Genomic DNA, 57,671 nt, shown 5'->3' with positions numbered 1-57,671 from the left:
ACCAAGAAGACTGTTTCTATATTTTACAATACGACTGGAAAGCACCTTTCCTACTCCAGAAACGTGCTGAAGTTCGATTGCCGTAGCTGTATTTAGATCGTTTTTTTCAGCATCGGTTTTTAAGCCTTTAAAATTGTTAGATATTTCTTTTTTAGCTCGTGAAGCCTTTACCCAATCCGGAAATTTAAAATAGGGTGAAATAGCTTCAAAAAGAGAGTCTGATATTTGGGTGACGTTTTGAAATTCTTCCGAAGAATTAATCCATTGATTCTGACTTCTAAAATCCAACAATCTATCAATCTCGATCGTACTCATCCCTAAGACAGCACCTTTAAAATCATCCATATAATTTGGATTAAAGGGCTTAATCTTGGGTTTTAACTTTTGAAGTTTCTCTAAACGTAAAGAATCCATGGTTTTCTCAAACTGGAGCAAGCGCGTATGGTCGACTACAACATCTTCAGAAGGAAAATCGATAAAAAAATAAACACCCTGTAAAACAATAATTAATAGGAGTAACAAAAAAATCCCATGCCGCTGATTTCTAGAAAAAGTAACATGAGATTTCATTTAAACTATCTTATAGATTTAAGACTACATGTGTTTTGTAAGATCTTCAGCCCCATCTTCCAAGGCTTCTTTCTTCACATTTATAGCGTCCATATATTTTTCTAGCTCCTTACGGATTACTGGCGACAAGATAACCACACCAATAATATTTGGGACCACCATGGCAAAAATCATGGCATCGGAGAAATCGATAACGGCACCTAAGCTAATTGACGACCCTACAACCACAAAAAATAAGAAGAGTATTTTATATATTAAGTCGCTTAATTTTCCTTTTCCGAATAAAAACACCCAACCTTGCATACCATAATACGACCATGAAATCATGGTTGAAAACGCAAATAATATCACAGCAATGGTTAGCACGATAGAAAAGTGCGGTATCACGGTATCAAAAGCCACTGCCGTTAACTCTACACCTTCTTTAATTGGCACGCCATATTCCATAAAGCCACCATCAAAATTAGTAATAACAATCACTAAAGCGGTCATGGTACAAATAACGACAGTATCTACAAAAGGCTCTAAAAGCGCCACAATACCTTCACTAGCAGCATACTTCGTCCTAACCGCTGAGTGTGCGATAGCAGCACTACCTACACCTGCTTCATTAGAAAAGGCCCCACGTCGTATGCCCTGAATCATAACCCCTACAAGACCACCAGCAATACCTAAACCTGAAAAAGCACCATGATAAATTAAACTAAAGGCATCATCAATCAAGCTCCAGTTGGCTATTAAAATAATCAAGGAAGCAAGCACGTAAATACCAGCCATAAAAGGCACAATTTTTTCAGTTACTCGGGCAATTCTTTTTATACCTCCAATTATCACGATAGCTACAATAATAGCCATAACAAAACCAAAATACATACCGGCATCTTGGTTCTCGAAGTTAAAAAGTTTAGTGAATTGCGCTGCTGCTTGATTGGCTTGAAACATGTTTCCACCACCAAAGGATCCACCGATTACGAAAATAGCAAAAAGCACAGCAAGTACCTTACCAAAACCTTTCATACCTTTTTCTTGAAAACCTTTGGTTAAATAGTACATTGGTCCTCCATAAACAGTACCATCTTCACCAACGTCTCTATATTTAACCCCCAGAGTACATTCGGCAAACTTTGAAGCCATACCTAATAAACCAGCAAGAATCATCCAAAATGTTGCTCCAGGCCCTCCAATAGATAAGGCTACAGCAACTCCTGCAATATTACCTAAGCCCACCGTTGCTGAAAGCGCCGCAGTTAAAGCCTGAAAATGTGATACTTCACCGTGAGCACTATCGTCTCTTAAGGTTTCAAAAATATTTTCATCTTCATTAGATGTTTGATCACCATATAAAGTATCGGCGCCATGTTTTTCAATATCTTCATATTTACCTTGAACTACATTTATGGCTTTTTTAAATCCTGTGAAGTTTATAAACTTAAAATAAATGGTAAAAAAAATCGCACCACTCATTAAAACAATTAGTACCCAAGGTATTTGATAAGTTTCAGAAAATGGAATTTCATAAAAAATAGCCTCAACAAACCATCCTGTGTAGTCTTTAAAAATACGATCTACTTGTTGTGAGGTTGATTCTTGGGCAAAAATTAAAATTGGTGAGATTAATGTGAAAATTGAAAGAAGATATTTCTTCATAAGGTAGTAATTATAACTTATTTTTGTGGTTTTTTTTTTAAAAGCAAGCAAGATGGTAAAAAAAAATGGTTTTTTAAAACCACAGCTGTTAAAAATGCAATGCGCACTACATAATATTGTACACCGAATTTAATAATGCAATTTGTTCGGGGCGTCCTAAAAAAATCACTTTTGAGTTTGGAACCAATATCAAATCGGCTTCTGGATTTACAATATATTCTCCTTTTTCACTTTTGAATCCGATTACAGTACAGCCTGTTTTTCGTCGTACATCCAGTTCTTTTATACTTTTTAGGTTTTGTGTATCGTATAATTTATCAACCGGGACTTCTTCTACATTAATATCAGACTTTCCAACGATAGACAAGTTGTCGATAAACTCCATCAGCCCGGGCACCACAACTAAGGACGCCATATGGTCGCCACCAATTTTATCGGGAAGAATCACATTATTTGCTCCAGCAAACTTTAATTTATCGTAAGACGACTCGTTGGAAGCACGACTTATTATATTTATAGTACTATTTAATTGTCTTGCAGAAAGGACCACAAACAAGTTATCGGCATCATTAGGCAGTGCTGAAATAAAACTCGAAGCACGATCTACTCCTGCGGCATTTAAAACTTCGTCTTCATTGGCATTTCCAATCACATAAGGCACATCATCCATTTGGAGACGTTCCTCCATATCTTTATTTTTTTCAATAACTACAAACTGTTTTTTGTAAGCCATAAGTTTTCTTGCCGCTTGTTTACCGTTACGGCCATAACCACAAATAACAATGTGGTCATTAAAACTATCAATCATTTTTTGCATCCTCTTGTGTTTTAATTCTTCAACATCATTTTTACTTAAAATATATTCGGTAATAATGGAAAGGGCGTAACCTACAATAACAACGCTTGCTAAAATTAAAAAGATGGTGAAAATTTTAGACTCATCATCAAGCGGAACCACCTCACTAAAACCCACGGTTGTCATGGTAATAACCGACATGTACAAAGCGTCAATCCAAGTATAATCGGAGATAAAACGATACCCAAAAACGCCAATTAACAAGATAATAACAAGCAACAAAAGCGCCGTGTATATCCTAGCTCTAAAAAATCGACTTACTAAATTCATAAATTATAAATCAAAAACAGATGATCGTTTCGTATAAATCAGATCTTTAATACGCATCCAAAACGCTAGAAACAAATATAAAGCAAAGCCAAAACCTAGCGTTACGAAGGTAAGGTACATAAAAGAAGTGCGCACCACTTTAGCGCGAATTCCTAATTTATCGGCTATACGTTGGCACACGTAGTATCCACGTTTCTGAAAAAACAATAGCAATTTATAAATACTGTTCATGCCGCAATTTAATATTTCCTGCAATCCTTTAAAAGTTATTTACTTAAAAGTTGATAACCAACGGCACACTTTAAACACAAATGTTTGTCGCAATATTCGGTTTTCAGTTGAATGAGGGCTTGCGAGTCTAAGGCCGATTTTGATACGCTTTTCAAACTATTAAAAGCTTTTATAATGCTATTTTGTTCGGAAGGAATTTGGTATGCCATTACCATAATTTTAGAAGCGTTTTCATCACCACAGTGTTTGGCGTATAAAAATTTAATGGGCAAAATAGTGTTGATTAATAATAAGTTAATAAAACCTGCACTTAGTGCTTTCGCGGATGGCTGTGATGCCTTTTGAAACATATAATGGGTTTTCCAGTAATCTGAAGTTTCAACGCGAAAAATTTCATAAAATTCATTAAGGCTTGATGACGCCATAACTTTTGAAAACAAATTTTGATGTTTATGATACAAACTTGCTAACTGTGATAATCTAATCGTTGGGAAGTTTAACGGACGTAACCTAAAAAATTGAACGGGTAAAACGTGTTGGTTTTCCAAGTTGAATTTTTGTTTCAAAAACTGATATTCCCGAACCAAATTTACATGATAAGCATCTTCGACTTGATTTTCTAACAATCCTGCTTGTCCAAAAAGCAGTGCTTCTAAAGTATTTTGATGGCTTAGCGTTTTGCGTACTACCGAGAAATCTACCGACTGCCCCAAACTCATAAACGCCTCTCCGTTAACTTTAAGTCCGAAATTCATTGCTAGCATTTGAAACAACACGGCTTCCCAATCATTTTTAGAGGCTTCAAGCAACTGTGTAATGGTTTTTGATTTACGTTCCAAACGTTCAAAAAACAAGCGTTCTAGCCAATTTTCTACAATAAAATCATCAATCGCACTGAAGTCATTTTCACATTTTATCCAATGCTTTTGCTTTAAAAATAACGCTTGGTACTTGTTAATCATTTCAGGTGATACATAGTTTCTAAGTTGCATGGTAGGAATGCAAGTATTGTCCTTTCTAAAAATATCGGTATCGTGTTCCCAAACCACATGGAGAATCACATTATCATAAACAGGATCCTGTTCGTGGTTATGCACATACCAATCGGATGATTTTACATGTACCTCCACATTGCCTGCCCAAACCTGTTCGTCAATTTTCAGTTTAGCATTAAAAAAATCTGGTCCAGAATTGAAATTATGGGTCCCAACTGAGGAGATTATCACAGGTAAACCTTGGATGGTTTTCAATTGTGTGATTTGGAATTTTTTATACTTCCATATGTAGTGTAGAAAATCTTCATTCATTCAATAAATATAAAAATTCCTACAAAACTAAAATGATTTATTTTTATGAATATGAAATTATCATACAGACATCTAAACTAACCCAACTATAAGTGGTTAACTTGAAGACACCACTTAACAAAGTTCGCGAACTTATTTATGCAATTCAGTTAAAAACGAAGTAGGTTTAGTAAATTTGCAAAAAAAAATTATGCACGGACTTGATTTATCTACACCTGCGCTATTATTTTCGGCGATTTCCTTAATTATGTTGGCATACACCAACCGTTTTTTAGCCTATGCATCGGTGGTTAGAGATTTACATGACAAATACCTTAAAAACCCCGACCAACGTTATATCAAACAAATTGAAAACATAAAAAAACGCCTTTATCTAACACGCGCTATGCAAATTGCAGGTATTTCTAGTTTATTATTATGCGTGCTTACCATGTTCTTAATATACATCGAGCAAGGCACACTCGCTGTATGGGTGTTCGGGTTTGCATTAGTTTTGCTTATTGTTTCCTTAGGCTTATTAATTATGGAAATTCAGATTTCGGTAAAAGCCTTAGAGCATCATATATCTGATATTGAAAACAGCTAACAAATTTTACTGAAAGCGCATCGCCTTTACCGGTGATATTTTGGTAATGATATAAGATGGCAAAAGCAGCATAAGTAAGCATAACACCAGTGTTCCTATATTTAAAACAACAATATAACCTAAACTAATGTAAACAGGAGCTTCTGTAACATAGTATACGCTTGGGTCTAGATGCAAAAGCTTCAAATATTTTTGAGCCAAAAGGAGTCCGAGTCCAATAACATTGCCCCAAAACAAGCCCAAAAGAATTAAATAGGACGCATTATATAAAAACAATTTACGCACACTCCAATTGTTGCTTCCTAATGCTTTTAAAAGCCCTATCATTTGAGTACGTTCAAGAATTAAAACCAACAACGCTGTAATCATGTTAATACCAGCGATTAATATCATGATACCAATAATACCATAAATATTTTTATCAAATATTTTTATCCATTCAAATACTGAATAATAACGATCTTTAATACTTTCTGTATTTAAAGTAGACGGGGTGTTTTCATAAATTTCGCGAGCCTTATCATCTAATTGATTATAATCATCCAAAAAGACTTCAAAATTTCCTATCTGATCTTTTTTCCATCGGTTTATACGCTGAATGTGTCTTAAATCTCCAAAAATATATTGAGCATCCAACTCCTGAAATCCAGAATTATATACACCAACAATATTAAACGTGATGATATTAGGCAGCTTTTCTGAGTCTTCTTTAGCAAAAACCATTTGCATTTTATCGCCCACTTTAAAATGAAGTCGGTTGGCTAAGAACGACGAAATTAAAATATCCTCATTACGTTTCTGAGTATAATCGGGCAAGCGTCCTTCAACTAGAAATTCACTAAAATAACGCCAATCGTAATCAGCACCAACGCCTTTTAAAAAAGCGGCTTCAAAATCCTTTTCGGTACGAATCACACCAAATTTAGACGCTACAGCTTGGATATGCTTTACCCCTTCCACCGACTTAAACTCTGGATAAAAATCGGTATTCGTAGAAATAGGATGCAAACTTTCATGAGAATGATTGCTGTCAAAATTAGAAATAGTAACATGCCCGTTAAAAGCCACCACCTTATCACGTATTTTTTGCTGCAAACCAATTCCTGTAGCAATAGCAATCATCATAACGATAATACCAATAGCAATTGCAGCAATACCAATTTTTATTATTGGCGCCGAAACGCTACTTTTATACGCTTTACTACCAATAATACGTTTAGCTAAAAAAAATTCGTAATTCAATTTATATCATGAAGTTTAATATTTTCAAAAATACAGTTTTATTATTTGTTTTAGCAATCATTTCTTGCGCGTCTAAGGCAAAAAATAAAAATATTGAAAATTTAGTCCTTACAAATACCCTAGTTGACACCACACTAAAAACTTCTAAGGAGACTAAAATAATAGTTGGCGCCAATCAAACCGAAAGCTACCTGCCTCTATTAGAGAAAAAAAACATCGGTATTGTAGCTAATCAAACTTCGGTAATATTCAAAAAGAATGACACGTATACTCATCTCGTAGATTCGTTGTTCACTTTAGAAATTCATATTAAAAAAGTTTTTGCTCCAGAACATGGCTTTAGAGGGCAAGCTGATGCTGGTGAAGTGGTAAAAGATGGCATCGACACCAAAACGAACCTACCTATAGTTTCCCTTTACGGAAAAAACAAAAAACCTTCGGCCCAACAACTTAAAGGTTTAGACCTCGTGATTTTTGACATTCAAGATGTTGGAACCCGTTTTTATACCTACATTTCTTCTTTACATTATGTTATGGAAGCCTGTGCCGAACAACATATCCCTATGCTTATTTTAGACCGTCCAAACCCCAACGGAAGGTATATTGACGGACCTATTTTAGAAAAAAAGAATACCAGTTTTGTTGGCATGCACCCCATTCCCGTAGTTCACGGCATGACCATTGGTGAATACGCTAAAATGATAAATGGCGAAAAATGGTTAGCTGGCGAAGTTAATTGTGAACTCACTGTAATTCCTGTTAAAAATTACAACCGCGAGTTAAACTACAGCCTCCCTATAAAACCGAGTCCGAATTTACCCAATGACCAATCCATAAACTTATATCCTAGTTTGTGCTTTTTTGAAGGCACTAATGTGAATGCCGGTCGTGGCACCAATAAGCAATTTCAATTATTTGGGAGTCCGTTTTTAAACCCATCGGTTTTTAGCTATCAATATACCCCGATAGCCAATGAAGGCGCGAAATATCCAAAACATCAAAATAAATTATGCTACGGCAAGGATTTATCTGAAGAAAAACAACTGGAGCACCTGAACCTTTCATGGCTTATTGAAGCTTATCAAAACACAAAAAACAAAGCAGATTTTTTCAATAACTTTTTCATCAAATTATCTGGTACTTCAAAATTACAAGAGCAAATTGAATCTGGCGTAAGTGCGGAAGCTATCAAAACTATTTGGCAAAGTGACTTGGAAGCTTTTAGAAAAACACGTGAAAAATATTTGATATATAAATAGATGCCTTCGTAGTGAACATCTATGTATTTAGATTCAACCAATTCGTTTTTTCATGGCCTCAACGATATTAAAAGCTGCGGGACAAATGCTCACATTTTTTAATGTTAGGTTTGAAATTTGTTGAAACTTTTTTCTGTCGGTATGCGGAAATTCACGACAAGCTTTAGGTCGCACATCGTAAATAGAACAGTAGTTATCGGCTCCCAAAAATGTACAAGGCACGCTTTGCAAAACGTAATCATTCTCCTCGTCGATGCGTAAATATTGATCTATAAATTGCTGGGGTTTCAATCTAAAAGATTTAGCTATGCGCTCAATATCTTTATCGGTAAAGAGCGGCCCCGTAGTTTTACAGCAGTTGGCACATTCTAAACAATCGGTTTTTTCAAAGGCATCTTCATGCAACTCCTGCATGATATAGTCTAAATTTTTAGGCGGTTTCTTTTTAAGCTTGGCGAAGAATTTTTTATTCTCGTTATGCTTATCTTTGGCCTGCTTTGAAAGGTTGTTTATAATGTCCTGCATGGTGCAAAAATAATCCTTTTGATGATTAGATGAAATATTACACCGAGTTTCACAGTGAATTTCACGGAGAAACACGGCGTTCTGATGTTAAGTTGGTATTTTTAGCTCTGTGCATCTCAGTGCGCCTCTGCGTAGCTCAGTGTGAAAACAAGAGTTTTTTAGGATAAATTTGTATTGAAAATTTGTATTACAAAAATGAAAATATTACACAGAGGTTCTCAGAGAATTACACAAAGAAACACAGAGTTCTGATGTTAAGATGATATTTTTAACTCTGTGCGTCTCTGTGTGACTCAGTGTGAAAGAAAAAATATATTAGTCATTACATCGATGAAAAGATTTTCGCTTTCGCGGAAATAAAAAAAAGAAAATTACTTTATGAAAGACCTTTTCGGAAAAGCTTTATTAGACTACCAAAACGGGAACTACACCGAAGACCTCATGACCTCAACTCATATTTCTGATGAGGACAGTTTACCACTACCCTATTTATTCCGCGATTTTAAGAGCATGCCCAAACTGGAACAAGAAGCTTTAAAACTAAGCAAAGGCGAGATTTTAGACGTTGGCTGCGGTGCTGGAAGTCATAGTTTATATTTACAAAACAAAGGATTAAAGGTTAAAGCTATTGATGTTTCACAAGGTGCTATAGAAGTCTCTAAATTACGAGGTGTGACGCATACCGAAAACAAGGGGCTTTTAGAGGAAACTGAACAATTCGATACCATTTTATTACTTATGAATGGCACGGGGATTTTTCAAGAAACCGCTAAAATTTCACAATACTTACAGCATTTAAAAAGTCTTTTAACGGCAAACGGACAAATTCTTATCGATTCTTCCGACATAAAATACATGTATGAAGATGAAGATGGCGGTTTTTGGATGGATATGAATGCCGGTTATTACGGCGAACTCGACTATTTCCTTTCATATAAAAATGAAAAAGAAACCCCAATGAAGTGGTTGTATCTCGATTTTGACACCTTAAAATTAGCTTGTGATACGGTAGATCTAAAATGCGAACTGGTTCTTGAAGGTGAACATTATGATTATTTAGCGCGCCTAACTTTGTAACCTTATAACTAACTTCTCGACTCCGCTCGAAGACCGTGGATACAAGCTTTAAGAAACTCTGAATCTTCTAAAAACAGATTCTTCAGTTGTACCTCCATCTGAACGACGCCACCTTTTTAACGCTGTAACCTTATAACTTTGTAACTTAACTTCTCGACTCCGCTCGAAGACCGTAGGCACAAACTCTGTGAAGCTCGGCGTAACAACTTCAGAACTTCACAACTTTAAAACTTTGAGCCTTTGTAACTCTATAACATCATAACTTTACAACCTCTTATATCCCAAACTTATACGTAGCACCCCCAAGAATTTGCAATCCTTGAACCTGGTAGGTCTGCCATCTATCGTAACTATTATTCATTAGGTTATTGGCTTTTATAAAAATGGTTAATTGGTCGTTTACGTGATAACCACCATGAATATTAACATCTAAATACCCCTCTACATCAACGGTTTGCTCGTCGGGATCTGAATCTAAACTTCGAGCATCTTTACGTTGTCCCATAAAGAACATATTTAGCCCAGCGAACCAATGCTCATCAATTTGATAATCTGCAAATAGAGATCCGCTTAAATTAGGTAAATTCCAAGCTTCAGCTTCAGAATCGGAATCATAAAGAAAATAATCGGCTTTCACACCTAACTTCACGTTGTCATGCACCACAGCATCCAATGCTCCTGAAAGTCCGAAACTCGTCACATCGTCATAAACCACACCAAAGGAATTTCCGTATTCATAATCATATACCCCCGAAATATCTTTAATACGGTTGGCTTTAAATAGCGCTTTGTTTTTATCTGAAATATAGTGCCCGCTAACATCATAATTTACATTATTAGATAACTTCCCCTTTAAACCCACAAAAGCATTATAGGCCTGATTGGTTGGTGTGATTGCTAATGTAGGCGAGACAAACGGATTTTCGTTAGCAAAATCGCGATACGTATTCTGGTTTAAACCACCTGTAACACCTCCATAAGCCACTAACAACTGATTTACGATACCATAGGACGCTAAAATATTAGGATAAAAATAGAATTTACTCTCACTATTTTGCATATCATTAAAATAAGTAACCGCCACGCCAAGATTGAAAGTAAAATCAGATTCCTTAAGTTCAAAAGTAGGTGTTGCTGTCACTTGAAAATTACTAAATTCATACACTTCGTCAATATCATACGATCTATCAAAATCACCGCTTAAATAATCGAATTTAAAAGGAATAGAAATTTCAGAATAGTTAATAGGAATATCGGCTTGTCCTTCTATAATGGCACGACTTTCAGAAGAGCCCTGATTATCAAAAAAGCGTCTTAAAGTCACATTCGTTTTATTAAAATAAGAATCTTCAAAAGTCACATGACCGCCAAGGTTGGCATCATAAAAAGAGTGTCCCACATCTAAGTAATATACCAAAACCTTATCACTTGCAATAGGCTCTGGGATACCGTACCAGTTATAAAACTGATGCTGAAATCCACCAGTAATACCCCATGTTAAATCTCTTGATTGAGAATTGTAATGCAAATTAATTTTAGAATTTGAAAAACTGCTTGGTACGACCGCGTCATCAATACCGCCGTTGGATGAGTGATGACTTAAATAGCCTCCAGCACTTTCATAACGACTAATCATATGATTCACGTAAGCCTCTGCCAAAACGGTTCTATAATTCCCACCGCCTAACGAGGCATAATTATCGTATAATTTGGTTCGTTTTTTTCGTTGTAGCAAAGTCGCGTTTGCTTTTGAAGGGGTGAAGGTTGAGGCCACCGGAATTGAAAAAATATTGTACTGAATCTCCTTTTTGGTATCGGTAGTTTCATCTTCAAGTCTCGGTGTTTCTTTTACTTTAAAAGCATCAGAAATTGTAGGCACGTAAGGCTTAACAACATCAATCACTCCGGTTTGTATCGTATCGTTTTCTTTTCGTTGAGAAAAACCAACTGTAATGCTTAATAAGAAAACAACTGAAAATATATTTTTTATGTGCTTGCGCATTGGTATCGTTTTACTTTTATAAATAAATTAATCTTCTGAATGAATTGAGGCATTCGTTTTAGCTTCTTCTTCCTTAACTTTTGCTAATTCTTCTGAAGCTTCTATAACAACATCATCAAACTCTGAAAAGTTTTGAATAACACTTTCTAGAATGTAAGTGGCTTGAAAAGCATCCTTTAAGGCATAAAAATTCTTAGCCATAAGCACTAATCCTTTGGCGCTATAATATTTATATCCTGAAAAATCTTTAGCTAATTTTTGAACGGTTTCATTCGAAGCTTCAAATTCACCTTCTGCATTTTTAAAATACGCGTTATAGTATAAAGCTTCAGCAGCCGTTTCGCCTGTGGCTACTTTTTCAACTTTTTGATATGCTGTTTTAGCTTTAGCTTTATCACCTGTTTTCATTGCCGAACGTGCAATAATAATATGCGCATCACTCTGAATTTTAGTATCGGCTTTAGAATTTGCCAATACTTTCTCTGCATAGGCCACAGCTTTCTTATAATCGGCCATTTGATAATAGGCTTTCATCAAATTAGATTGAGCAAAAATAACATTATGTTGGAATCGCGCTTCTCCTTCTAACCTCAATAACAAAGGTGTAGCACCATTCCAATTTTTATTATTTAAATGATATTGCGCGAGCTTGCTTAAGGCTTCTTCGGTAAACTGACTAGGAGCCGCGTCTACAACATATTTATAATGTCCTGAAGCATTGTCTAGTAAATTTTGTTTGTAGTACAATTGCGCCACATAAAAGTGAGCGTTTAAGGCATTTAGCCCTTTCGGGAATTGGGCCAAATAGCCATTAAATTGTTTTATAGCCTTTTCGGTATTATTGTCTAAATATTGTTTTTCGGCGGCTTCATAAGTAGCATTATCCAAATCGACATCGGTAACCTCTACATAATCTAGGGTTTTCACCCATGTCGCGTATTGGTCAACTTCACCCATATCAATATAAATTAAACGAGCGGTCGAAACGGCTTGTACAGCCTCTGGACTACCAGGATATTCGCTAGCTACCTTTTTAAATTTTGTAAGTGCCTTGGTATTATCACTAGCATTGTAATATACTAAACCTTGACGCAGTAAAGCCTTAGGCACGAAAGAACTCATTTTATACTCGGTACTTAAGGCGTTATAAGACCCCATGGCTTTATCGACTTGGTTTTCTTTAACATAAGAATTGCCTAACTCGTACATGGCATCATCGCGGAGTTTAGACTTCGGATAATCCTTTATAAACCGATCTAAAGCTTGAATCTTTTTAGAGGCATTCCCCATATACCCGATACTCATGGCTCGCTGAAATGCTGGGTAATCGGAGCCTACTTCATCAATTGAAATCGCCTTGTCATAAGCAGAAATCGCTTTATCGTAGGATGTAGACACGAAATACGCATCACCCAAACGTAAATACGCATCGTTGAGTCGCGCGTTATCACGACTAGTTCCAGAAACGAAACGTTTAAAATATTCGGCCGACTGTTCGTATTTCTTCAACTTAAAATACGTGTAAGCCATATTGTAATCTAAATTATCAACTTCAGGAATATCTAAATCTGCTGCCTGCTGTTCAAATTGTTTAAAACTGATGAGCGCATCATCATAATTAGTCAGGTTATAATCCGATTCAGCCTTCCAAAACGTAGCTCTTGCAGTGTATTTAGGTTCTCTAGGTTCAGACAAAGAGTTTTCAAACATTTCCTTAGCCGCGTTAAATTGGCCTTCGTCAAACAATTCTAAACCGCGGTAAAAAGCCACTTTTTGGTAAGCCACTTTGCTTTCAAAACTATTTTTACTTTTCAACAGTTTTAAAGCTTCTTTGTAATTTTTAGAGGTGATGTATGAATCGACTAAAAGGGATTCAATTTCTGCAGTATGAGTTGATTTTGGATATTTTTTCAAATAGCCCGTTAAAACCTGCGGAGCCGACTCGTAGGGATTCCCGATTTCATAACTGATTTTAGCATAATTCAACCAAGCATCTTCCTGAATTTTCGAATCGAAAGTCATATACGAAGCCGTTCTAAAAGCATTTAGAGCCTCTTGTTTTTTATCTAAATGAATATAACTTTCTCCTAAATGGTAATAAGCATTTTGTGTAATGGGGTTATTACCATCAACAATTTTATTAAATTCGGAAACTGCATTGGCATAATCCTTTTTCATGTAGTAGGCATAGCCTAGTTGGTAAAAATCGGTGTTAGTCCACTTCCCTTTTTTACCCGCGTAAGCCTTTAAATACGGAATAGCTTCGTCGTATTTTTTTAAGTTAAAATAACTTTCGCCTATAATTTTAGATAGTTCCGACACTTCTTCTGGCGTACTGGTATCCATACGCGCTTTAGCCATTTGAATGGCTTTTTCGAAATTACCAAGCTTAAAATTTAAATCGGCCTGATAATATGTCATCTTTTCTTTGTAACGTTCTTGATTACTTACCTGATCGAAATAAGCGGTAGCTTCGTCGTAATCGTCGCCTTGATAAGCCATATGCCCAATATAGTATTTGGCTTGTGAGCCATACTCTTGAGAATTTTCAACTTTGTTAAAATACTTTTTAGCATCATCGTATTGCTTAGTTAAAAACGCGGTGTACCCTTGATTAAAATAAACACGTTCTTGATCGGCGTAACTTAAAGCGTCCTCATCAACTTTGGCATACCATTTTCTGGCATAGGCATATTTGGCGTTATCGAAGTAATAATTGGCCACATCAACATAAGCGTTGTTGCGTTTACTACTTGTAGGATAGTCTTCTACAAAATTTTCGACCATTTGCTCGGCCTGCTGTTGATTTAATCTAATGGCACAATTAGCCGCGTAATACGCGCAATCGGCTTCCACATTTAACTCATTGGTGGTTTCCTGAACTTCTTGAAAAAGCGCCTGTGCTGCTCCATATACTTGATTATTGTATAACGAAACGGCTTTTTGGTAGTCTGCCAAAGGGTTCGTGTAGGTAGCAGATTCTTGCGCTATTATTTGTAAACTAAAAGGTATTGCCATTAAAAGGGCTACCATATTTTTTTTAGTCATTAATAATTTGGTTTTAATTTAAACTCAAAGATATTTAATACAGCATTTATAACGCAACAATCTGCGTATAATTATAAACCGATTTATTAAATGATTTAATTTATTAGAAACAAACAATCGGATTACAGGTTTTACAGTTTCACTTTTAAGTTATACATTTACGACACTAAAAACAATCATGCTATTTCATGTCTAATCCCATTTTACAATTAAAGGACGCCTCTATTTACCAGGGCGGAAACCTCATTCTTTCTGATGTTAATGTTGAAGTTAACAAAGGTGATTTTGTGTACTTAATTGGGAAAACAGGAACAGGAAAAAGTAGTTTTATGAAAACCCTTTATGGCGATTTACCTTTAACAAAAGGTGAGGGACATATTGTGGATTTCGATTTAAAAACCCTAAAAGAAAAAGAGATTCCGTTTTTACGACGAAAGTTAGGTGTTGTTTTCCAGGATTTTAAACTGCTTACCGACAGAACGATAAACGACAATCTTACCTTTGTTTTAAAAGCCACAGGATGGAAAGACAAAAAAGAAATGGCTGCCCGTGTCGAGGAAGTTTTAACCAAAGTAGACATGAAAACCAAGGGCTTCAAATTCCCGCATGAGCTCTCTGGCGGCGAACAACAACGTGTGGCTATAGCTAGAGCTTTGCTAAACAGTCCGGAGCTTATTCTGGCCGACGAGCCTACAGGAAATTTAGATCCGCAAACCAGTATTGAAGTGATGGAAGTGCTTCAAGATATTAGCAAAAATGGTAATACCATTTTAATGGCCACTCACGATTATGCCTTGCTACTAAAATACCCGAGTAAAACTTTAAAGTGTGAAGATAATGCCATTTTTGAGGTGGTGCAGCGTAAAGGGTAATCATGCTTTCGGTACTAATTCCCACATATAGCATTAATATAATACCGCTAGTAAAGGGTCTTTCTAACCAATGTCATACAGCAGGAATCACCTATGAAATTATAGCCTTTGATGACGGCTCTAATTCTGAAACGAATCACATTAACACAGCCATCAACAGCATTCCAAACTGTATTTTTAAAGCTTTTCCAACCAATATAGGCAGAAGTGCCATTAGAAATAAACTTGCAGAAAATGCACGTTACGATCTCCTCCTTTTTATTGATGCAGGCACTCAAGTTGATCGAGTAGATTTCATAAAAAACTATTTAAAAATCAAAGACAAGGCAGTGGTCTGTGGTGGTATGGCAGCAAGTGAAATAGCTGCAAAAAAACCATATAAACTACGATGGCTTTTCACAAAAAAAAGAGAGTATAAAACACTTTGCTCCTCTAACTTTCTCTTAAAAAAGTCTGTTTTTTTCGAGAATCCTTTTGATGAATCTTTAACCCAATATGGATATGAAGACGTGCTGTTTTTCGAAACTCTCATGAATAAAGGTATTAAACCTTATTTTTTAAAAAACCCAGTGATACATCATGCCGAAGATGATGCTAAAACGTTTATCATAAAAACAGAACTGGCATTACAAAATTTAGACTTTTTGATTCAAGAAAAAAAGCTTAATCCTAATAAACAAAAAATTCCAAAACTACATAAAAAGCTGAAGCAATTGGGAGCTACAAACTTGGTGAGTTCTCTCTGGAAACTCTCTAAACCATTACTTTTATTAAATTTCAACTCCAATTACGCCTCTTTATTTTTATTTGATTTTTACCGTATAGGCTATTACTGTAGAATAAAAAAAAATCAGGATATCACCTACTAAAACCATATATTGCCTCACGAAACACTATAATGTTTAATTTTTAAAATGCTAACTAAACCATTCTTTTCCGTAGTAATTCCGCTTTATAATAAGGAAAAATATATTGAAGCTACATTATTAAGTGTTTTAAATCAGACTTTTAAAAATTTTGAGATCATCATAATAAATGATGGATCACAAGATAATAGCATAGCCATTGTACAAGCTCTTAATGACCCAAGAATTAAACTTTGCTCAATAGAAAATCAAGGCGTATCGTTTGCAAGAAACCTAGGAATCAAAAATGCTAGGTCTAATTATATTGCACTATTAGACGCTGACGACCAATGGTACCCCTATCATTTACAAACCATGCATGATTTAATTGTAGATTTTCCAAATAAAGGTTTGTATTGCAGTCGTTACGAGTTCGTGTTTAAAAATATAATTTCAAAAAAATCGAAATTAAAAGATATCCCTGATTTATATAGAGGTCCCATTACCGATTTTTTTAGTTCAAACCTTTTTGATCCTATTATTCACACATCTGCTACGGTTATTCCTAAGCATATTTTTAGCGAGGTTAATTTCTTTGACACGAATTTAAAATCTGGGCAAGACACCTATTTATGGATTCAAATCGCCTTAAAACACGATGTTGTCATTAGTAATGCCATTAGTTCCAAATTTATTAAATATGCCAACAGTCTTTCTAAAAGTCAACACACAAAAGGCCGTATATTCATTTTAGATAAGTTTAAAAAGCAAGAAGAAAACAACAGTGCATTCCACAAGTACATGGATATGAATCGATATGCCATAGCATTAGATTATAAAATACACAATCAGCAAGCTTTGAGCCATTCCATATACAAAGCTATCAATAAAAAAAATCTAAACTCGAAACAAAAATGGCTGTATGGATTACCATCTCTTTTTATAAAACATTTATACAAACTAAAAAACAGCTTGGACCATATAGGCGTATTTTTCCATCTTTACAGATAAGTTTTCTTTAAAGAGCTATTTTAACAACGCTTTCCATTTTTTTGCGATATGCTCAATGTCAAATTTTTGCACACTAGGTATCGCTTGGCTTTTAAACTCTTGAACCAATTCGGTGTTAAACACCATGGTTCTTAAAGCCTGAGAAACTTCCTTTTCATCGTACGACTTTAATAAGATACCATTAACACCATCATCAATAATGTCAGAAGGGCCAGTCAAGCAATCTATGGCGAATACAGGGGTACCAACAGCCAAAGACTCTATCAAAACCAAACCAAACCCTTCATATAAGCTAGTTAAAACAGTACATAAGGCATTTTTCATATAGATATAAGGGTTTGTTTTAAAGGATTCAAAAATCACTTCATCATCTAAACTTAATTTTTTTACAAGCTTTTCATAAATCGGCTTATCTAATCCATCTCCCAACAGCATCAATTTAACACCCTTTTTAAAAATTTCTGATTTCGCGTATGCCTGAATCAGCAGACTTAAGTTTTTGCAATGCTCTTCCAATCTGCCACAAAATAAAATATAGGGAAAATTAATATTTAAACTAGCCGTTCCCTTTTCTTTTAAATCATTTAAATCCACTGCATTTTCAATACAAACCACCTCTTGTTTCAAATGAATATCGTTTACTAAGGCTTGCAAATTTTTATTTACGGCAACTATTTTATAGGCATTGTTTAATAACCATTTTTTCAATTTAGGCTGTGCTGCAACTTCCTTGATATATGAAAAACTATGAATAACATAAATAACTTTAAATCCTCTATATGCATATTTACACAAAGCAACTTCGTTAAGAATACTGTTGGTACGCATTCGATTATCTATGATAAAATCAAATTGGTTATTTAAAAGGTATTTCCTTAAAATTCTGGTGCGTTCAATTTTATCTAAAAAGGTGTTTTTACTATCATCTTTAAATTGCCCAAGATTAAACAACTTCCCGTTATAATTATAACTCACATGATTACTAATGGGGACTATGGAAACATCATATCCCAAATTAGAGAGCATAATAGATTGCATGGCGGCCGATTTACCAGCGCCTCCTATGCCTAATGATGGTGTTATAATACAGATTTTCATCTACCGATTTCTCTAATTAACAACGAGTCGTAGTCCTTATCATTTAAAATAATACGTTTTCTTTGTAAAAATTTAGAACTAAATATACTTCGCTCTAAACTCACATGTTCATCTTGAATATCGCATAAATCAGCAATACTATGAAATAAATCGTCTGTCATATAAGCTCTTTCTAAACTTATATCAACAGCATTATTCCTCATGAATTTTTCTGATTGCCAAAATAAAAAAGGAATTTGAAACATGGGCAAAGTTCCAACTTCGTCGTTGTGGCCAGAAAAATCTATTGTTCTAAAAACTTCTTCTCCATGATCTGAAAAATAAATTACACAACTCTCCTTATTACTATCTTTTACTTTATTTATTATAGTACTTACAATGTAATCGTTATACAAAATACTATTATCATATGAATTAATAATTTCTTGATTCTTGGGGCTATCAAAAGGAGAATAGGAGGTTGTACCTTTAAAAACCTGATAGGTATCTGGATATCTATTTTTGTAGAAAAAATGCGTACCCTGTAAATGTATAAATAACACCTGATTTTCATTTTTTTTATGAATTACGTTATCAATTGTATTAAAAACGACTTCATCAAATAAATGCATTTCTTCTGTGTTGCCAGTGTTTAAATAAAATTTATGCTTGGCAGAATAAACCACTTTAGTAATTGCAGTTTCTGCAAACCCCACAGGCTCTTGGTTTGACACCCAATAGGTCTCATAACTATTAGCATTTAAGAGTTGTATGATTGCTCCTTGCTGTTTATCCTTATGGTCTTCGTAATGATCTAAGCTTAGTACTTTACAAAGTGACGCTGTTGTTCCTGCATGAGGACTAATAACATCTTTATATACATTTAAATTATTAATTTGATTCAATAAAGGATTTGTATTATTCTCATAACCGTATAAAGACATGTTATTACTAGTAGTTGATTCACCGATAATAACTACAATCAGCTTATCTCGGGAAACTTCTGGTTTATTTGTCTCTTTAAAAATACCGTACTCCTCTTTATAAACCCCCAGATCATAAACTTTCGACTCAAAGTAAACGACATAAAAAGACTTTAATAATAGATAAGGTAAATTTTGATGTCGTAAAGATGTAAACCGCAGTAACAGAAGTAAAATTATTAGACTGGTTATAATTCCCCATCTTTTAGACAAAAACGGAACACTAAATTTTAACTTGAATGTGTTTATAAAAAACACCATTAAGCAATTAAAAAAAAGTATTAAAAAATACACGAGCAAATAGTTATCGAAATAAAAATATAAAAACTCGTTAGTTTCAATGTAATTGGATTCAAAAAATATAAAAATAGCCGATGGCGTTAAGTTTATATTAAAGATATAGTAATAGAATGTTTCAATAAAAACAAAAAAGAAAAGAAACACAAAGCTATTTTTAAAAATGTACTATGCCATTTCTCGCGAATTAACACCTTTATTAACAATAGCAACATTAATCCAAAAATGACATTTTCAATAAGGTTAAAAACGCGTTCTGTATGAAACTCAATGAATAGAATTTCAAAAATAAAAGTTACTAAAAGAGGTACTAAAAAAGTAATATAGAAATGTTTTTTTTTAGTCTTCATAATCTGTATATTGAATCACATCTTGTTTACTAAACAAAGGCTTTTTAAAAACAAATAATAATACGAGTAAATAGACAAAACAAGCCAAAGCATGCGCTTGTACAACGCCCTTTATTCCAAATAAATCAATAAAACAAATACTAACCAAATAAATAAGTAACATATAAATAGCTTCACAAAAGATATAGGGCCATACCATTTTCTTGGCTAGAAACTGATATGAAATTACCAAAAACATAATTCTAAAGAAATCCCCTATAAATTGCCACATAAACAAATCTTGCATAGGCAAAAACGCTTCCGTTAGTACGATTTTTATGATGAAATGTCTCAAAAAATAAATAACCAAATAACAGACCAAAACTACTGGTAATGCCGTTTTATAAAAGTTAAAAACAACCAATTTTAAACGACTATTTTTTTTAGAAAGCTCAGGCAACACGTACATCTGAAACAAGGAGAAAACAAATAACATAAAATAATTTGAAATTTTGCGCATGCCTTCCCAATAACCTGCTTGATCTACCCCTATGCGATCAATAACATAATTACGAATACCTAAATAAACTAAAGGCACCATAATTCCCGAAAACAGTGTCATTGAAAAAAAAGATATAATTTTTAAAAAAAAATCTTTTGAAACCGAAGCTATCGAGATACTTTTAAAAATTATAAAAAGTAGTTTATACTTTAAAAAAAGGGTTAAAAACAATACAAAAGGTGTTATAACCATGGCAAGAAGCGCGCCTTGCAACTGGTTGACGTACATCAAATAAATAATTAATAACGCTGTGGCAATAGTTGCGATTATATTTAATAGCACGACAATATGAACCCGTTTTAAACCATTATATATAGCAATAAAAAAAACTTGCAAGGAAAATAAGGGTACCATAAAAGCTAAAACCCTAAACAAATCGGAGTAAGTTTTGGTATTGAAGACAAACACGCTAAATGTATTAGAAAACACCAGTAAAATTAAGGTTAACAACAAACCAATAGACAAGGCTATAAAAAATCCCGAAGACACTATTTTTTTAAATTCATCCTTATCGTCTTTATATTCTGAAACATATTTAATGATGCCATTTTTAAAACCTAAAGATGATAAATTTTCGACCGACTGTGTGAAATTGGATAAATTTCCAGTTATTGCCATACCTGAAGGACCAATGAAAATAGCTGTAAATTTAGAAGTTACAAACCCTGTTATCAATTTAAATAAAACACTTAAAGAGTTTACAGATGCTACTTGAATGAGTTCATTAGATTTAAGCTTATTAAGTCCCCCTTTAAACATGTTAATTAAGATCTTTTAAAATTGTTTTCGCTTATCATCCCCATCTTCTACAACAAATAGTGAGGCTCCAAAAATGAATAAAATTATCCCAAAATACATCAAATAACTCACAAAATGCGCAATAACAGCCCCTTGAATGCTATTATATAAATTAATAAAATAGATACTTGAACTATACAGTGTTATTATTAAAAAAGCTTCGGTTAAAACATAATGCCAAAACATTTTTTTTGCTAGGAACTGATAAGCAACTACAATAGACAACACTTTTAGAAAATCACCTAACAACTGCCAAAAGAATAAATCTTCTACCGGATGAAACTCATCTGTAAAAACCAGGAGTACTATATATTTTCTGAGCAGATAAATTAACAGAAGCCCAATGATTAAAAAAGGAAGCATGCGCTTATAGAAACGAAGTATTGCTTTTTTAAATTTCTTATTATCATTTTTTTCGACAAACTCAGGTAAGCGATACAGCGTAAATAATGCAGTAACAAACATTAAATAATACTTTGAAATTCGTGTCATAGCTTCCCAAAAGCCCGCATCCTTATAACCGATGTTTTCAATAATATGCGTTCGAATAGCTAGTGTAACTAAGGGTAATAACACACCAGCAAAAAGGGCCATGAGCACAAACAAGTGCATCTTTTTTAAATACCCAAAACTAAACATACTAGCTTTAATAAGCGGCACTAAACTACGACTATTAATGATCCCTACTAAGGTGATTAGAAATATTAAAGATTCGGCAATAACCACCGATATAAGTGCGCCATCAATTTTGTTTTGATAAATTAATATTAGTGCAATAGAAACACTTAAAAGCTGACCTATAGTGTTAATAACAATTAGGATTTTATATTTCGAAAAGCCGTTCATTATTGAAAATGAAAACATATTCAAAATATAAAAAGGCAAAGCCACTGCTAAAATTTTAATCACATAGGTATAGTCGTTATAATTGGGAAAGACCATGTCATTAATCCATTCAGCCTTAAGGTAACAAAAAAAACATACCAAAACCGTCGAAACAAACCCCGTGTAAAACACAGAAGAAATCACTTTACTAAGTTCCGAGGTACTATCTTTAAACTTTCCAACATATTTAACAACACCTTTATAAAGTCCGCCAGACGCGACGGTTTGAGAAGCTTGAACAAAATTGCGCAAATTACCAATTAGCGCTAAACCTTCGGCGCCTATAAACACAGCAATAGCCTTAGATGTTAATAGTCCAGCCACAATTCTAGCAAGTACAGCGAAAATTTGTAAGGAAGCAATTTTTTCGAAAACCTTGCTATTTATATAGTCTATTAATTCCTTCAATTAATATTTTAGTTTGGTTATAATTAACAGATACATTAAACACACCCTTTGGTATGTATAACACATAAAAAGACTAATTATTGGTCTCTTATCAATTTATAAGAAACCAAATATACAAAATCATTTAAATTCTGAGTATGAATTTAAAATTGAGAAAAGCCGTAGAAATAAAAAAGAGCTGTTCTCCTTAATTTTTCTGAAAATACAAGTAGTAGATATTAATACAGCAAATAGCTGAATTCGTTATAATTATGGGCATAGAAGAAGGACTTAATGCAATGCCATAAAGCACGAATAGTAAACATCCTGCGGAGTTTACTATTCGTAATTTTTTTAAAGATTTGGTTAAAAAAGAAATTAATACGACAGCTGTAGCTAAGTATCCTAGCCATTCTACCCATAAAACTCCTAAAAACTCCATCTTTTAAATAGATTTATTTCTTTTACGCTCTACTTCGGTTAAGTAAATTTTACGTAGACGTAAAAAGTTTGGTGTCACCTCAACATACTCATCTTTTTGAATATATTCTAAAGCCTCTTCTAAAGAGAATTTAATAGCAGGCACAATTTTAGCTTTATCATCGGCACCAGACGAACGTACGTTACTTAACTTTTTAGTTTTCGTTACGTTAACCGTCATATCATCACCACGTGAATTTTCTCCAATAACTTGTCCTTCATAAATATCTTCACCTGGGTCTACGAAAAACTTACCACGATCTTGTAATTTATCAATAGAATAAGGAATAGCTTGTCCTTTTTCCATAGAAACTAACGATCCGTTTTGACGCTCTGGAATACCACCTTTTAAAGGTTGGTACTCTTTAAAACGGTGAGCCATAATAGCCTCACCAGCCGTAGCGGTTAGTAACTGATTTCTAAGACCTATAATCCCTCTTGAAGGAATAATAAACTCACAAACCATACGATCACCTTTAGCTTCCATACTTAACATTTCACCTTTACGCATGGTTACCATTTCAACAGCTTTACCAGAAACAGTTTCCGGTAAATCGATAGTCATCTCCTCTACGGGCTCACATTTTACACCATCAATTTCTTTAATAATAACTTGTGGTTGCCCAATTTGAAGCTCATAACCTTCACGACGCATGGTTTCAATTAAAACAGATAAATGCAGTACCCCACGACCAAAAACCATGAATTTATCAGCACTATCAGTTTCGTTAACACGTAAAGCTAAGTTTTTCTCAAGCTCTTTAGTTAAACGGTCTTTAATATGACGAGACGTTACAAACTTTCCATCTTTCCCGAAGAAAGGTGAATCGTTAATCGTGAATAACATACTCATCGTAGGCTCATCAATGGCGATGGTTTTTAAACCTTCAGGATTTTCAAAATCGGCAACCGTATCACCAATTTCAAAACCTTCTAAACCAACAATTGCACAGATATCACCTGTTTGAACCTCATCTACTTTTATACGCCCAAGACCTTCAAACACATGAAGTTCCTTAATTCTATTTTTTACAATACTTCCGTCGCGTTTCACTAAAGAAATATTCTGACCTACTTTAAGTTCACCTCGTGTTAAACGTCCAATAGCAATACGCCCTGTAAACGACGAAAAATCTAAAGAAGTGATTAACATTTGGGTTGTACCTTCTTCAATTTTAGGCTCTGGAATATGTTCGATCACCATATCTAATAGCGGCTCGATATTTTCAGTTTGATTTTGCCAATCATCACTCATCCAGTTATTCTTAGCAGAACCATACACTGTTGGGAAATCCAATTGCCATTCTTCGGCACCTAATTCAAACATTAAATCGAAAACCTTTTCATGAACTTCATCAGGCGTACAGTTTTCTTTATCCACTTTATTTACAACCACACATGGTTTTAAACCTAAGTCGATGGCTTTTTGAAGTACAAATCGTGTTTGTGGCATCGGCCCTTCAAAGGCATCTACTAGCAATAAAACACCATCAGCCATGTTTAAAACACGCTCTACTTCTCCTCCAAAATCGGCGTGACCTGGTGTATCAATGATATTGATTTTAGTATCCTTATATGTAACGGAAACGTTTTTAGATGTAATGGTGATTCCTCTTTCACGTTCTAAATCGTTGTTATCAAGAATTAAATCTCCTGTGTTTTCGTTTTCACGAAATAATTGACAATGGTACATGATCTTGTCAACTAACGTAGTTTTACCATGATCTACGTGTGCAATAATTGCAATGTTTTTAATATTAGCCATAATAGTGCCTTATTTTGAGCGGCAAAGGTACTCTTTTTTCATAGATAATTGTTTTTTTGTTTTTTATTTTAAACAAGCTTTCGTTTAGCCTTAACAATTACTAAAACCAAGACAGCAAATCCAACTACAAACTTCGCTATCAATCACTTATATTTCAAAAAAACATACAAGAACCTTAAATAAAAAAAACACCCTGTTAGCTTCAACCTTACTCTTTTACAAACAAGTCCAAAAAAAGTGCACTTTCAACACATTGTAGTATTAATTATTAGTAAAATAAAATGGTTTTATTACGTACCTTTATCCCCTAAAAATTCATGGCTATGACCCTTAACGATATTCCTAAGTTAAAACACACCCATTCCAATAATTTCTTTTTGCTTTGTGGCCCATGTGCCATTGAAGGCGAAGACATGGCGCTGCGAATTGCCGAAAAAGTGGTAACTATTACAAACAAACTAGAAATTCCTTACGTTTTTAAAGGTAGTTTTAAAAAGGCTAATCGCAGTAGAATTGACAGTTTTACAGGCATTGGTGATGAAAATGCCTTAAAAATTTTAAGAAAAGTTTCAGAAACTTTTGATGTTCCAACGGTGACCGACATCCATGAAATCTCTGATGCTGCTATGGCCGCAGAATATGTAGATGTATTACAAATTCCAGCCTTTTTAGTACGACAAACCGATTTGGTTGTTGCAGCAGCTAAAACGGGTAAAGTGGTTAATTTGAAAAAAGGCCAGTTTATGAGTCCGGAAGCTATGAAACACGCCGTACAAAAAGTAAAAGATGCTGGTAGCGATAAAGCATGGATTACCGATAGAGGCACTATGTTTGGCTATCAAGATATGATTGTTGACTTTAGAGGTATTCCTACTATGCGCGAGTACGCTCCAACGGTTTTAGATGTGACACATTCCTTACAACAACCTAATCAATCGGCTGGGGTTACAGGAGGCAGACCAGATATGATTGAAACCATAGCAAGAGCTGGAATCGTTAACAACGTAGATGGCTTATTCATTGAAACCCATTTCGATCCTGCAAATGCTAAAAGTGACGGGGCTAACATGCTTCATTTAGATAATTTAGAGGGGCTTTTAACGAATTTAGTAGCCATTAGAAAAACCATAAACAGCCTGTAACTTCACAAACTTTACATGACATATAAACCCTTATTAGGCCTTGCCTTCTTAGTACTTTCATTGCACATATTTGGCCAAGATACCAAGCCTATTAAATACACAGCCTCTAATAAGGGAAAAATATTTTTTAGCTGGGGAGGAAATCGAGAATCATTTTCCAAATCGGATATTTCTTTTAAAGGTAAAAATTACAACTTCACTATAAAGGATGTTACGGCTAAAGACAAGCCTAAAGGTTGGCACATCGATTATATAAATCCAACCCGTTTAACTATTCCACAAACCAACGCTAAAGTTGGTTATTTTATTTCTGATAATTACACCGTATCAATAGGTGTAGATCATATGAAATATGTAATGGACCGAAATAGAACGCGCACTATTGATGGTTATATCTACTTACCAGACACCGAGCTAGGAAGTGCATTTAATGGCACATATAACAATGAAGTTGTTTTTGTTTCTGAAGACTTTTTAAAATTTGAACACACCAACGGTTTAAATTATGTTTATGCTGAATTTGCTAGATATGACGATATTTCTAAACTTTTTAACATAAGAAACACCGATAAATTTCAAATTAATATCACAGAAGGTTTAGCTGGAGGCGCCTTATATCCTAAAACCAATACTACTTTACTAAAAAAGGAGCGCTATGATGAATTTCATGTAGCAGGTTACGGGTTTTCGGCCCACGCCGGACTTAACCTCACATTTTTTAAATACTTTTTTATGCAATTGGATTTAAAAGGTGGTTTTATTAATATGCCGGATATAAGAACCACAAGCAACACAGCCGAAAGTGCCTCACAGCACTTCTTTTACTTACAGCGCGTAATTGTTTTTGGGGGAATTTTTAGAATCTAGTTAAGAAAAACAATCAAGTTTAGAGAACTTCCTTTTATAACAGATTTCAAAATTTCAACTAATTCACATAATACCCTTCTTTAAAACCCTTTAAAATACTATATTTGAGGTGTTTACAGAATACACACTCCATTTTTACTAACTTATTAAAAAATAATAATATTTATATCAAAACATTTTATTTACTTTGCAATTCAAAGCACTTTAATATGGAATCAAAAGATTATCTAAAAAACATCAATGAGATTAAAGACTTAATGAATAAGTCTTCTCGCTTTATTTCACTAAGTGGTTTATCAGGTATCATGGCTGGTATTTACGCTTTAATTGGTGGCGCAATCGCGTATTGGTTAGTTGACAATTCAGGAAGTGACTACTTAATTCTTGATGGGAGAATATTTACTTTGGCCATGCTTGATTTATTCTTAATTGCTTTTTTAAGTATCATCACAGGAATTTATCTTACTACCAAAAAAGCAAAAAGAAACGGTGCAAAAATCTGGGATACTACCTCAAAAAGATTAATCATAAACTTTATAATTCCATTATTAGCAGGCGGATTTTATATTTTAATTATTTTAGGGCAAGGAAAATACGGGCATACAGGTGCACTCATGCTAATTTTTTATGGTTTAGCACTAATTAATGCCTCAAAATATAGTTTTGGAAATATTAGATATTTAGGATATACCGAAATAATATTAGGCCTAATAGCAGCTCTATTACCAGGCTATGGTTTCTGGTTGTGGATTTTAGGTTTCGGAGTAGCCCATATAATTTACGGCACATGGATGCATTTTAAATATGATAAAAATTAAATTCATATAAAGCCCAGAACACGAAACCTAGCAGTAAACACCTTATTTTCAGACTGAAAACATAAAAATGAGCATTATAACCAACATTAATAAAGTATTCGATCATAGAATTAGATTGGGCATCATGTCTATTTTAATGGTTAATGAGTATGCCGATTTTAATATGCTGAAAGAATTATTAGAAGCCACAGATGGTAATCTAGCAAGTCATACCAAAGCTTTAGAAAAAGCAGATTATATAAAAGTGGAAAAACAATTTATTGGCAGAAAGCCAAACACCCGCTACTCTACCACCGAACTAGGCAGTATGGCATTTAAAAAACATATAGAAGCGCTTGAAAAATTAATAAATAAACAATAACAAAAAAATTTATCAACTTACTTTTAATTTCAAAGTACTTTATATTATATAATTATGAAAACACCCGAAAACACATCTCAAAACAACAAATTTGGAAATTGGTTAAAATATTCAACTACAGCAAGAATGCTTATGGTAGGCTTCCTTGTTATAATTCTATTAATTCCCCTTTCGTATATCAAAAATTTAATAGAAGAAAGAGCCTACAGACAAAAAGATGTGGTTAATGAAATCAACGAAAAATGAGGAAACAACGTTTTGGTGTATGGTCCTATTCTTAAAATCCCATATAAAAGTTACACCGAATCTAAAACATACAATGACATCACAAGCACCTACTTAAAAGAAACACAAACCCATATAAAACACGCTTATATTTTCCCTGAAAAACTTAATACTTCCGTTAACGTAAATTCAAAAACATTAAATCGCGGTAATTTAGAATCGGCAGTTTTTACGTCAAAAATGGACTTTACAGGGCATTATACACCTATTAATTTAGAGTCTAAAGGCATTAAGCCCGAAGATATTATTTGGAATAAAGCTTCTGTTATTATTGAAACCTCCAACTTAAAAGGCATAAAAAGCGAAATACAATTAAAATTTAATAACAAAACCTACAACTTTGAAACCAATCTAAACGACAGAAAAAACACCGATTTAGACGTTTTAGAATCAAATTTTATAAATCAAGAAAATTATTTACAGAATAACAATACAGAATTTAGTTTTTCCATAACTTTTAATGGTAGTAAACAAATACAACTCATTCCTATTGGAAAAACAACACAAATGCAAATGGTTTCCAACTGGGCCGATCCCAGTTTTATAGGTAACTACCTCCCTAACGATGAAACCAAACAAATTTCTAAAGATGGCTTTAAGGCCCACTGGAAAGTACTACATATAAACCGAGCATTTTCACAACAGCATTTAAAAAATATCCCAAATTTAAAACAATTTGCCTTTGGCACTAAGTTTATGGTTATGGTTGATGAATATCAAAAAAGTGAACGCTCTGCTAAATATGGTTTTCTAGTTATTGGGCTAACCTTTTTGATATTCTTTTTAATACAAACCTTAAGTAAAATAAATATTGTTGTCCGATAAAAAACAGAATTAGCTAAAAAAGCTTTGGTGTTGGCCTTTTTTATTGATCGCACTCTTTATTTTGAAAACAGAACCTCCTTATGGGTCAAAAAGGCTTAATTGCCCAATGTTTTTGGTTGTAATCTCTTCCCAATTAGCTTCTGGGTTTTTCAGGAATTTGAACAAATCGATATATGTCATCAAATGGTATCGTATGACGGACATCATATTGGAATAAGCCCAGTTTCTTTGGGCTTTTCTTTGGATCACAAGCATAATGAGCTGGATTATCAAACTGACCCAGATTTGTATTTCGATGGCATTTTGATTGTCTCCCAAAAAATACTTTAGCGGAAAGTTCTGTTTAAGCCGCTTGAACATCGTCTCAATCTGCCACCTATTTTTATAGATGTCGGCTATTTTGTCTGCATCAAGATCATAATTATTAGTGATGAACTCATAAACTTTTTGGTGCTTTTCGTGCCAAAAAGCGATTCTCCTCAGGGAAAAAGCATTGCCGTTTTTGTCCGTAAGCCCTATTTTTTCGTCCTTTAAGACAGCATCGTCCACTTTATTGGAGATATCAAACTCTTCAAGGCTTGTATAGCGAGCATTGTCCTTTTGCCGAGTCACAAAGTAAACATCTTCCAGTGTCCATTTTTGGTATTGCTCATAATCCACATACCCTTTGTCAAAAACCACATAAGAGCCCTTCTTGAGTTCCAGGTCTTTTAAAAAGGTGTGGTCGTGCGTGGCCGCGCTTGAAAACTTAATCAGACAAGGAACGTCTTCCATGGCGTTTATCATAGTATGCATCTTGATACCTCCTTTCTTTTTGCCGTTGAGCGGGTTCCTTCCTACACCTTTAAGAATGTCACTAAATAGGGGGATGGTCGAGGAATCAACGATTTTAAGGTTCTTCACTGCAGGTTCTAAGGGTCTGCTGTCCGATAAAAAGCGATGGTAACGTTTGTAGAGTAAATGATAAATATCGGCAAATACTTCAGAGCTTCTTCTCCTGTTAGCATCTGACAAGGTACTGCGTTTTGGAAAGTCCGTGAGTCCTAGATGGTTGATCTTTCCCTCGCAGGCAAGCATAATACTGGAAACCTCACGAAGTGAGCTACAGCCACTGATCACGGTAAATACCATAGTGGCCAAATGCTCATAGGTGGTAAACTTTTTGGTATAGCGATCGCTGTTGTGCTTTTTGGCTGTCCGATGAACATCTTTGGGCAAAATGAAATTTAATACCTGTTTGATTATGGGGTGTCCGCTAAAGTTTTTACTTTTATTCATATCTTGGATGTGTGATAACTTCAAGATACAAAATAAGCGGGAAATCCTATCTTGGAAATCCCGCTTTTTAAATCTTTTATCGGACACTAATGTAAAATAAATATACATCCCTTTCAATATTTAATGATAGGCGTTTCATTAACCATGTTCTACACATTATTAGTCTCCATATCAGAACACAGCAACTTTTTAAAAGCCTACCTAATCGCCGGCACTTCAGTAATCGTACTCATCACATTATATGCTAAATCCATTTTAAAAACATATAAGTTTCCATTGTTCATAAGTGTTAGTTTAGCAGCTTTATACACCTTTATATATGTTATCATTCAGTTAGAAAACTACGCATTACTTGTAGGAAGCATTAGTCTATTCCTAATTTTAGCAAGTATTATGTACGTTTCAAGACGCATTGATTGGAATAACGGATGATCAATTTGGGCGTTACCCCCGAGAAAAATCGGGGGTCATGCTTTTCGCTATATCTTTCTTGTGCCGAACTTGTTTCAGTAACACATCAAATAAGTGCCCCTGATCTAAGTTCGAAATAATTTAAAATTCTAAACTAAGCACAAAAAAGGATGCCGCTACAATCATTAACGCAAACAGTAACTCCCAATGAAAAACCTCATATACTAAGGAAAAACCACAGCCATTTTAAGTTTTATCATAGGGACAACAATACTTTCCTTGTTCCTATATTTTGACAATTCAAACCTCATGGAAGACATCAGATTTCAATATGTTTTAATAGCTATACCATTTAACTTAATGGTATTTATCATAAACCTGATAGCAGTAATAGCAAATAATAAACACCGCGTAGAATTATTAAAAACATGTGGAATTATACTTCTAAATATCCCAATCGCATGCTATTACTTTTACAATGTAATAACCGTTAAATATTAAAAAAACAACTTATTCTCATGTCATTTAGCCTTAATAAAACATATACCATAATCACCATACTCCTATTTTTAATAGAAGTAGGAATCGCAACCTTTATAAAAACAGGATTTATACGCCACACATTTGGCGACTATTTAGTTGTTATTTTACTGTATTACTTTTTTAAAAGTTTTATAAGGGGATATGACTTTAAAATAGCCGTTTCTGTATTAGTATTTGCATTTTTTATAGAATTCCTACAACTCATCAATATCTTACAAACCCTTAATTTACAAGACAATCACTTATAAAAATTATATTAGGCAGCACATTTAATATTTCCGATTTAGTTGCTTATACGCTAGGCATATTAACTGTTTTATGTATTGATTTTAAGTGTAAAAAATCAATACCCAACTAAAAGGAAGATTTTTAATATGTCAGATATTAGAAAAGCAAATAATACAGCTAAAAGCAGTTCGAAACAGACCCAAATTATAGTCCAAGATTACTTTTGAAGGTGATTTTATAATTTAGTTAATCGCTAATAGCAACGAAAAAAACACCTTCAAATATACTTCCCTCTAAAACAGGATTTTCCTAATTGTTAAGTTTCATTTTTCCAGAGATTTCAGTATCGCTTACAACAGTAATTTCGGTTAAAACGATATTAACTATTTCTGTTTTTAGTTTGAATTTTTCTAACAATGTTAGCTGCTGCGTTTCGGGTAATAAATCGAGGAACAGTGGCTAAAAACTTATTAAAACCTCCTGGAATGGCATAAGCTTTTCCTTGTAACATGGCTTTATAGCCATATGCAGCAACACTTTTAGCACAGGCCATATTGAATTTAATTTTGTTATCGGTCGTATTTTCTGAAACGGTTTGCTGAAAAGACGTTTGCGTTGGCCCAGGGCATAATGCGGTTACCGTAACGCCTGTGCCTTTTAATTCGTTAGCTATAGCTTCAGAAAACGACAGCATATATCCTTTGGAAGCATAGTAAATAGACATTAATGGTCCGGGCTGAAAGGCTGCCAATGAGGACATATTTAAAATTTTTCCAGAACCGCGTTTTACCATCCCTTCCAATACCAGTTTAGTTAAATGTGTTGTGGTTATTATATGCACATGAAGCATGGCGAGCTCACGCTCCCAATCGGTTTCAGCAAAGGTTCCAAACAAACCAAAACCAGCATTATTTATAAGAACATCTATGGGTTGGTAATTAATGGTTTTCATAATGTCTTCCGATACATTAGGAACGGCTAGATCTTTTACCAGTGTGATCACCTCCACATCAAAATCTTTTAACAGGTTGGTTTTGGCTTGCTCTAATGCTTCAGGATTCACATCGACCAAAATAAGTTTATAGTGGTCTTTTGCTAATAATAGGGTGAGTTCATATCCTAATCCGGATGCTGCTCCGGTTACCAAAGCTGTTTTCATGCTTAATTTCTTCAATTTAGTAATCAATTCGGTTCGTTACCATCTACATAATCTTGCAGATAGGAAAATTTTGGGGTTAATGTACCGTGTTCGGTAATTTTTGCCCGCTGCAAAATACCATCTTTATCATTATTAAAAAAGGCTGGTATGATTTCTTGTGAAAATACTTCACCAAAACCACGGCTGGCATCTTTAGGGGTTTCACAAGGTAAATTACTAACCGCCATTACCGCAATGGCGTTTTGCTTTCTATAATCCACTTCACTTCCAGTTTCTGGATCGTAACCATAAATAGGGTTATTAATGTTTGAAGCTCGAAGCGTTGTTGCCAAAGGCCCGTTAACATCGCAACTAATATCGGCTACCACTTTAATATTGAAATGGGGTGATTTTACATCGGCTTGGGTGTAAAATATAGGAGCCCCTCCACTATAAAAATGACCTGTAATTAATAAATCGGCCACCTGAGCAAATCGCATAAAATTAGACTTATAGTCCTGTGGGTTTTTATAAAAATCAGCGTTCACAAAGGCCTTTCCTGATTTGTGGATGTTATAGTCACCCACATGAACTTTGCAATACACTGGCTCATCAAAAGATCCGTTTAAAAATTCGGCAACAGAAACTGCTTTAATCCCCATGGCATCCAACATTATATGGACGCTTTTGGAGACGCGCCCATTTCCCGTTACTAAAATTTTAATGCTAGGTAATTTTAGTTTGCCAAGTTCTTCTTGTAAAGCAGCGGTACTATTTAAATGTTGCGCTGTTAGCAAATCCCAACAGTTAAATTTTAATCCCCAGGTTCTAAACGCATTATAAGCCCCAACAATACCTGCGTATTTCCCAAAACCGATAAGGCGAACACCATGGCGATCTACCAGTGTTTCATGATCGTAAAGCGTGATGTTTTTATCTAAAATGGCTTTTAAAAGCCTTTGGTTATGAGCTTGCTTTTTTATGGTATGCGAAAAAAACATGTAGGTTTTATTTGGAATAAGCGCTTCCACAGGCACTTCCTTGATACCAATGAAAACGTCACAGTCGGAAACATCGGCTGTCACTTCAAATCCTTCTCTTTTATAGGCTTCATCTGGGAAGGTACGATCTTTTGAAGCTTCAATTTTAAATTGGGCTTTTGAAAACCGACGTGTCACTTCCTTTAATTTGGAAGGCGAGAAAACCACTCTTGGGTCTGGTGGTATGATACGTTCTTTAATTATAGCAAATTTCATAGGTTTTGTTCTTAGGTGCCAGGAATCTGTTTTTGTAGCATTGTAGTTACTAAGATACGAAGTTAGACTGTTATAAAGTTAGAAGGTTAGAAAGCCTTAAAGTTGAAACACTGAGATTCCCCGAGCTTATATTAATGGTCTTCGAGCGGAGTCGAGAAGTTTTGTATAAACTAAGATATAATGCTCTCGACTTCGCTCGAACACCGTGTATTTGAATTGCAAAGCTTCTAAGTTGAAACACAGAGATTCACAGAGGCACCACTGAGATTCCCTGAGCTTATATTAATGGTCTTCGAGCGGAGTCGAGAAGTTTTGTATAAACTAAGATATAATGCTCTCGACTTCGCTCGAACACCGTGTATTTGAATTGCAAAGCTTCGAAGTTGAAACACAGAGATTCACAGAGGCACCACTGAGATTCCCTGAGCTTATATTAATGGTCTTCGAGCGGAGTCGAGAAGTTTTGTATAATCGAAGATATAATGCTCTCGACTTCGCTCGAACACCGTGTATTTGAATTGCAAAGCTTCGAAGTTGAAACACAGAGATTCACAGAGGCACCACTGAGATTCGCAGAGCTTATATTAATGGTCTTCGAGCGGAGTTGAGAAGTTTTGTATAATCGAAGATATAATGCTCTCGACTTCGCTCGAACACCGTGTATTTGAATTGCAAAGCTTCTAAGTTGAAACACAGAGATTCACAGAGGCACCACTGAGATTCCCTGAGCTTATATTAATGGTCTTCGAGCGGAGTTGAGAAGTTTTGTATAAACTAAGATATAATGCTCTCGACTTCGCTCGAACACCGTGTATTTGAATTGCAAAGCTTCGAAGTTGAAACACAGAGATTCACAGAGGCACCACTGAGATTCCCTGAGCTTATATTAATGGTCTTCGAGCGGAGTCGAGAAGTTTTGTATAATCGAAGATATAATGCTCTCGACTTCGCTCGAACACCGTGTATTTGAATTGCAAAGCTTCGAAGTTGAAACACAGAGATTCACAGAGGCACCACTGAGATTCCCTGAGCTTATATTAATGGTCTTCGAGCGGAGTTGAGAAGTTTTGTATAAACTAAGATATAATGCTCTCGACTTCGCTCGAACACCGTGTATTTGAATTGCAAAGCTTCGAAGTTGAAACACAGAGATTCACAGAGGCACCACTGAGATTCCCTGAGCTTATATTAATGGTCTTCGAGCGGAGTCGAGAAGTTTTGTATAATCGAAGATATAATGCTCTCGACTTCGCTCGAACACCGTGTATTTGAATTGCAAAGCTTCGAAGTTGAAACACAGAGATTCACAGAGGCACCACTGAGATTCCCTGAGCTTATATTAATGGTCTTCGAGCGGAGTCGAGAAGTTTTGTATAATCGAAGGCAAAATAACGATAGAAGCCATAAGCATTCTATAAAAAGCTGAAATAACACCTGGTGTTAATTTAAGTTTTACAAGAATAGGGAAAATTGAGATGCATAAAATCCCAACAACTAAAGCAACCCTTGGTTTGTTCATTGAAAATTCATTTTTTTCGCCAAATTTAATCTTAAATATAATAGCTTAAACGCCGCGATGTCATAATTTATAAAATTGTTCTTATGGACAACTAAGTATGGCGACTAAAGGCTGAAGAACTTTCAAGCTTCGTAAGTGTTTATATACTCAAAAAGTTATTTTTCAAGGGAAATACAATTGCTTCTATTGAAGTTGAAACTTTTTTAATACCTTTGACGCCCGCGTTAAGGATTGCAGCGGCATCCTTTTTTGTGCTTAGTTTAAAATTTTAAATGATTTCGAACTTAGATCTGGGTCACTTTTTTGATGTGATACTGAAACAAGTTCAGCACAAAAAAGATATAGCGAAAAGCCTGACCCGATAGGGAAACGCCTAAAAAATGTGTTTAAGAGAACCTGTTGTTTTCCAAAAAAATAATGTGAAAGTGATAGCTTTTTTAAGTTTTTCCGACTAACTTGATAAGTTCATCCGCGTTATTTTTAATACATTTTTGAGTTAAAAATATGTTTCAATTATAGGTTACTTGCAAGAGCAAGCATAATGGGGTCGACTGGTTTTGACAGCGAGATTAATTGAACGGTAAGCACGTCGTGTAATGGCATTGAAACACGTAAAAGGCTAGACCAAATTTTAAACGGCGAGAATAACTACGCTTTAGCTGCATAATCTGAATTATAGTAAGATTGGCCTAGTCCCGCAAGGCGGGAAAGCTTTATGTCTCCGGAAAGCCTTGATTGACGGCGTTCCATTTTGAGGCATCGTAAATGTCAATATAGTTTAAGCAGTGCTTTGATGCTTTTACGAAACTAAAGAAGCTAAGTTGTAAGTGGGTTGTCTTTAACCAGCTTGCAATCGAAAAAACAAGAAAAGAATAAACGTGTAGAAAGCCCTTTGGTTACTTGTTTGGACGAGAGTTCGATTCTCTCCGACTCCACAATTTTAAACGCAATTACTTTATTTTCAAGTGGTTGCGTTTTTTTTATTATTAAACGATGTGTCAGTGTTGTATTGCCGAAAGGGCTTAATGTGTCAGTGTTGATTTGTTTAATCGGATAATCGTTCAGCCCCAATTTTACTCCCTGCTAAACTAAATCATCAACCTATTTTTTTACTTTTTATATTTAACTTCTAATATCTAATATTTAACTTTCAACTTCTACCTTCCATTATTCCATTTTCAAATTTTCAAATGACCACATTGTTAAATTGTGTAATCGCGTAACTGTTGCTCCTTGTTTTCACTATATGCCATTACCAACAACCAATTTTACCTTTTAACTTTTACCCTTCGACAAGCTTAGGATGACAATGCCCAAGTTTAAACTTTTAGCTAAATCAAACCTGAAACCAACAACCAATCCCCCCTTCTAATATCTAATATCTAATATTTAACTTTTATCCTCCATGGTTCAATTATTGAAATCCCTACTAAACAACCAACAATCAGCATTTGGCTTCTGAGCTATTAAATGCAGAAGCTTTTAATTCTTGTTCCCTTCTAGACAAACCATATTTGTTAGCTATTACCTTCCAATTACTTACAACTTGAGTTATTTCGTTTACTATTTGTGAAGCCTCCTCTGCCTCTATTCTAAAATAAGGAGCCACTTCTAAAGCTAAGTCAAGATCTAAAGCATTATCATCTTCAGATATATTTAATTTTAAACCCGTTCCTGTTTCTACTGGATTTATGTCATAGGCAGGTGATAAAACCCAACCCTTGGCTGTTAATAGAAATCCGTGATTTCGTAAGTGATCGTCGGTATTTGATACGCAAATACTAAAAACGATTCTTCGCCATAGTTGTTTTAAATCTTTATCTGGGCTTGCGCCATGCTTCGTGATAAAATCCACCAATTCTAGATAACTAGCTCCCGTGGCAGCATCTGTGCCATCGGTATAGCCCAATAGGGTCATTGCAGAAGCAAAATGAATTCTTTCACCCGCACTAGTCCTATCAAAACGCTTTGTTAAAAACGTATGTTGGGTACTACTAAATTTTTCAGCTTGAGAGTTCGCCATTACAATTCCAGACTGAATGGCTAATTCGTAAGCTACCATTTCCCATCCACCAATATCATCACCATCATTTTTACTAGGGAATTTAGCAATCCACAAATGCCCTCCGTTATCCAGCACACTTGCTTTTGGTCTGGCGCCACCTAAAGAAGATCCAGGAGAAACGAGCATCTGTAACCACTTTAAATAATCGGGATCATCCAGACTATCATCATCTTCTAAACGCAGGCTTATTTGCTCCAATGCCCTTATTGATGTCCATGGCGGACTTGCCAATTCTTTTTTATCATTTAAAAAAGGGCATTCTTTTTCCAATTTAAATCGTAAAGCCCCCATTCTATGTCCATCAAAAACACCTAATAAAAAATCTGTTTCGAATAATTTATGCGCTCTTCTTTCTTCTTTCCTGGCTACTGCCGCTTCTCTTCTTTTCATGAGCACTCTTCCCCAACGATCTGGAGAGGAATCTAAAAACAACCCAAAATTCGACTTTTCATCATTTAAATATTGTACGCCTTCAAACAAGCCTAAATCTGGATCAAGCTGATAGGCATAATCAGATTGCAACCAATCCTTGTGATAAGCGAAAGAAAATATTTCTTTCCCCCTTAAAGTCTCAGAATATAATTCTCCAACTAAAACAGGAATACCTAACTCCACCCAATGGGCATAAACATATATAGTCCGTTTCATTTTTAGTTTCTTTTTGGAGCGCGTTCTTTAGTTGTTAAACCAATATCTTGAAGTTTTCGACCTAGAACATCATCTTTTGCTATGTGCAAAACGTCCTTTTCCAAACCAAGTACATTTAAAACTTTTATGTAAATACCAATGCTAACAGAGCTTTTCCCTTTTTCGATAGAATATAGCGTTTTTCTACTAGTACCTGCCCGTTCGGCAACTTGATCTGTACTTAGTTTTCGTCTTAGACGCGCTAATTTTATTTGCTCGCCCATTTCTTCTAACAAACGCTCTAACTTTGGTAATAATATGGAATTATTTTTATACATAACGTGTAATATATTATACAAATATAGGTTTTTTGAGTCATATTTTACCCCTTATAAAACACAATGACAAATTCAGATTAATTAAAACGCAGCAAAATTTTATTCAAAATTGACAAACCGTTTAACTGCGTAATCGGGTAACGGTAACGCCTCATTTTCACAAATTGCCATTACCTGAAACTTGAAACCAACAACCAACTTCCCCTTCTAATATTTAACTTTTAATATCCAATATCAAACCTCTTCCTTCCATTTCTACATTTTCAAATTTTCAAATTGCCACATTGATAAATTGTTTAACCGTTTAATTGTTGATTTGTTTAATCGGATAATCGTTCAGCTCCAATTTTACTCCCTGCTAAATAAAAACATCAACCTATTTTTTACTTTTTATATTTCACTTCTAATATCTAATATTCAACTTCTACCTTTCATTCTTCCATTTTCAAATTTTCAAATTACCTCATTAATAAATTGTGTAACCGTTTAATTGTTGATTTGTTTAATCGGATAATCGTGGAAACTCGTTTTTACTCTATGCTAAATAAAAACATCAACCTATTTTTTACTTTTTATATTTCACTTCTAATATCTAATATTTAACTTTCAACTTCTACTTTCCATTCTTCCATTTTCAAATTTTCAAATTATCAAATTACCACATTGATAAATTGTGTAACCGCTTAATTGTTGATTTGTTTAATCGGATAATCGTTCATCTCCAATTTTACTCCCTGCTAAATAAAAACATCAACCTATTTTTTACTTTTTATATTTCACTTCTAATATCTAATATTCAACTTCTACCTTTCATTCTTCCATTTTCAAATTTTCAAATTACCTCATTAATAAATTGGGTAACCGTTTAATTGTTGATTTGTTTAATCGGATAATCATGGAAACTCGTTTTTACTCTATGCTAAATAAAAACATCAACCTATTTTTTTACTTTTTATATTTCACTTCTAATATCTAATATTTAACTTTCAACTTCCACCTTCCATTCTTCCATTTTCAAATTATCAAATTATCAAATTACCACATTAATAAATTGGGTAACCGTTTAATTGTTGATTTGTTTAATCGAATAATCGTTCAGCTCCAATTTTACTCCCTGCTAAACTAAATCATCAACCTATTTTTTACTTTTTATATTTCACTTCTAATATTTAACTTTCAACTTCCACCTTCCATTCTTCCATTTTCAAATTTTCAAATTTTCAAATTTTCAAATTACCACATTGTTAAATTGTGTAATCGCGTAACTGTTGCTCCTCGTTCTCACTATCTGCCATTACCAACAACCAATTTCACAATTTAAGTTACGGTTAACCTCAAAAATTGATAGTTTAACGACTATTTTTTTAGGCATCTCGTAAAAGTCTTAAATTCGAACTCAACTTTAACGTAGAGTTAATCTGTTGTATATAAAATTCCATAAATTTGGTATAGAAATATGACATTATGAATTTGATATAAGAATTTTAATCCTTTAATCCCTTAAACGTGAAAAAAATTAAACTCATTAGTATCATTTCCCTCTCTCTTCTCATTATTGGCTCATCATTATCTGTATTATATGTTATCATGTGCTGTTAAAAACACCATTAACGTTTAATTAGAGTTCCGTAATGAATTGGAAAGTATTGTATGTTAAACCAAGAAATGAAAAGAAAATCGCTGCGGCGCTTTCCTATCTTGGCATAACCGCCTATTGCCCATCGGTTACTGAAATACGACAGTGGTCCGATAGGAAAAAAAAAGTGGAGGTTCCTCTACTTAAATCCTATGTACTTGTGCAAATTACCGAGAAAGATCACGACCTGGTCTTTCAAATCCCTGGTGTGGTACGCTATCTTTTCTGGCTGGGAAAACCCGCTATTGTAAAGGATAGCGACATTCAAGTTATGAAAGATTGGCTTAGTCAAAAAAATATCCAAGCTCAAGTTGAAAACATTCAACCTGGAGACCGTATAAAAATTAAAACAGGGCTTTTTGAAGGTGAAAAAGCACTTGTTCATGAAGTTAGTACCAATAGAATCCAATTATTATTATTGGATTTAGATATGAAAATTACTTTTAGTAGGAATTAAACCTATTTTGAAGTATTTTTCACCAATATTACCAACCTTTGCTGTGACTCAGGAGGCGGAGCGGTGGAATAGAGTGAAGTAATACCGAAAAAACAAAACCAAAAACACAACCTTAAAAAACTAACAATTAATCCCTTAGAGTAATCACCATAAATTTTTAACGCATGAATACGCCTACCGTTTTGAAATGCGATATTTATGGGTTTTATTTATGCCCCCAAAATAAAATTTACCTTAACCTACTAATTTAATTATGAAATTAATAAAACTAGCCCTACTCCTACCTTTATTATGGTTTAACTTCTCAAACGCACAATCGTGCTGTGTCATTAAAGGTGAACATCCGCAATTTGAAAATAACTGGAGTTTTGGCATCGGACTCAATGTCGTTGACGACTCGGGTAATGCCATTAAACACCTATTCGACATAAAAGAAAACAGACGGTATCGTTGGGCTTTCGAAAATCCAATCACTTTAAGCGTGGCATATTACTTGCACAGCGGATTTAGCTTTTTTGCAACCAGTTCCTATAATACATTTAAATCTGGAAAACATATTGATGCGACCGTAGTAGGATCTGAAAACCAACCCAATTTTTTCGCATTTGATTTAGGAAGCCAATATTCCTTTAGAAATTTTATTAAATCGAAAGTATTCGATTTTTATGCTGGCGCAGGCTTAGGCTTTACCTCTATTGGAGATTACACCAATGAAGTAACGGGATTACTCGTATCGCCTAAAAATCGTTTTACCATAAACCCAACGGCTGGACTAAACATTTGGATGACTAAAAACATAGGTCTTAACATGTCTGGAACGGCTAAATTTACATACACCCCAGATACAAGCCATTATTTACAGTATAACCTAGGACTAGTTTATTTACTATCCAAAAGGTAAATGGAACATCCAATAAAACATATCCCTCTTTAGCGCATCAAGGGAAAAAACCTAAAAACTTAAACGCTAACTAAAATATGAGTCAAAAAGTAGCATTTATTACCGGAGTAACAGGCCAAGACGGTGCCTATTTAAGCGAATTTTTATTAAAAAAAGATTATATCGTGCATGGCTTAAAACGCCGTTCTTCATTATTTAATACCGATAGAATCGATCATTTGTATCAAGATCCGCATATCGAAAACCGTAATTTCATTTTACATTATGGTGATATGACCGATAGCACCAACCTCATTCGCTTGATTCAGGAAATTCAACCTGATGAAATCTACAACCTAGCAGCCATGAGTCACGTACATGTGTCTTTTGAAATGCCAGAATACACGGCAAATGCCGATGGTATTGGTACTTTAAGGTTATTAGACGCTATTCGTTTGTTAGGCTTAGAAAAGAAAACACGTATTTATCAAGCATCAACTTCCGAGTTATACGGAAAAGTTCAAGAAGTACCGCAATCGGAAACCACACCTTTCTACCCGCGTTCGCCTTATGCTGTAGCTAAAATGTATGCCTTTTGGATTACCGTAAACTACCGCGAAGCTTATGGTATTTATGCTTGTAATGGCATTTTATTTAACCATGAGTCCCCTATTCGTGGAGAAACGTTTGTTACCCGTAAAATTACCCGAGCGACATCACGAATCGCTTTAGGGATGCAAGATAAATTATACTTAGGAAACTTAGATGCTAAACGCGACTGGGGACACGCCAAAGATTATGTTCGCATGATGTGGATGATCCTTCAAGCTGATGAAGCTGAAGATTGGGTCATTGCCACAGGAAAAACCACGACCGTTAGAGATTTCGTACGATTAAGTTTTGCTGAAGTAGGTATCGAACTAGAATTTAAAGGTGAAGGTGTTGATGAAAAAGCCTATGTAAAATCATGTAGCCATCCCGATTACCAATTAGAAATTGGCAAAGAAGTTTTAGCGGTAGACCCTAGGTATTTTAGACCTACTGAAGTAGAACTCCTCATTGGTGATGCCTCTAAAGCCAACAAAAAACTAGGTTGGGAATGTCAATATGACCTAGCTGACCTCGTAAAAGATATGATGCAAAGCGATTTACACCTCATGAAGAAGGATCAGTATTTAGCGGATGCCGATTATAGAACGTTGAATTATTATGAGTAGATGCTTGATGACCTTTGACTTTTGACCTTTGACGGTTGACGGTTGACTTTTGACTTTTGACTTTTGACACTTGACAAATAAAAACTATGAATGTCAACAGTTAAAAATGATCATTGACGGTTGACGGTTGACTTTTGACCTTTGACCTTTGACAAATAAAAACTATGAATGTCAACAGTTAAAAATGATCATGGTTGACGGTTGACCTTTGACCTTTGACCTTTGACAAATAAAAACAATGAATGTAATCAATTATAAAGTACAAAGTCTAAACTTCGTCAAAACCTCGTCAATAGTCAACAGTCTTTCGTCTTTCCTCATCTGTCAACAGTCAACAGTCAATAGTCAATAGTCAATAGTCAATAGTCAATAGTCAAAGGTTAATAGTTAAAAACAGCCAATCGACATAAACTTTCATTAATCAAAGTGTATTTTTCAACGGTAAACGAACTTCAGTCAACAGTCAACAGTCAACAGTCAAAGGTTAACAATAAAAAATGAGAAACTTTAGAGCATGGGATATATACACCGATGGGATGGAATTTGTAAAGGATATATACCTTTTAACAAAAGAATTGCCAAAGGAAGAAATTTATGGTCTAAGTTCTCAAATCAGAAGAGCTGTGATCTCCATAGTTAATAATATGGCAGAAGGCGCTGCTAAATCATCATCAAAAGATTTTAATCGTTTTTTAGAAATGAGCCTTGGCTCAGCATTTGAAGTAGAAACACTATTAAAAATAATTCAAGATTTAGATTACGGGGATACCGAAACAATAAGGCAACTCATAGAAAAAGTTAAAAGTTTAGAAAGAAGAATTAATGCTTTTATTCAAAAAATAAAAAAAGAAGACATCAATGTCTGATGCTTAAACTTTGACCCTTGACCTTTGACCCTTGACAAATAAAAACTATGAATGTAATCAATTAAAAAGATCGTTAACAGTTGACTTTTCACCCTTGACACTTGACAAATAAAAAAGAATATCAACTAGCCAAGCATGTATCAATTATAATATACAAAGTCTAAACTTCATCGAAACCTCGTCAATAGTCAACAGTCAAAGATCAACAGTCAACAGTCAATACTCAACAGTCAAAGGTTAATAGTTAAAAACAGCCAATCGACATACACTTTCATCAATCAAAGTGTATTTTTCAACGGTAAACGAACTTCTGTCAACAGTCAACAGTCAACAGTCAATAGTCAAAGATCAACAGTCAATAGCCAACAATAACCCATGACCAAAACATCCAAAATATACATCGCCGGCCATCGCGGCATGGTAGGTTCAGCCATATGGCGCGCTTTAGAGTCCGAAGGATATACCAACCTTATAGGCAAGACCAGTAAAGAACTCGATTTGCGCAATCAAAAAGCCGTAAACGACTTTATAAGCACAGAAAAACCTGATGTTATCATCGATGCTGCAGCCAAAGTAGGTGGCATCTTAGCGAATAGTCAATACCAGTTTGAATTCTTGCTAGAAAACATGCAAATTCAAAACAATTTAATTGATGCTGCTCATAAGCAGGACGTTTCTAAGTTTATTTTCTTAGGAAGCTCTTGTATTTATCCAAAACTGGCACCGCAACCTTTAAAAGAAGATTATTTACTAACTGGTCCGCTAGAGCCTACAAACGACGGTTATGCCATTGCTAAAATTTCGGGAGTCCGTTTGTGTAAAGCCATAAGAGATCAATACGGTAAAGACTTTGTTAGCCTTATGCCTACAAACCTTTACGGTCCCTATGATAATTTCGACTTAAAATCATCGCATGTTTTACCAGCCATGATTCGAAAATTCCATGAAGCGAAAAACGTCAATGGCCAAGAACTGTCAAAGGTCAACAGTCAACAGTCAACTGTCACTTTATGGGGCAGCGGCACCCCAATGCGCGAGTTTTTACATGTTAACGACTTAGCAAAAGCCGTAATTTACGCCGTAGAAAACAAATTACCAGAGCATTTATACAATGTAGGCACAGGCACAGATGTTACCATAAAAACCCTTGCCGAAACCATTCAAAAAATAGTCGGTCACCAAGGCGAGATCGTTTGGGACACAAACAAACCAGATGGCACACCACGCAAACTCATGGATGTTTCTAAAATGAACCACCTAGGTTGGACAGCAGCTATTAGTTTGGAGGAAGGTATCAAAGATACCTACGCATGGTTTTTAAAGCATGAAGATTCGTTTAAAGAAGTGAAGATGTAGGCAATATGCTATAAGCTATATGCCCTACGCTATATGCAAAATCACGTTAATCACACTGAGCCTTTCGGAATGCAGTCGAAGTGCGGTCGCCCCCCTAATGGCTACGCCAGGCACCTTCACTGAAAACAATGTTTTCATTTCGGTAATCCTCAAGGGGACATTAACTAACATGAAAATTTAAACGTTATTCAAAAAAATAAACAACAAAAAAACACTGAGAAATGTCACACTGAGCCTGCCGAAGTGCAGTCGAAGTCTCAACAGTCTTCGGTCTTCTGTCCTCCGTCTTCTGTCAAAAGTCAACAGTCAAAAGTCAAAGGTCAAAGGTCAAAGGTCAAAGGTCAATAGTCAACAGTCAAAAGTTAATAGTTAATAGTTAATAGTTAATAGTTAAAAATAGCCAATCGACATAAACTTCCAATAGTCAAAGTGTATTTTTAAATGGTAAACGAACTTCAGTCAACAGTCAAAAGTCAAAAGTCAAAGATCAACAGTCAATAGTCAATAGTCAACAGTCAAAAGTCAAAGATCAACAGTCAATAGTCAACAGTCAAAAATATTATGTCAGTAGAAACAACATCACCAACAACCAACCAGCAACCAGCAACCACTATCCACAAAAAAATCAAATCAATCTGCTGTATTGGCGCAGGCTATGTGGGTGGACCCACCATGTCGGTAATCGCACAAAAAAACCCAGATATTAAGGTAACGGTTGTTGATTTAAACGAGCAGCGTATTGCCGATTGGAACGATGCCGATTTATCGAAACTTCCCATTTTCGAACCTGGTTTAGATGCGGTGGTTGAGGAAGCCCGAGGCAGAAACCTCTTCTTCTCTACCGATGTTAATCAAGCTATTGCTGAGGCCGATATGATTTTTATTTCGGTAAACACGCCTACTAAAACTTATGGTGCTGGAAAAGGCATGGCAGCCGACTTAAAATATGTGGAACTTTGTGCAAGACAAATTGCCGAAGTCGCTACTTCCGATAAAATCGTTGTTGAAAAATCTACCCTTCCTGTAAAAACCGCACAGGCCATCAAGAGTATTTTAGATAACACAGGGAATGGCGTAAAATTCCAAATTTTATCAAACCCAGAATTTTTAGCTGAGGGTACAGCAATGACCGATTTAGCAAATCCCGATCGCGTGCTTATTGGTGGCGATCAAACGCCTGAGGGTAAAGCTGCCATTCAGTCCTTAGTGGATGTTTATGGGGCATGGGTACCTCAAGCTCAAATTATTACAACCAACCTATGGTCTTCAGAATTGTCAAAACTCGTGGCCAATGCCTTTTTAGCGCAACGCGTATCTTCTATAAATGCCATTTCAGAGCTTTGTGAGGCTACCCAAGCTAATGTGGAAGAAGTAGCCAGAGCTATTGGTATGGACTCGCGAATCGGACCTAAATTCCTAAAAGCATCCGTAGGTTTCGGCGGGTCGTGTTTTCAAAAAGATATTTTAAACCTAGTTTATATCTCAAAATCTTTAGGTTTAAACGAAGTGGCCGATTACTGGGAGCAAGTCATCATCATGAACAACCACCAACGCGATCGTTTTGCCAACAATATCGTATCGACTTTATACAATACCGTTTCTGGAAAGAAAATTGCCTTTTTAGGTTGGGCATTCAAGAAAGACACCAACGATACCCGCGAATCTGCAGCCATATACGTAGCCGATCGCCTTATCGACGAGCAAGCTCAAATTTACGTGTACGACCCTAAGGTGTCTGCAAAGCAAATGCAAGCGGACTTAAATTATCTTAGCACCCGCACAGAAACAGAAAACGCCAAATACCTACAAACCCAAACCGATCCGTACAAAGCTGTAGAAGGTGCACATGCCATTGCCGTACTTACCGAATGGGACGAGTTTAAATCATACGATTGGCAAAAAATTTACGATAACATGAGTAAGCCTGCCTTTGTTTTTGATGGTCGTAATGTACTGAATCAAGAAGCCTTAGAGGCTATCGGATTTCAAGTGCAATCTATTGGTAAGTAAACGTGTCTAAAAAAATACATAAAAGACATATAATTAAAGCCATTACTTGGCGTATCATCGGGACTTTAGATACGATTCTATTGTCTTGGTTAATCTCTGGAGACCCGTTTATAGGGTTAAAAGTTGGTGCTTTCGAAGTGGTTACCAAAATGCTTTTGTATTACCTGCATGAGCAAATTTGGTTTAGAATAAATATCACCTCTAGTAAAAAAAGACACCTCTTCAAAACCATTACTTGGCGCATTGTAGGTACCCTAGACACCATGATATTAGCCTGGGTCATTACAGGAAACCCGCTAACAGGATTAAGCATTGGTGCTGCAGAAGTCCTTTCAAAAATGCTTTTATATTACCTACACGAACGGGCTTGGTATAAAATAGATTTTGGATTAGAAAAGAGAAAACGATTATCCGAATGGAAAAAAACATAACCAACCACGAATACAAAATATGTCGATTAGAGCGACAAAAGCTCAATGGCCATAATTCCTTTTTAATTTTTTTCACCGGGCTTTCGGGTTCAGGAAAATCGACTTTAGCAAACGCTTTAGAAGAACGATTGAATTCAGAAAAAAAACACACCTATGTATTGGATGGCGATAATGTGAGGCGTGGTATTAATCAAAATTTAGGATTTTCTCCCGAAGACCGTTCAGAAAACAACCGCCGTATTGGTGAAATTTCTAAACTTTTTATCGATGCTGGCTTAGTGGTATTAGCAGCTTTCGTGGCGCCTTATCAAAAAGACCGTCAATTTATAAAGGATACGGTAACTCCTGAAAATTTTGTGGAAGTTTTCGTGAATACCAGCCTCGAAGTTTGTGAACAACGTGACGTTAAAGGACTCTACAAAAAAGCAAGAGCTGGAGAAATTAAAAATATGACGGGCATATCAGCGCCTTACGAAGCGCCTATAAACCCAGATGTGGAAGTATCACACCTAAATACTATTGAAGAATCGGTAGACATCATATATCAAGCTATTAAAAATAAATTAGAACTAAGAACCCATGAGTAAGTACTATTTAAATTATCTCGATGAATTAGAGTCTGAAGCGATTTACGTGTTACGCGAAGTTTGGGCGCAATTCGAAAACCCTGTTATTTTATTTTCAGGAGGTAAAGATTCTATCTTAGTCACACACTTAGCTAAAAAAGCATTTTACCCGGCTAAAATCCCCTTCCCTTTAATGCATGTGGATACCGGACATAATTTCCCAGAAACGATACAATTTAGAGATGATATCATTAAAGGTTTAGGCGCTACCCTTATTGTGGGGTCTGTACAAGAATCCATTGATGACGGACGTGTAGCCGAAGAAAAAGGAAAAAATGCTACTCGTAATGCTTTACAAATTACAACGCTTCTCGATGCTATTGAAGCCAACAAAATAGATTGTGCTATTGGTGGCGGCCGTCGCGATGAAGAAAAAGCTCGAGCTAAAGAACGTTTCTTCTCTCATAGAGACGATTTCGGACAATGGGATCCAAAAAACCAACGTCCAGAATTATGGAACATCTTTAACGGAAAGCATTTTGAAGGCGAACACTTTAGGGCCTTCCCTATTTCAAACTGGACCGAAATGGACGTTTGGAACTACATTAAAAGAGAAAACATCGCCATACCATCACTTTACTATGCTCATGAACGCGAAGTGGTATGGAGACAAGACACTTGGATTCCAAATTCGGAGTTCTTAGTCCTTGAAGACCATGAAGAAATTGTCACTAAAAAAATCCGTTTCAGAACTTTGGGTGACATCACGATCACCGGTGGTATAGAATCAGAAGCCGATACCTTAGAAAAAATTGCCGATGAAGTTGCTGGCATGCGCCAAACAGAAAGAGGCAATAGAAGTGACGACAAACGCTCAGAATCTGCTATGGAAGATCGTAAGCGTCAGGGGTATTTTTGATTGAAGAGTAATAAAAGACGTATTGTCACACTGAGCTTGTCGAAGTACTATCGAAGGGCCGTCTAAACATCATCGAAGCAATAAAATAAAACACGTCAAGTCATGCTGAGCTTATCGAAGCACCTACGAAGAAAGATACACCTAACTTTGATTACCCTTCGACATGCTCAGGGTGACAACAATGACAAGCTCAGGGTGACAACACAACATGAAACAAATTTGCTTTGTAAAAATAAAATCTAAGGCATTAATATACATACAATGTCACACTGAGCTTGTCGAAGTGCAGTCGAAGTACTGCCGAAGCCCCTAAAAGAAACACAGAAAATTGAAAACTTATTATGTTTATATGCTACAATGCCAAGATAATTCATTTTACATCGGAGTCACTTCTAATTTAACAAGACGCATAACGGAACATAATACAGGAAAAGACAAAGGCTCTTACACTTATAATAAAAGGCCTGTAGTTTTAAAATGGTTTGCAGAATTTACTGATATTAACATAGCAATTCAAAAAGAAAAACAGTTAAAAGGCTGGAGCAGAAGAAAAAAACAAGCTTTAATAGAAGAAGATTGGGATAAACTTGTAGAATTTTCGAAAAATTATACTGAATATGGTGGCGTTAAATAAACACGCCATGTCATGCTGAGTTTTTTGTCATGCTGAGCTTGTCGAAGCACTTTCGAAGCATAGAACTCCAAACTTTGATTACCCTTCGACAAGCTCAGGGTGACATTAACGACAAGCTCAGAGTGACCACTTAAATAAAAGAATAAAACGAAAACGCAATGTCACACTGAGCCTGTCGAAGCCCTATCAAAAAATAAAACACAACAAAACCCATGTTAAACAACAACCAACTCCTAAGATTCACAACAGCAGGAAGTGTAGACGACGGCAAAAGCACCTTAATCGGACGTCTACTATACGATTCAAAATCTATATTCGAAGACCAATTAGAAGCTATTGAAACCACCAGTAAAAAGAAAGGCCATGAAGGAGTCGATTTAGCATTATTCACCGATGGGTTAAGAGACGAGCGTGAACAAGGTATTACCATCGACGTGGCTTACCGATATTTTACGACGCCTAAACGTAAATTTATAATCGCCGATACCCCAGGACATATTCAGTATACCAGAAATATGGTTACCGGTGCCTCAACAGCCAATGTGGCTACCATCCTTATCGATGCGCGCCACGGTGTTATAGAGCAAACCAAGCGTCATGCTTTTATTGCTTCCTTATTACAAATACCACATGTTATTGTGTGTATTAATAAAATGGATTTAGTTGATTTTTCAGAGGAGGTATTTAACAATATCGTAGCTCAATTCGAAGAAATTGCGTCTAAGTTATTAGTGAAAGATGTGCGTTTTATTCCTGTGAGCGCCCTTTTAGGGGATAATGTTGTGAATAGATCGGAAAATATGCCTTGGTACCAAGGCGCGCCGATGTTGCATACCTTAGAAACCATGCATATTAGTAGCGACATCAATAAAGTGGATGGTCGTTTTCCAGTACAAACCGTGCTACGCCCACAAAATGATTCTCACAGAGATTATCGAGGCTACGCGGGCCGAATTGCTAGTGGTATCTTTAGACCGGGTGATGATGTTACCGTGATGCCTTCTGGTTTTACCTCTAAAATAAAAACAATAGACACTTTAGACGGCAAACTTGATGAAGCCTTTGCGCCGATGTCGGTTTCTATAACCCTAGAAGACGATATCGACATAAGCCGTGGCGATATGATTGTACGTTCCAAAAACCAACCCGATGCCTCTCAAGATATTGAGGTCATGCTATGTTGGTTACACAACGATACAGCAAAACCAAGAGCAAAATACAGTATCAGACACACATCTAATGATCAAAAAGCGATGATTAAAGAAATCATTTATAAAATTGATATCGAAACCTTAGATCGTATTACAGACGATAGCGCGCTTAAAATGAATGACATCTCTAAGGTTAAAATTAGAACTACAAAACCACTTATGGTCGATTCTTACCGAGAAAACAGAACAACAGGTAGTTTTATTCTCGTTGATGACGCCACGAATGAAACCGTTGCAGCTGGCATGGTGATATAGGTGATGGATAATGGTTGTTAGTTGTTAGTTTTTGGTTAATAGTCAACCATCTGTCATTCAGAAGGAGGAACGACTGAAGAATCTTAAACCCCAAACAAAAGATTTTTCATTACAATCGGAATGACAAGTCAACAGTCAATAATCAATAATCAATAGTCAATAGTCAATAGTCAATAATCAAAGATCATCAGAAAGCCCTCATGAAATCAGATATAATAAAAACACTTACAGGTAATTTTGAGTCCAATTCACAAAAAACCAAAGAAGGGGTTGAATTTTGGCTAGCTCGAGATCTACAGCATTTGTTGGATTACTCCAAATGGGATAATTTCCAAAATGTTATATCAAAAGCAAAAACTGCATGTGAACTATCTGGAGAGGAGATTACCAACCATTTTGCTGACGTCGGGAAAATGGTCGCTATTGGGTCTGGAACAGAAAAGGAAATAGCAGATATCATGCTAACAAGATACGCCTGCTATTTGATTGCTCAAAATGGAGATCCTAGAAAAGAAAAAATAGCGTTTGCTCAAAGATATTTTGCTGTTCAGACGAGAAAGGCTGAAATTATTGAACAAAAAATGCTTGAATTCGAACGTGTGCAAGCTAGAAATAAACTAAAAGAAACAGAAAAAGAATTATCTCAAGTTATTTTCGAACAAACAGGTGGTAACAAAAACTTTGCTTTAATTAGAAGTAAAGGAGATACAGCTCTTTTCGGTAGAACCACTCAAGAAATGAAAAAGAAATGGGATATAAAAAACAAACCATTAGCTGATTTCATGCCCACTATTCTTTTAAAGGCTAAGGACTTTGCAACTGAAATAACAATATTCAATGCTAAAAACAAAAAAATGAAAACAGAATCGGCTATTTCAAAGGAACATATTACAAATAATTCTACAGTAAGGAAAACATTGCTTTCAAGAGGAATCACTCCTGAAAATTTAAAACCAGAAGAAGACATAAACAAAGTGAGTAGAAAACTAAATAGTGAAGACCGAAAAATTTCTAAAAATCCAGATAAACTCAATTAAAAAATAAAATACCAATAACTTAAAAGTTTTGATTAATGGGCAATGGTCTTTTAAGTTCAATCGTTTAAACGATTATTGGTTTAATCGTGAAACGGCCGTTAATAGTCAACCATCTGTCATTCAAAAGAAGGTACGACTGAAGAATCTCTATACACAAACATGAGATTCCTCATTACAATCGGAATGACAAGTCAACCGTCAATAGTCAATAGTCAATAGTCAATAGTCAATAGTCAATTTAAACCTCAAACTTGAAACAAAACACACCAATCGTAATCCCAATTCAACGATTAAACAAATAAACAAATAAGCCTGTATGTCATTCAGAAGGAGGAACGACTGAAGAATCTCTAAACACAAACATGAGATTCCTCATTACAATCGGAATGACAACTCAACAGTCAACAGTCAATTTAAACCTTAAACTTGAAACAAAACACACCAATCGTAGTTCCAATTAAACGATTAAACGATTAAACCTCTTTTTAACTTTTAACTTTGTACTTTTAACTTTTATCTCAATTTGAAACACCTAACAACCCTAGCCATTACCGCCGCCCTAAAAGCCGGAGCCCGCATCATGGAAATTTACGAAAATGAAAATTTCGACGTCAATTTCAAAAGTGATGATTCTCCGCTAACCAAAGCCGATACCGAATCCCACAACATTATTGTTAAGGCATTAGAAACACTCACCTACCCGATTCTATCCGAAGAAGGGCAGCACCTTCCTTACGAAGAACGAAAACACTGGAACCAACTATGGATTGTAGACCCCATTGACGGCACTAAAGAATTCATCAAAAGAAATGGGGAGTTTACCGTTAATATCGCTTTTGTAGAAAATCAGATACCAACCATCGGTGTTATATATGTCCCTGCGCTTAATACCTTGTATTTTGCGAATACCGAAATTGGTGCCTATAAAGACACTAACCCGTCTTTGGATTTTACTCTAGACGCATTAATAAGCTCAGCAGATAAACTCCCTTTATCCATAAAAAAGGAAAAATTTACTATTGTCGCTAGCCGTTCACACCTATCATCTGAAACACAGGAATTCATAGACGACATGAAAGAAAAACATGGAGAGGTTGAAACCATTTCTAAAGGCAGTAGTTTAAAATTATGCATGGTTGCTGAAGGTGTTGCCGATTGCTACCCACGCTTTGCCCCTACTATGGAATGGGATACCGCAGCGGGGAACGCCATATGCTTAGCAGCAGGGTTTGACGTGATCGATCAAGGTACTGGTGAAAATATGCTTTATAATCGTGAAGCATTGTTGAATGCTTGGTTTTTAGTCAAGTAATCAGTAATAACGAAACATTTTATTTTAAAATTTAACAAATGCCATATTCTAAAAAACACAACACACTATTTATTCATATACCTAAATGTGCAGGAAAATCTTTTGAAGTTGCATTGGGAATAACCTCAAAACGAGAAGTTAATAAATATAAGTGGCGTTCTAATATTAACCGTTTTGGAAAACTTATTTTAAAAAAGACATTGGACAAAAAAGCACTTCCAAGACTATGGGGAGTGCATGATATTACACTTGCCATGCAGCATTTAACCTACGCAGAAATAGAATTATTAAACTTAATTGACACAGAAACTCTTAACAACTCCATAAAAGTAGCTATTGTAAGAAACCCATACGACCGAGCTGTATCGAGTTACCATCATATGGGGCAAGGATATAATAGCTTTTTGGATTTCTTACAAAACTACTATGCAGCACCTAGTCGAGACCATAATGCTTTAGCCCATAAACGACCTCAAATTGATTTTCTAAGAGATAAAGAAGGTAATATTGTTGTTGAAAATCTTATAAGATTTGAAAATTTACAGGAAGATTTTAAAACATTTAAAAAAAATTATAATATAAAAACAGCTGAGATTCCACATATTGGTCAACAAAGAAAAGAGAGTAGTTACATAAATTTTTACAATTCTGAAACTAAAAAGCTAGTGGAGGAAATATTTAACTCTGATTTTAAACTGTTAGGCTATAAAAAAATGTAATTAAAACCAATCCATGAAAGATCTGAATTATAAAATTTGGTTACAGCCTATATAGACAAATATGTTATAGAAATATTGCTCAATATAATATCTAATTACTTAAATATTCGGGACTGTAAACTATTTTGTGTTTTTGCTGTTAGTTAGTTTAAAAATGATTTTGAAATTCATAGGCAAAAAATTTACTTTTAAATTTTTATTTTATGAACTCAGACTTAGAAAAACAATTAGACGCCTTGATCGGCAAAATCAGCAACAAGGAGGACTTTGACCAGGTCAAGGAACAGTTGCTTAAACGTGGTATTGAATCACTTTTAAAAGCAGAAATGACTGCCCACTTAGGGTTTCAAAAAGGAGGTTCTGTAATTGAGAACAACCAGCGCAATGGTTTCTCAGAGAAAACTATCAAGACTCATAACGGCGAACAACGCATCAAAATCCCCAGAGATCGTCAAGCGAGCTTTGAGCCTGTTATTGTCCCCAAACATCAATCGATTAGTCAAGAATTAGAAGATTGTATTCAACTGCTTTACGCCAAAGGTATGAGCAATAGCGATATTATTGATTTTATTGAAAGTACCTATGGAGTGCAGTATTCCACATCACAGGTATCCATTATCACCAATCAATTATTGGAAGACATCAAACAATGGCAGAATAGACCTTTAGAAGACGTATATCCCATTGTCTGGATAGATGCTATTCATTATAAAATACGTCAAGAAGGCAAGGTAATATCTAAAGCCTGTATGATAGTTTTAGGGGTGAATACCGAAGGGCAACAAGATATTTTGAGCATGAGTATTGTGGAGACAGAAAAGGCAGCTGCTTGGATGTCCATTTTAGACGATCTGCGCTCTAGAGGCGTAAAAGATATCTTCTTTCTGTGTTCGGATAACCTCTCTGGATTAGATAAAGCTGTAGAAGCTATTTTTCCAGGTAGTATACGTCAAATATGTATCGTACATCAAATTAGAAACTCTTTAAAATATGTGAGCTATAAGGACCGCAAATCAATAATGGTCGATATTAAAGCTATTTATCAAGCCGATAATGAGAAATTCGCTTTAGAGGCTTTCGAAGTCTTTAAACAAAATTGGGAAGATAAATACCTCTCTGCCGTACAGTCTTGGGAAAACAATTGGGATAATTTGACCGCGTTTTTAAACTACCCAAAAGAGATTAGAAAACTTATATATACTACCAATATCATTGAGAGTTTTAATGCCAGTTTAAGAAAATATACACGCAACAAAAAAGTCTTTCCTCATGATGATGCAGCACTGAAATCCATATATTTAGCAGCTCAAAGCATCAGCAAAAAATGGAAGAAAACACGATTTAAATGGGGCCAAATTTACAATCAATTGTATATTTGTTTTCCAAACAGGTTATAATCTATATTATTTTAACCTATGAATTTTGAAATTATTTTTCAAAAACACAAAATTTTGGATAAACTCAAATATTCTATAAAAAAATTCCCACTTCAATAAAATTGAGTACTCTACAAAAAAATATTACGACAGGTTTTATTTGGACAGGTATCCAAACAGTTGGTACTAAGTTAATAGCCTTAACAACGCAATTGTTTTTAGCATGGCTACTTGTCCCCGAGGATTTTGGTAAGGTAAGTATTGCTACTTCTATTACTTCTGTTATTTTTTTAATACAAGCGTTAGGACTTTCGGATGTAATGGTCAGTCGAGGGCATATGTATTTTAAAGTATTTAATTTAGCGAAATCTATTGCAGCATTAACATCACTTGCTTGCTTTCTAATTAGTATATTAACAGGGCTTATTACTGGTATATACTTATTTCAAGACATAGAAATCACTTATTTAATATTAATTTTCTCCTTTTGCGTACCTTTTAACGCCATGAGTGTTATTGCTGATGCAAAATTACGAATAGATTTAAAGTTTAAGCAACTCTCCTTTATTAGGCTTTTAGAGTTTTTTATTTCAAATTTTCTTTTAGTTAGCTTTGTTCTACTTAATCTCGGTATTTATAGCTTTGTATTAGCTCCTGTAGTTGCTTCCATTTCAAGATATTTCTTAATACACAAAATAGCAAATGTTCAGCATTTATTCCACTTCTCGCTACATCATTACACATATCTATTATCTAATAGTTTATGGGGTTTTTTACACAACATTTGTCAAACTATAATTAGACAATCTGATTACTTGATTATTGGTCTTTTCGTTTCTACACAAGCAGTTGGTTTATATTTTATGGGTTATAGCTTAAGTGTTCAAGTAATAGGTCTTTTAGTGAATTCTTTAACTCCAGTGTTTTTTCCTATTCTTAGAAAGATAAACACAGAAAACAAAGAGAAAATTAAAATTATTCTCATAAAAATAATAACAGTTTTTTCATTATTTGGAATGTGTTTTTCTTTTTTACAAGCTACATTAGCAGAGCCTTTGATGACTATTTTTCTAGAACCGAAATGGAAAGAATCTATTTTAATAGTTCAAATTTTATCAATAGGTATCGGTTTTAATGTCGCTTCAACCGTTTGGGCTATTTCTCTTAAGTTAAAAAATGCTTTTTACAAACAAGCCATCCTTTCACTACAAGGTGTTACTATTTTTATAATATCTATTACATTAGCTACAAAATACTACGGTACTATAGGTACAGCAGTATCTGTTTCGCTTTACAATATTTTTTTCAATCTATATTTGTTAGCAATATCTCTAAAATATTACAATATTGAAATTAGGACAATTCTTAATATATCTTTTAAATATTTTTTTATCGCTTTAATAATATTTGGCACAACATATTTAATAACATTTGACGCCCAATTCAATAACTGGACTAAAATACTTATTAACAGTATCATTCCAGCAACAATTTACTTTATTTCAACATACCTATTTGATAATAATTCTAAAAATATCTATCAAGAAATTTATACGAAATTTGTAAAAAAATAATATGCAAAAACATAACCACAAAATGATCACAGTTGTTGTTAATGGAAAATTTCATGCCTTTGACTATGCTGCTGAACTTTATAAAAAGGGCCTATTGGATAAACTAATTTCTACGATGCCTTATTCTATCGCTAAAAAATATGGTATTCCAAGAAAACATTATATCGGCCTACCTATTTTTGAAGTTGTAAAGCGAAGCTATAGAATGTTATTAAAAAAAGAACTACCAGTAAACGGATATGCAAATTTATTTACTAAATCAGTAATCCCATTCATTCCTAAAACTTCAAATGTAATCATCAGTTTTGCTGGTTACAGTAAAGAGATATTTGAACATTCCAAATTTAAAAATGTTACAAAAATATTAGATAGAGGTTCAACACATACTCTTGAAAATATTAAGCTAAAACAGCAAGCAGGAGAATTTCACAACTTTAAATATGCTAAACACCCCGAGACTTTTATAGAACGTGAAATTGGTGAATATAACTCGGCCGACTATATACTTATACCTTCTAGTTTTGTAAAACGAACTTTTACTAAACATGGAATAAACAACAATAAACTAATAAAGATCCCCTACGCCTTCAGCACTAGTAGATT

47 protein-coding genes, 1 other RNA gene and 3 pseudogenes (2 of these 51 cut by a window edge) are annotated in these 57,671 nt (G+C 34.9%); 31 read left to right on the top strand and 20 right to left on the bottom strand.

The window, feature by feature from the left end; all coding sequences use genetic code 11:
* From C1A40_RS10635 to C1A40_RS10615, 5 genes are all read right to left on the bottom strand, one after another.
* Positions 1-570, bottom strand: the 5' portion of a protein-coding gene (locus C1A40_RS10635) for a ComEA family DNA-binding protein (protein ID WP_102995886.1). Its footprint begins 312 nt before the window's first position; only the first 570 of its 882 coding nucleotides appear in the window; it begins with the start codon at positions 568-570; the stop codon falls past the left edge of the window.
* Between the two features lie 24 nt (positions 571-594).
* The gene (locus C1A40_RS10630) at positions 595-2,217 is read right to left on the bottom strand and encodes an alanine/glycine:cation symporter family protein (protein WP_102997195.1); all 1,623 of its coding nucleotides are present in this window, start codon (positions 2,215-2,217) and stop codon (positions 595-597) included.
* 106 nt (positions 2,218-2,323) lie between these two features.
* Complete coding sequence (locus tag C1A40_RS10625) at positions 2,324-3,343, bottom strand: potassium channel family protein (RefSeq protein WP_102995885.1); 1,020 nt, start codon at positions 3,341-3,343, stop codon at positions 2,324-2,326.
* 3 nt (positions 3,344-3,346) lie between these two features.
* Entirely contained in the window at positions 3,347-3,574 is a 228-nt protein-coding gene (locus C1A40_RS10620; protein ID WP_102995884.1) for a PspC domain-containing protein, read from the bottom strand.
* Between the two features lie 35 nt (positions 3,575-3,609).
* A complete protein-coding gene (locus tag C1A40_RS10615; RefSeq protein WP_102995883.1) occupies positions 3,610-4,881 on the bottom strand; it encodes a DUF2851 family protein in 1,272 nt (423 codons plus the stop codon).
* Between the two features lie 190 nt (positions 4,882-5,071).
* Here C1A40_RS10615 and C1A40_RS10610 point away from each other — a divergent pair, with 190 nt between their 5' ends.
* Positions 5,072-5,467 (top strand): DUF2721 domain-containing protein, encoded by a 396-nt coding sequence (locus tag C1A40_RS10610; RefSeq protein WP_102995882.1) that lies wholly within the window; start codon positions 5,072-5,074, stop codon positions 5,465-5,467.
* Between the two features lie 6 nt (positions 5,468-5,473).
* On the opposite strand, the gene C1A40_RS10605 is transcribed toward C1A40_RS10610, so the two are convergent.
* Positions 5,474-6,709: an ABC transporter permease gene (locus C1A40_RS10605; RefSeq protein ID WP_102995881.1), complete on the bottom strand. Its 1,236-nt coding sequence runs from the start codon at positions 6,707-6,709 to the stop codon at positions 5,474-5,476.
* Positions 6,710-6,717: 8 nt separating this feature from the next.
* Here C1A40_RS10605 and C1A40_RS10600 point away from each other — a divergent pair, with 8 nt between their 5' ends.
* On the top strand, positions 6,718-7,968 hold the full coding sequence (locus C1A40_RS10600) for an exo-beta-N-acetylmuramidase NamZ family protein (protein ID WP_102995880.1): 1,251 nt from the start codon (positions 6,718-6,720) through the stop codon (positions 7,966-7,968).
* Between the two features lie 33 nt (positions 7,969-8,001).
* Here C1A40_RS10600 and C1A40_RS10595 read toward each other — a convergent pair whose 3' ends face one another.
* Positions 8,002-8,493, bottom strand: coding sequence for a YkgJ family cysteine cluster protein (locus tag C1A40_RS10595; protein ID WP_102995879.1), 492 nt, complete (start codon positions 8,491-8,493; stop codon positions 8,002-8,004).
* Positions 8,494-8,871: 378 nt separating this feature from the next.
* On the opposite strand from C1A40_RS10595, the gene C1A40_RS10590 reads away from it, so the two are divergent.
* Positions 8,872-9,570: a class I SAM-dependent methyltransferase gene (locus tag C1A40_RS10590; protein ID WP_102995878.1), complete on the top strand. Its 699-nt coding sequence runs from the start codon at positions 8,872-8,874 to the stop codon at positions 9,568-9,570.
* A 274-nt stretch (positions 9,571-9,844) separates the two neighbouring features.
* On the opposite strand, the gene C1A40_RS10585 is transcribed toward C1A40_RS10590, so the two are convergent.
* Both C1A40_RS10585 and C1A40_RS10580 read right to left on the bottom strand, forming a co-directional pair.
* Positions 9,845-11,572 carry a porin family protein gene (locus tag C1A40_RS10585; RefSeq protein WP_102995877.1) on the bottom strand — a complete coding sequence of 576 codons (1,728 nt, stop codon included), beginning with the start codon at positions 11,570-11,572 and terminating at the stop codon, positions 9,845-9,847.
* 27 nt (positions 11,573-11,599) lie between these two features.
* On the bottom strand, positions 11,600-14,620 hold the full coding sequence (locus tag C1A40_RS10580) for a tetratricopeptide repeat protein (protein WP_102995876.1): 3,021 nt from the start codon (positions 14,618-14,620) through the stop codon (positions 11,600-11,602).
* A gap of 188 nt (positions 14,621-14,808) precedes the next feature.
* Between C1A40_RS10580 and C1A40_RS10575 the strand changes: the two genes are divergently transcribed.
* Genes C1A40_RS10575 through C1A40_RS10565 form a run of 3 tightly spaced genes read left to right on the top strand, consistent with a single transcriptional unit; the run spans position 14,809 to position 17,348 of the window.
* Positions 14,809-15,492 carry a cell division ATP-binding protein FtsE gene (locus C1A40_RS10575; protein WP_102995875.1) on the top strand — a complete coding sequence of 228 codons (684 nt, stop codon included), beginning with the start codon at positions 14,809-14,811 and terminating at the stop codon, positions 15,490-15,492.
* Between the two features lie 2 nt (positions 15,493-15,494).
* Positions 15,495-16,361 carry a glycosyltransferase family 2 protein gene (locus C1A40_RS10570; RefSeq protein WP_102995874.1) on the top strand — a complete coding sequence of 289 codons (867 nt, stop codon included), beginning with the start codon at positions 15,495-15,497 and terminating at the stop codon, positions 16,359-16,361.
* Between the two features lie 45 nt (positions 16,362-16,406).
* Positions 16,407-17,348, top strand: coding sequence for a glycosyltransferase family 2 protein (locus C1A40_RS10565; RefSeq protein WP_102995873.1), 942 nt, complete (start codon positions 16,407-16,409; stop codon positions 17,346-17,348).
* Between the two features lie 15 nt (positions 17,349-17,363).
* Here C1A40_RS10565 and C1A40_RS10560 read toward each other — a convergent pair whose 3' ends face one another.
* The 5 genes from C1A40_RS10560 to typA all read right to left on the bottom strand — a co-directional run bounded on the left by C1A40_RS10560 (position 17,364) and on the right by typA (position 24,911).
* The gene (locus tag C1A40_RS10560; protein WP_102995872.1) at positions 17,364-18,446 is read right to left on the bottom strand and encodes a glycosyltransferase; all 1,083 of its coding nucleotides are present in this window, start codon (positions 18,444-18,446) and stop codon (positions 17,364-17,366) included.
* Complete coding sequence (locus C1A40_RS10555) at positions 18,443-19,621, bottom strand: phosphoethanolamine transferase (protein WP_158651337.1); 1,179 nt, start codon at positions 19,619-19,621, stop codon at positions 18,443-18,445. The genes C1A40_RS10560 and C1A40_RS10555 overlap by 4 nt, the downstream gene beginning before the upstream one ends.
* Before the next feature lie 423 nt (positions 19,622-20,044).
* Positions 20,045-21,355: an O-antigen translocase gene (locus tag C1A40_RS10545; protein ID WP_102995869.1), complete on the bottom strand. Its 1,311-nt coding sequence runs from the start codon at positions 21,353-21,355 to the stop codon at positions 20,045-20,047.
* A gap of 15 nt (positions 21,356-21,370) precedes the next feature.
* Positions 21,371-22,687 (bottom strand): O-antigen translocase, encoded by a 1,317-nt coding sequence (locus tag C1A40_RS10540; RefSeq protein ID WP_102995868.1) that lies wholly within the window; start codon positions 22,685-22,687, stop codon positions 21,371-21,373.
* 424 nt (positions 22,688-23,111) lie between these two features.
* The gene (typA, locus tag C1A40_RS10530) at positions 23,112-24,911 is read right to left on the bottom strand and encodes a translational GTPase TypA (RefSeq protein ID WP_102995866.1); all 1,800 of its coding nucleotides are present in this window, start codon (positions 24,909-24,911) and stop codon (positions 23,112-23,114) included.
* 323 nt (positions 24,912-25,234) lie between these two features.
* Here typA and kdsA point away from each other — a divergent pair, with 323 nt between their 5' ends.
* The 5 genes and pseudogenes from kdsA to creD all read left to right on the top strand — a co-directional run bounded on the left by kdsA (position 25,235) and on the right by creD (position 29,209).
* Positions 25,235-26,053: a 3-deoxy-8-phosphooctulonate synthase gene (gene kdsA / locus C1A40_RS10525; protein ID WP_102997194.1), complete on the top strand. Its 819-nt coding sequence runs from the start codon at positions 25,235-25,237 to the stop codon at positions 26,051-26,053.
* Positions 26,054-26,068: 15 nt separating this feature from the next.
* Positions 26,069-26,920: a hypothetical protein gene (locus C1A40_RS10520; protein WP_102995865.1), complete on the top strand. Its 852-nt coding sequence runs from the start codon at positions 26,069-26,071 to the stop codon at positions 26,918-26,920.
* Between the two features lie 209 nt (positions 26,921-27,129).
* On the top strand, positions 27,130-27,738 hold the full coding sequence (locus tag C1A40_RS10515) for a hypothetical protein (protein ID WP_102995864.1): 609 nt from the start codon (positions 27,130-27,132) through the stop codon (positions 27,736-27,738).
* A gap of 67 nt (positions 27,739-27,805) precedes the next feature.
* Entirely contained in the window at positions 27,806-28,099 is a 294-nt protein-coding gene (locus C1A40_RS10510; RefSeq protein ID WP_067148881.1) for a winged helix-turn-helix domain-containing protein, read from the top strand.
* Positions 28,100-28,153: 54 nt separating this feature from the next.
* Positions 28,154-29,209: pseudogene (gene creD / locus C1A40_RS10500) on the top strand (cell envelope integrity protein CreD).
* Between the two features lie 78 nt (positions 29,210-29,287).
* Here creD and C1A40_RS10495 read toward each other — a convergent pair.
* The gene (locus C1A40_RS10495; protein ID WP_102994434.1) at positions 29,288-30,487 is read right to left on the bottom strand and encodes an IS4 family transposase; all 1,200 of its coding nucleotides are present in this window, start codon (positions 30,485-30,487) and stop codon (positions 29,288-29,290) included.
* Positions 30,488-30,580: 93 nt separating this feature from the next.
* Here C1A40_RS10495 and C1A40_RS10490 point away from each other — a divergent pair.
* Positions 30,581-30,919, top strand: a pseudogene (locus C1A40_RS10490) (inner membrane CreD family protein); the annotation flags it as partial.
* Between the two features lie 497 nt (positions 30,920-31,416).
* Positions 31,417-31,689 (top strand): DUF2809 domain-containing protein, encoded by a 273-nt coding sequence (locus C1A40_RS10485; RefSeq protein WP_102995860.1) that lies wholly within the window; start codon positions 31,417-31,419, stop codon positions 31,687-31,689.
* Between the two features lie 359 nt (positions 31,690-32,048).
* On the opposite strand, the gene C1A40_RS10480 is transcribed toward C1A40_RS10485, so the two are convergent.
* From C1A40_RS10480 to C1A40_RS18505, 3 genes and pseudogenes are all read right to left on the bottom strand, one after another.
* Positions 32,049-32,828, bottom strand: coding sequence for an SDR family NAD(P)-dependent oxidoreductase (locus C1A40_RS10480; RefSeq protein ID WP_102995859.1), 780 nt, complete (start codon positions 32,826-32,828; stop codon positions 32,049-32,051).
* A 23-nt stretch (positions 32,829-32,851) separates the two neighbouring features.
* On the bottom strand, positions 32,852-34,063 hold the full coding sequence (locus tag C1A40_RS10475) for an NAD(P)-dependent oxidoreductase (protein ID WP_102995858.1): 1,212 nt from the start codon (positions 34,061-34,063) through the stop codon (positions 32,852-32,854).
* A gap of 1,372 nt (positions 34,064-35,435) precedes the next feature.
* Positions 35,436-35,582: pseudogene (locus tag C1A40_RS18505) on the bottom strand (DMT family transporter); the annotation flags it as partial.
* A 543-nt stretch (positions 35,583-36,125) separates the two neighbouring features.
* Here C1A40_RS18505 and ssrA point away from each other — a divergent pair.
* Positions 36,126-36,520: a transfer-messenger RNA gene (gene ssrA / locus C1A40_RS10465) on the top strand.
* Positions 36,521-37,026: 506 nt separating this feature from the next.
* Here ssrA and C1A40_RS10460 read toward each other — a convergent pair.
* Both C1A40_RS10460 and C1A40_RS10455 read right to left on the bottom strand, forming a co-directional pair.
* A complete protein-coding gene (locus C1A40_RS10460; RefSeq protein ID WP_102995857.1) occupies positions 37,027-38,295 on the bottom strand; it encodes a type II toxin-antitoxin system HipA family toxin in 1,269 nt (422 codons plus the stop codon).
* A gap of 2 nt (positions 38,296-38,297) precedes the next feature.
* Positions 38,298-38,633, bottom strand: a complete 336-nt coding sequence (locus C1A40_RS10455; protein ID WP_241910384.1) for a helix-turn-helix transcriptional regulator — start codon at positions 38,631-38,633, stop codon at positions 38,298-38,300.
* Positions 38,634-40,243: 1,610 nt separating this feature from the next.
* Between C1A40_RS10455 and C1A40_RS10450 the strand changes: the two genes are divergently transcribed.
* From C1A40_RS10450 to C1A40_RS10370, 17 genes are all read left to right on the top strand, one after another.
* Positions 40,244-40,705 carry a UpxY family transcription antiterminator gene (locus C1A40_RS10450; protein WP_102995855.1) on the top strand — a complete coding sequence of 154 codons (462 nt, stop codon included), beginning with the start codon at positions 40,244-40,246 and terminating at the stop codon, positions 40,703-40,705.
* Positions 40,706-40,958: 253 nt separating this feature from the next.
* Positions 40,959-41,606, top strand: a complete 648-nt coding sequence (locus C1A40_RS10445) for a hypothetical protein (protein WP_102995854.1) — start codon at positions 40,959-40,961, stop codon at positions 41,604-41,606.
* Between the two features lie 77 nt (positions 41,607-41,683).
* Positions 41,684-42,802, top strand: a complete 1,119-nt coding sequence (gmd, locus tag C1A40_RS10440; RefSeq protein WP_102995853.1) for a GDP-mannose 4,6-dehydratase — start codon at positions 41,684-41,686, stop codon at positions 42,800-42,802.
* A 497-nt stretch (positions 42,803-43,299) separates the two neighbouring features.
* The gene (locus C1A40_RS10435) at positions 43,300-43,668 is read left to right on the top strand and encodes a four helix bundle protein (protein ID WP_102995852.1); all 369 of its coding nucleotides are present in this window, start codon (positions 43,300-43,302) and stop codon (positions 43,666-43,668) included.
* A gap of 375 nt (positions 43,669-44,043) precedes the next feature.
* Positions 44,044-45,024 carry a GDP-L-fucose synthase family protein gene (locus C1A40_RS10430; RefSeq protein ID WP_102995851.1) on the top strand — a complete coding sequence of 327 codons (981 nt, stop codon included), beginning with the start codon at positions 44,044-44,046 and terminating at the stop codon, positions 45,022-45,024.
* Positions 45,025-45,585: 561 nt separating this feature from the next.
* A complete protein-coding gene (locus C1A40_RS10425) occupies positions 45,586-47,034 on the top strand; it encodes a UDP-glucose 6-dehydrogenase (RefSeq protein WP_102995850.1) in 1,449 nt (482 codons plus the stop codon).
* A 2-nt stretch (positions 47,035-47,036) separates the two neighbouring features.
* Positions 47,037-47,465 carry a DUF2061 domain-containing protein gene (locus C1A40_RS10420; protein ID WP_102995849.1) on the top strand — a complete coding sequence of 143 codons (429 nt, stop codon included), beginning with the start codon at positions 47,037-47,039 and terminating at the stop codon, positions 47,463-47,465.
* On the top strand, positions 47,450-48,052 hold the full coding sequence (cysC, locus tag C1A40_RS10415; protein ID WP_102995848.1) for an adenylyl-sulfate kinase: 603 nt from the start codon (positions 47,450-47,452) through the stop codon (positions 48,050-48,052). Before C1A40_RS10420 ends, cysC begins: the two co-directional genes overlap by 16 nt.
* Positions 48,045-48,950, top strand: a complete 906-nt coding sequence (cysD, locus tag C1A40_RS10410) for a sulfate adenylyltransferase subunit CysD (protein WP_102995847.1) — start codon at positions 48,045-48,047, stop codon at positions 48,948-48,950. Before cysC ends, cysD begins: the two co-directional genes overlap by 8 nt.
* A gap of 328 nt (positions 48,951-49,278) precedes the next feature.
* Positions 49,279-49,584 (top strand): GIY-YIG nuclease family protein, encoded by a 306-nt coding sequence (locus C1A40_RS10405; protein ID WP_102995846.1) that lies wholly within the window; start codon positions 49,279-49,281, stop codon positions 49,582-49,584.
* A 212-nt stretch (positions 49,585-49,796) separates the two neighbouring features.
* A complete protein-coding gene (locus C1A40_RS10400) occupies positions 49,797-51,050 on the top strand; it encodes a sulfate adenylyltransferase subunit 1 (protein WP_102995845.1) in 1,254 nt (417 codons plus the stop codon).
* A gap of 200 nt (positions 51,051-51,250) precedes the next feature.
* The gene (gene dinD / locus C1A40_RS10395) at positions 51,251-52,087 is read left to right on the top strand and encodes a DNA damage-inducible protein D (protein WP_102995844.1); all 837 of its coding nucleotides are present in this window, start codon (positions 51,251-51,253) and stop codon (positions 52,085-52,087) included.
* 523 nt (positions 52,088-52,610) lie between these two features.
* Entirely contained in the window at positions 52,611-53,399 is a 789-nt protein-coding gene (gene cysQ, locus C1A40_RS10390; RefSeq protein WP_102995843.1) for a 3'(2'),5'-bisphosphate nucleotidase CysQ, read from the top strand.
* A gap of 38 nt (positions 53,400-53,437) precedes the next feature.
* Positions 53,438-54,118, top strand: coding sequence for a sulfotransferase family 2 domain-containing protein (locus C1A40_RS10385; protein WP_102995842.1), 681 nt, complete (start codon positions 53,438-53,440; stop codon positions 54,116-54,118).
* A 203-nt stretch (positions 54,119-54,321) separates the two neighbouring features.
* Positions 54,322-55,515 carry an IS256 family transposase gene (locus tag C1A40_RS10380; protein ID WP_102994202.1) on the top strand — a complete coding sequence of 398 codons (1,194 nt, stop codon included), beginning with the start codon at positions 54,322-54,324 and terminating at the stop codon, positions 55,513-55,515.
* A gap of 101 nt (positions 55,516-55,616) precedes the next feature.
* On the top strand, positions 55,617-57,068 hold the full coding sequence (locus tag C1A40_RS10375; RefSeq protein ID WP_158651335.1) for an oligosaccharide flippase family protein: 1,452 nt from the start codon (positions 55,617-55,619) through the stop codon (positions 57,066-57,068).
* A 1-nt stretch (position 57,069) separates the two neighbouring features.
* Positions 57,070-57,671: the 5' portion of a glycosyltransferase family 4 protein gene (locus C1A40_RS10370; RefSeq protein WP_102995840.1), read on the top strand. It continues 535 nt past the right edge of the window; only the first 602 of its 1,137 coding nucleotides appear in the window; its start codon is at positions 57,070-57,072; the stop codon falls past the right edge of the window.

The sequence above is a fragment of the Tamlana carrageenivorans genome, from assembly GCF_002893765.1.
GTDB lineage: Bacteria > Bacteroidota > Bacteroidia > Flavobacteriales > Flavobacteriaceae > Pseudotamlana > Pseudotamlana carrageenivorans.
Note: the sequence above shows the minus strand (reverse complement) of the source record. Positions and strands in the feature narration are given on the sequence as shown.

Bases quoted from the DNA above. Each gene is read 5' to 3' on its own strand.
- C1A40_RS10560 (WP_102995872.1), bottom strand. From the start codon at position 18,446: ATGAAAATCTGTATTATAACACCATCATTAGGCATAGGAGGCGCTGGT.
- C1A40_RS10430 (WP_102995851.1), top strand. From the start codon at position 44,044: ATGACCAAAACATCCAAAATATACATCGCCGGCCATCGCGGCATGGTA.
- C1A40_RS10515 (WP_102995864.1), top strand. From the start codon at position 27,130: ATGGAATCAAAAGATTATCTAAAAAACATCAATGAGATTAAAGACTTA.
- C1A40_RS10600 (WP_102995880.1), top strand. From the start codon at position 6,718: ATGAAGTTTAATATTTTCAAAAATACAGTTTTATTATTTGTTTTAGCA.
- typA (WP_102995866.1), bottom strand. From the start codon at position 24,911: ATGGCTAATATTAAAAACATTGCAATTATTGCACACGTAGATCATGGT.
- C1A40_RS10620 (WP_102995884.1), bottom strand. From the start codon at position 3,574: ATGAACAGTATTTATAAATTGCTATTGTTTTTTCAGAAACGTGGATAC.
- C1A40_RS10450 (WP_102995855.1), top strand. From the start codon at position 40,244: ATGAATTGGAAAGTATTGTATGTTAAACCAAGAAATGAAAAGAAAATC.
- C1A40_RS10610 (WP_102995882.1), top strand. From the start codon at position 5,072: ATGCACGGACTTGATTTATCTACACCTGCGCTATTATTTTCGGCGATT.
- C1A40_RS10495 (WP_102994434.1), bottom strand. From the start codon at position 30,487: ATGAATAAAAGTAAAAACTTTAGCGGACACCCCATAATCAAACAGGTA.
- C1A40_RS10615 (WP_102995883.1), bottom strand. From the start codon at position 4,881: ATGAATGAAGATTTTCTACACTACATATGGAAGTATAAAAAATTCCAA.
- gmd (WP_102995853.1), top strand. From the start codon at position 41,684: ATGAGTCAAAAAGTAGCATTTATTACCGGAGTAACAGGCCAAGACGGT.
- cysD (WP_102995847.1), top strand. From the start codon at position 48,045: ATGAGTAAGTACTATTTAAATTATCTCGATGAATTAGAGTCTGAAGCG.
- dinD (WP_102995844.1), top strand. From the start codon at position 51,251: ATGAAATCAGATATAATAAAAACACTTACAGGTAATTTTGAGTCCAAT.
- cysC (WP_102995848.1), top strand. From the start codon at position 47,450: ATGGAAAAAAACATAACCAACCACGAATACAAAATATGTCGATTAGAG.
- C1A40_RS10480 (WP_102995859.1), bottom strand. From the start codon at position 32,828: ATGAAAACAGCTTTGGTAACCGGAGCAGCATCCGGATTAGGATATGAA.
- C1A40_RS10435 (WP_102995852.1), top strand. From the start codon at position 43,300: ATGAGAAACTTTAGAGCATGGGATATATACACCGATGGGATGGAATTT.
- C1A40_RS10385 (WP_102995842.1), top strand. From the start codon at position 53,438: ATGCCATATTCTAAAAAACACAACACACTATTTATTCATATACCTAAA.
- C1A40_RS10545 (WP_102995869.1), bottom strand. From the start codon at position 21,355: ATGTTTAAAGGGGGACTTAATAAGCTTAAATCTAATGAACTCATTCAA.
- C1A40_RS10580 (WP_102995876.1), bottom strand. From the start codon at position 14,620: ATGACTAAAAAAAATATGGTAGCCCTTTTAATGGCAATACCTTTTAGT.
- C1A40_RS10485 (WP_102995860.1), top strand. From the start codon at position 31,417: ATGTCATTTAGCCTTAATAAAACATATACCATAATCACCATACTCCTA.
- C1A40_RS10475 (WP_102995858.1), bottom strand. From the start codon at position 34,063: ATGAAATTTGCTATAATTAAAGAACGTATCATACCACCAGACCCAAGA.
- C1A40_RS10625 (WP_102995885.1), bottom strand. From the start codon at position 3,343: ATGAATTTAGTAAGTCGATTTTTTAGAGCTAGGATATACACGGCGCTT.
- C1A40_RS10380 (WP_102994202.1), top strand. From the start codon at position 54,322: ATGAACTCAGACTTAGAAAAACAATTAGACGCCTTGATCGGCAAAATC.
- C1A40_RS10590 (WP_102995878.1), top strand. From the start codon at position 8,872: ATGAAAGACCTTTTCGGAAAAGCTTTATTAGACTACCAAAACGGGAAC.
- C1A40_RS10400 (WP_102995845.1), top strand. From the start codon at position 49,797: ATGTTAAACAACAACCAACTCCTAAGATTCACAACAGCAGGAAGTGTA.
- C1A40_RS10575 (WP_102995875.1), top strand. From the start codon at position 14,809: ATGTCTAATCCCATTTTACAATTAAAGGACGCCTCTATTTACCAGGGC.
- C1A40_RS10520 (WP_102995865.1), top strand. From the start codon at position 26,069: ATGACATATAAACCCTTATTAGGCCTTGCCTTCTTAGTACTTTCATTG.
- C1A40_RS10595 (WP_102995879.1), bottom strand. From the start codon at position 8,493: ATGCAGGACATTATAAACAACCTTTCAAAGCAGGCCAAAGATAAGCAT.
- kdsA (WP_102997194.1), top strand. From the start codon at position 25,235: ATGACCCTTAACGATATTCCTAAGTTAAAACACACCCATTCCAATAAT.
- C1A40_RS10425 (WP_102995850.1), top strand. From the start codon at position 45,586: ATGTCAGTAGAAACAACATCACCAACAACCAACCAGCAACCAGCAACC.
- C1A40_RS10445 (WP_102995854.1), top strand. From the start codon at position 40,959: ATGAAATTAATAAAACTAGCCCTACTCCTACCTTTATTATGGTTTAAC.
- C1A40_RS10460 (WP_102995857.1), bottom strand. From the start codon at position 38,295: ATGAAACGGACTATATATGTTTATGCCCATTGGGTGGAGTTAGGTATT.
- C1A40_RS10570 (WP_102995874.1), top strand. From the start codon at position 15,495: ATGCTTTCGGTACTAATTCCCACATATAGCATTAATATAATACCGCTA.
- C1A40_RS10565 (WP_102995873.1), top strand. From the start codon at position 16,407: ATGCTAACTAAACCATTCTTTTCCGTAGTAATTCCGCTTTATAATAAG.
- C1A40_RS10630 (WP_102997195.1), bottom strand. From the start codon at position 2,217: ATGAAGAAATATCTTCTTTCAATTTTCACATTAATCTCACCAATTTTA.
- C1A40_RS10585 (WP_102995877.1), bottom strand. From the start codon at position 11,572: ATGCGCAAGCACATAAAAAATATATTTTCAGTTGTTTTCTTATTAAGC.
- C1A40_RS10510 (WP_067148881.1), top strand. From the start codon at position 27,806: ATGAGCATTATAACCAACATTAATAAAGTATTCGATCATAGAATTAGA.